Origin of the sequence: Halobaculum magnesiiphilum, from assembly GCF_019823105.1 — an archaeon.
Classification (GTDB): domain Archaea; phylum Halobacteriota; class Halobacteria; order Halobacteriales; family Haloferacaceae; genus Halobaculum; species Halobaculum magnesiiphilum.
Map to the genome: position 1 here is coordinate 1451502 of NZ_CP081958.1, position 55556 is coordinate 1507057.

56 protein-coding genes and 1 tRNA gene (2 of these 57 cut by a window edge) are annotated in these 55556 nt (G+C 70.5%); 20 read left to right on the forward strand and 37 right to left on the reverse strand.

All coding sequences use genetic code 11. From position 1 onward, the window contains the following. From arcS to K6T50_RS07385, 6 genes are all read right to left on the reverse strand, one after another. Positions 1-1087, reverse strand: the 5' portion of a protein-coding gene (gene arcS / locus K6T50_RS07360; RefSeq protein ID WP_222608743.1) for an archaeosine synthase subunit alpha. It extends 692 nt beyond the left edge of the window; the window shows 1087 of its 1779 coding nt (coding positions 1-1087); the start codon lies at positions 1085-1087; its stop codon lies off the left edge, out of view. Between the two features lie 24 nt (positions 1088-1111). Beyond that, complete coding sequence (gene tgtA / locus K6T50_RS07365; protein ID WP_222608744.1) at positions 1112-2647, reverse strand: tRNA guanosine(15) transglycosylase TgtA; 1536 nt, start codon at positions 2645-2647, stop codon at positions 1112-1114. A gap of 293 nt (positions 2648-2940) precedes the next feature. Next, a complete protein-coding gene (locus K6T50_RS07370) occupies positions 2941-3774 on the reverse strand; it encodes a CPBP family intramembrane glutamic endopeptidase (protein ID WP_222608745.1) in 834 nt (277 codons plus the stop codon). Between the two features lie 86 nt (positions 3775-3860). Further along, entirely contained in the window at positions 3861-4523 is a 663-nt protein-coding gene (locus tag K6T50_RS07375; protein WP_222608746.1) for an NUDIX hydrolase, read from the reverse strand. A 55-nt stretch (positions 4524-4578) separates the two neighbouring features. Beyond that, positions 4579-5964 carry an aryl-sulfate sulfotransferase gene (locus K6T50_RS07380; RefSeq protein WP_222608747.1) on the reverse strand — a complete coding sequence of 462 codons (1386 nt, stop codon included), beginning with the start codon at positions 5962-5964 and terminating at the stop codon, positions 4579-4581. Between the two features lie 69 nt (positions 5965-6033). Next, positions 6034-6531: a P-loop nucleotide/nucleoside kinase family protein gene (locus tag K6T50_RS07385; protein ID WP_222608748.1), complete on the reverse strand. Its 498-nt coding sequence runs from the start codon at positions 6529-6531 to the stop codon at positions 6034-6036. A 181-nt stretch (positions 6532-6712) separates the two neighbouring features. Here K6T50_RS07385 and K6T50_RS07390 point away from each other — a divergent pair, with 181 nt between their 5' ends. After that, on the forward strand, positions 6713-7318 hold the full coding sequence (locus K6T50_RS07390; RefSeq protein WP_222608749.1) for an archaellin/type IV pilin N-terminal domain-containing protein: 606 nt from the start codon (positions 6713-6715) through the stop codon (positions 7316-7318). A gap of 177 nt (positions 7319-7495) precedes the next feature. Next, entirely contained in the window at positions 7496-8647 is a 1152-nt protein-coding gene (locus K6T50_RS07395; RefSeq protein ID WP_222608750.1) for a hypothetical protein, read from the forward strand. A gap of 38 nt (positions 8648-8685) precedes the next feature. On the opposite strand, the gene K6T50_RS07400 is transcribed toward K6T50_RS07395, so the two are convergent. Then, positions 8686-8758, reverse strand: a tRNA-Pro gene (locus tag K6T50_RS07400). A 90-nt stretch (positions 8759-8848) separates the two neighbouring features. Beyond that, positions 8849-9439, reverse strand: coding sequence for a tRNA (pseudouridine(54)-N(1))-methyltransferase TrmY (trmY, locus tag K6T50_RS07405; protein WP_222608751.1), 591 nt, complete (start codon positions 9437-9439; stop codon positions 8849-8851). A 235-nt stretch (positions 9440-9674) separates the two neighbouring features. Between trmY and K6T50_RS07410 the strand changes: the two genes are divergently transcribed. The 5 genes from K6T50_RS07410 to K6T50_RS07430 all read left to right on the forward strand — a co-directional run bounded on the left by K6T50_RS07410 (position 9675) and on the right by K6T50_RS07430 (position 15936). After that, positions 9675-11372 (forward strand): ABC transporter substrate-binding protein, encoded by a 1698-nt coding sequence (locus K6T50_RS07410; RefSeq protein WP_222608752.1) that lies wholly within the window; start codon positions 9675-9677, stop codon positions 11370-11372. Between the two features lie 82 nt (positions 11373-11454). Continuing rightward, positions 11455-12453 carry an ABC transporter permease gene (locus K6T50_RS07415; protein ID WP_222608753.1) on the forward strand — a complete coding sequence of 333 codons (999 nt, stop codon included), beginning with the start codon at positions 11455-11457 and terminating at the stop codon, positions 12451-12453. 6 nt (positions 12454-12459) lie between these two features. Continuing rightward, positions 12460-13500, forward strand: a complete 1041-nt coding sequence (locus tag K6T50_RS07420) for an ABC transporter permease (RefSeq protein WP_222608754.1) — start codon at positions 12460-12462, stop codon at positions 13498-13500. Continuing rightward, on the forward strand, positions 13500-14654 hold the full coding sequence (locus K6T50_RS07425) for an ABC transporter ATP-binding protein (RefSeq protein WP_222608755.1): 1155 nt from the start codon (positions 13500-13502) through the stop codon (positions 14652-14654). The genes K6T50_RS07420 and K6T50_RS07425 overlap by 1 nt, the downstream gene beginning before the upstream one ends. Further along, positions 14641-15936 carry an ABC transporter ATP-binding protein gene (locus K6T50_RS07430; RefSeq protein ID WP_222608756.1) on the forward strand — a complete coding sequence of 432 codons (1296 nt, stop codon included), beginning with the start codon at positions 14641-14643 and terminating at the stop codon, positions 15934-15936. Before K6T50_RS07425 ends, K6T50_RS07430 begins: the two co-directional genes overlap by 14 nt. A 111-nt stretch (positions 15937-16047) precedes the next feature. Here K6T50_RS07430 and K6T50_RS07435 read toward each other — a convergent pair whose 3' ends face one another. Together K6T50_RS07435 and K6T50_RS07440 are read right to left on the reverse strand one after the other, a co-directional pair. Beyond that, complete coding sequence (locus tag K6T50_RS07435; protein ID WP_222608757.1) at positions 16048-16539, reverse strand: DUF7974 family protein; 492 nt, start codon at positions 16537-16539, stop codon at positions 16048-16050. A 74-nt stretch (positions 16540-16613) separates the two neighbouring features. Then, entirely contained in the window at positions 16614-18251 is a 1638-nt protein-coding gene (locus K6T50_RS07440; RefSeq protein ID WP_222608758.1) for a gamma-glutamyltransferase family protein, read from the reverse strand. 258 nt (positions 18252-18509) lie between these two features. Here K6T50_RS07440 and K6T50_RS07445 point away from each other — a divergent pair, with 258 nt between their 5' ends. Further along, entirely contained in the window at positions 18510-19274 is a 765-nt protein-coding gene (locus K6T50_RS07445) for a helix-turn-helix domain-containing protein (protein WP_225935387.1), read from the forward strand. A gap of 10 nt (positions 19275-19284) precedes the next feature. Here K6T50_RS07445 and K6T50_RS07450 read toward each other — a convergent pair whose 3' ends face one another. Further along, entirely contained in the window at positions 19285-20634 is a 1350-nt protein-coding gene (locus tag K6T50_RS07450) for a M28 family peptidase (RefSeq protein WP_222608759.1), read from the reverse strand. Between the two features lie 121 nt (positions 20635-20755). Here K6T50_RS07450 and K6T50_RS07455 point away from each other — a divergent pair, with 121 nt between their 5' ends. Next, the gene (locus K6T50_RS07455) at positions 20756-21064 is read left to right on the forward strand and encodes a hypothetical protein (protein WP_222608760.1); all 309 of its coding nucleotides are present in this window, start codon (positions 20756-20758) and stop codon (positions 21062-21064) included. 97 nt (positions 21065-21161) lie between these two features. Here the strand turns inward: K6T50_RS07455 and K6T50_RS07460 are convergent, their stop codons facing one another. From K6T50_RS07460 to K6T50_RS07480, 5 genes are all read right to left on the reverse strand, one after another. Continuing rightward, on the reverse strand, positions 21162-21812 hold the full coding sequence (locus K6T50_RS07460) for a pyroglutamyl-peptidase I (protein WP_222608761.1): 651 nt from the start codon (positions 21810-21812) through the stop codon (positions 21162-21164). Between the two features lie 145 nt (positions 21813-21957). Then, positions 21958-23145, reverse strand: coding sequence for an MFS transporter (locus K6T50_RS07465; protein ID WP_345778658.1), 1188 nt, complete (start codon positions 23143-23145; stop codon positions 21958-21960). 296 nt (positions 23146-23441) lie between these two features. Then, complete coding sequence (locus tag K6T50_RS07470; protein WP_222608762.1) at positions 23442-24653, reverse strand: amidohydrolase family protein; 1212 nt, start codon at positions 24651-24653, stop codon at positions 23442-23444. Positions 24654-24718: 65 nt separating this feature from the next. Beyond that, positions 24719-25510: a histidine kinase gene (locus K6T50_RS07475; protein WP_222608763.1), complete on the reverse strand. Its 792-nt coding sequence runs from the start codon at positions 25508-25510 to the stop codon at positions 24719-24721. Positions 25511-25582: 72 nt separating this feature from the next. Beyond that, positions 25583-26536 (reverse strand): transcription initiation factor IIB, encoded by a 954-nt coding sequence (locus K6T50_RS07480; RefSeq protein ID WP_225935389.1) that lies wholly within the window; start codon positions 26534-26536, stop codon positions 25583-25585. A gap of 275 nt (positions 26537-26811) precedes the next feature. On the opposite strand from K6T50_RS07480, the gene K6T50_RS07485 reads away from it, so the two are divergent. The 4 genes from K6T50_RS07485 to rnhB all read left to right on the forward strand — a co-directional run bounded on the left by K6T50_RS07485 (position 26812) and on the right by rnhB (position 29896). After that, the gene (locus K6T50_RS07485; RefSeq protein WP_222608764.1) at positions 26812-27015 is read left to right on the forward strand and encodes a hypothetical protein; all 204 of its coding nucleotides are present in this window, start codon (positions 26812-26814) and stop codon (positions 27013-27015) included. Positions 27016-27201: 186 nt separating this feature from the next. Continuing rightward, positions 27202-27504, forward strand: a complete 303-nt coding sequence (locus tag K6T50_RS07490) for a hypothetical protein (protein WP_225935202.1) — start codon at positions 27202-27204, stop codon at positions 27502-27504. Positions 27505-27562: 58 nt separating this feature from the next. Next, positions 27563-29095, forward strand: a complete 1533-nt coding sequence (locus K6T50_RS07495; protein WP_222608765.1) for a tRNA pseudouridine(54/55) synthase Pus10 — start codon at positions 27563-27565, stop codon at positions 29093-29095. Positions 29096-29155: 60 nt separating this feature from the next. Beyond that, positions 29156-29896 (forward strand): ribonuclease HII, encoded by a 741-nt coding sequence (gene rnhB / locus K6T50_RS07500; protein WP_222608766.1) that lies wholly within the window; start codon positions 29156-29158, stop codon positions 29894-29896. Positions 29897-29979: 83 nt separating this feature from the next. Here the strand turns inward: rnhB and K6T50_RS07505 are convergent, their stop codons facing one another. From K6T50_RS07505 to secF, 3 genes are all read right to left on the reverse strand, one after another. Further along, on the reverse strand, positions 29980-30318 hold the full coding sequence (locus K6T50_RS07505; protein WP_222608767.1) for a hypothetical protein: 339 nt from the start codon (positions 30316-30318) through the stop codon (positions 29980-29982). 77 nt (positions 30319-30395) lie between these two features. After that, positions 30396-31961 carry a preprotein translocase subunit SecD gene (locus K6T50_RS07510; protein ID WP_222608768.1) on the reverse strand — a complete coding sequence of 522 codons (1566 nt, stop codon included), beginning with the start codon at positions 31959-31961 and terminating at the stop codon, positions 30396-30398. After that, the gene (gene secF, locus K6T50_RS07515) at positions 31958-32854 is read right to left on the reverse strand and encodes a protein translocase subunit SecF (RefSeq protein WP_222606023.1); all 897 of its coding nucleotides are present in this window, start codon (positions 32852-32854) and stop codon (positions 31958-31960) included. The genes K6T50_RS07510 and secF overlap by 4 nt, the downstream gene beginning before the upstream one ends. A gap of 308 nt (positions 32855-33162) precedes the next feature. Between secF and K6T50_RS07520 the strand changes: the two genes are divergently transcribed. Beyond that, entirely contained in the window at positions 33163-33474 is a 312-nt protein-coding gene (locus tag K6T50_RS07520) for a DUF7968 family protein (RefSeq protein WP_222606024.1), read from the forward strand. Between the two features lie 360 nt (positions 33475-33834). Here K6T50_RS07520 and K6T50_RS07525 read toward each other — a convergent pair whose 3' ends face one another. Further along, entirely contained in the window at positions 33835-34401 is a 567-nt protein-coding gene (locus K6T50_RS07525) for a DUF5812 family protein (RefSeq protein WP_222606025.1), read from the reverse strand. A gap of 82 nt (positions 34402-34483) precedes the next feature. Next, a complete protein-coding gene (locus tag K6T50_RS07530; RefSeq protein WP_222606026.1) occupies positions 34484-34942 on the reverse strand; it encodes a DUF8056 family protein in 459 nt (152 codons plus the stop codon). A 206-nt stretch (positions 34943-35148) separates the two neighbouring features. Between K6T50_RS07530 and K6T50_RS07535 the strand changes: the two genes are divergently transcribed. After that, positions 35149-36432, forward strand: coding sequence for a glucose-6-phosphate isomerase (locus tag K6T50_RS07535; protein ID WP_222606027.1), 1284 nt, complete (start codon positions 35149-35151; stop codon positions 36430-36432). A gap of 1 nt (position 36433) precedes the next feature. Next, positions 36434-37174, forward strand: coding sequence for a CPBP family intramembrane glutamic endopeptidase (locus tag K6T50_RS07540; RefSeq protein ID WP_222606028.1), 741 nt, complete (start codon positions 36434-36436; stop codon positions 37172-37174). A gap of 30 nt (positions 37175-37204) precedes the next feature. On the opposite strand, the gene K6T50_RS07545 is transcribed toward K6T50_RS07540, so the two are convergent. Together K6T50_RS07545 and K6T50_RS07550 are read right to left on the reverse strand one after the other, a co-directional pair. Continuing rightward, positions 37205-37663, reverse strand: a complete 459-nt coding sequence (locus K6T50_RS07545) for an NOB1 family endonuclease (RefSeq protein WP_222606029.1) — start codon at positions 37661-37663, stop codon at positions 37205-37207. Beyond that, positions 37663-37908 carry a PRC-barrel domain-containing protein gene (locus tag K6T50_RS07550; RefSeq protein WP_073307159.1) on the reverse strand — a complete coding sequence of 82 codons (246 nt, stop codon included), beginning with the start codon at positions 37906-37908 and terminating at the stop codon, positions 37663-37665. Before K6T50_RS07550 ends, K6T50_RS07545 begins: the two co-directional genes overlap by 1 nt. A 232-nt stretch (positions 37909-38140) precedes the next feature. Between K6T50_RS07550 and infB the strand changes: the two genes are divergently transcribed. Then, positions 38141-39970, forward strand: a complete 1830-nt coding sequence (gene infB / locus K6T50_RS07555; RefSeq protein ID WP_222606030.1) for a translation initiation factor IF-2 — start codon at positions 38141-38143, stop codon at positions 39968-39970. 207 nt (positions 39971-40177) lie between these two features. Next, positions 40178-40423, forward strand: coding sequence for a DUF8015 family protein (locus K6T50_RS07560; RefSeq protein WP_222606031.1), 246 nt, complete (start codon positions 40178-40180; stop codon positions 40421-40423). Between the two features lie 216 nt (positions 40424-40639). Here the strand turns inward: K6T50_RS07560 and K6T50_RS07565 are convergent, their stop codons facing one another. The 5 genes from K6T50_RS07565 to K6T50_RS07585 all read right to left on the reverse strand — a co-directional run bounded on the left by K6T50_RS07565 (position 40640) and on the right by K6T50_RS07585 (position 46480). Then, on the reverse strand, positions 40640-41020 hold the full coding sequence (locus tag K6T50_RS07565; RefSeq protein WP_222606032.1) for a DUF5811 family protein: 381 nt from the start codon (positions 41018-41020) through the stop codon (positions 40640-40642). Between the two features lie 119 nt (positions 41021-41139). Further along, positions 41140-41622, reverse strand: a complete 483-nt coding sequence (locus K6T50_RS07570) for a pyruvoyl-dependent arginine decarboxylase (protein ID WP_222606033.1) — start codon at positions 41620-41622, stop codon at positions 41140-41142. A gap of 347 nt (positions 41623-41969) precedes the next feature. Beyond that, the gene (gene pan2 / locus K6T50_RS07575; RefSeq protein ID WP_222606034.1) at positions 41970-43205 is read right to left on the reverse strand and encodes a proteasome-activating nucleotidase Pan2; all 1236 of its coding nucleotides are present in this window, start codon (positions 43203-43205) and stop codon (positions 41970-41972) included. Between the two features lie 146 nt (positions 43206-43351). After that, complete coding sequence (gene pepF, locus K6T50_RS07580; RefSeq protein WP_222606035.1) at positions 43352-45154, reverse strand: oligoendopeptidase F; 1803 nt, start codon at positions 45152-45154, stop codon at positions 43352-43354. 207 nt (positions 45155-45361) lie between these two features. Beyond that, on the reverse strand, positions 45362-46480 hold the full coding sequence (locus K6T50_RS07585; RefSeq protein ID WP_222606036.1) for a methyltransferase: 1119 nt from the start codon (positions 46478-46480) through the stop codon (positions 45362-45364). A gap of 200 nt (positions 46481-46680) precedes the next feature. Here K6T50_RS07585 and K6T50_RS07590 point away from each other — a divergent pair, with 200 nt between their 5' ends. Then, on the forward strand, positions 46681-48009 hold the full coding sequence (locus K6T50_RS07590) for a M28 family metallopeptidase (protein ID WP_222606037.1): 1329 nt from the start codon (positions 46681-46683) through the stop codon (positions 48007-48009). Positions 48010-48016: 7 nt separating this feature from the next. On the opposite strand, the gene K6T50_RS07595 is transcribed toward K6T50_RS07590, so the two are convergent. The 8 genes from K6T50_RS07595 to K6T50_RS07630 all read right to left on the reverse strand — a co-directional run bounded on the left by K6T50_RS07595 (position 48017) and on the right by K6T50_RS07630 (position 54113). Continuing rightward, positions 48017-48901: a pseudouridine synthase family protein gene (locus K6T50_RS07595; protein ID WP_222606038.1), complete on the reverse strand. Its 885-nt coding sequence runs from the start codon at positions 48899-48901 to the stop codon at positions 48017-48019. After that, complete coding sequence (gene hisS, locus K6T50_RS07600; RefSeq protein WP_222606039.1) at positions 48901-50217, reverse strand: histidine--tRNA ligase; 1317 nt, start codon at positions 50215-50217, stop codon at positions 48901-48903. Before hisS ends, K6T50_RS07595 begins: the two co-directional genes overlap by 1 nt. Positions 50218-50314: 97 nt before the next feature. Further along, positions 50315-51208, reverse strand: coding sequence for an EamA family transporter (locus K6T50_RS07605; protein WP_222606040.1), 894 nt, complete (start codon positions 51206-51208; stop codon positions 50315-50317). A gap of 124 nt (positions 51209-51332) precedes the next feature. Further along, complete coding sequence (locus K6T50_RS07610; protein ID WP_222606041.1) at positions 51333-51923, reverse strand: DUF7411 family protein; 591 nt, start codon at positions 51921-51923, stop codon at positions 51333-51335. Between the two features lie 7 nt (positions 51924-51930). Then, a complete protein-coding gene (locus K6T50_RS07615; RefSeq protein ID WP_222606042.1) occupies positions 51931-52287 on the reverse strand; it encodes a DNA-binding protein in 357 nt (118 codons plus the stop codon). A 26-nt stretch (positions 52288-52313) separates the two neighbouring features. After that, the gene (locus K6T50_RS07620; RefSeq protein WP_222606043.1) at positions 52314-52463 is read right to left on the reverse strand and encodes a hypothetical protein; all 150 of its coding nucleotides are present in this window, start codon (positions 52461-52463) and stop codon (positions 52314-52316) included. A gap of 58 nt (positions 52464-52521) precedes the next feature. Next, on the reverse strand, positions 52522-52977 hold the full coding sequence (locus K6T50_RS07625; RefSeq protein WP_222606044.1) for a 30S ribosomal protein S19e: 456 nt from the start codon (positions 52975-52977) through the stop codon (positions 52522-52524). 107 nt (positions 52978-53084) lie between these two features. Beyond that, positions 53085-54113 (reverse strand): lysylphosphatidylglycerol synthase transmembrane domain-containing protein, encoded by a 1029-nt coding sequence (locus K6T50_RS07630; protein WP_222606045.1) that lies wholly within the window; start codon positions 54111-54113, stop codon positions 53085-53087. Between the two features lie 145 nt (positions 54114-54258). Between K6T50_RS07630 and thiL the strand changes: the two genes are divergently transcribed. Further along, a complete protein-coding gene (gene thiL / locus K6T50_RS07635; protein WP_222606046.1) occupies positions 54259-55146 on the forward strand; it encodes a thiamine-phosphate kinase in 888 nt (295 codons plus the stop codon). 52 nt (positions 55147-55198) lie between these two features. On the opposite strand, the gene K6T50_RS07640 is transcribed toward thiL, so the two are convergent. After that, a protein-coding gene (locus tag K6T50_RS07640; RefSeq protein WP_222606047.1) for a site-2 protease family protein crosses the window boundary here: on the reverse strand, positions 55199-55556 show its end. The gene runs 779 nt beyond the window's last position; only the last 358 of its 1137 coding nucleotides appear in the window; its start codon lies beyond the right edge, outside the window — the gene reads right to left on this strand; the stop codon is at positions 55199-55201.

Genomic DNA, 55556 nt, shown 5'->3' on the forward strand with positions numbered 1-55556 from the left:
GCTGTGCGGGGTAGGTGAGTTCGAGCTCCTGCGGGACGACGCCGATGGGCGAAGTCATCGACGCGAGGTGCCCGCGGAACTGGATCGCGTCGTGGAACTGCCCGTGGCTCTGGCTCTCGGAGTACGGCTTCTTCGCCGAGCAGGGCACCAGCACGAGGGGATTGCGGAAGCGGTTGACGTACCGCTCGGACACGCGCTGGGCGAACCGCTGGATCTCCGGGCGGCGGATGGTGTCGCTCGTCGCCGCCGCGAGCTCGTTGTTGCGGGCGACGGGGGCGCGCTCCTCGATGTAGCCGTACTGCTGGTCCAGTTCGCGGAACGCCGCGGTGAGCCACTGCTCGTGGCGGGCCTGCCCCTCGACGTAGTCGCGGAGGCGACCCTCGCGGATCCGCCGACGGACGCGGCGCAGTTCCGCTTCGAGGGCGTTGACGTTGTGCTCCTCGCAGACGGCTCGGTCGAACTCCTCCCGCGGCACCTGACACGCCGGGCACGAACACGGGAGTTCGTCCAGGTCCTCCAGGAAGCGCTCGCCCTCGTCGGTGAGGTACTTGCCCTGGCTTCCCTTCACCCGCGCGCGCTTCGCGTCGACGAGGTCGACGCCGGCGTACGCGAGCGTCGCGACGTTCAGCGGCGTGGCGACGCCCGAGAGATACAGCGCGGTGTCCGCGGGCACCGCCTCGCGCACGTCGATCACCGCCTCCGCGAACGCCGAGGCGTGGCCGACGACGCCCTGCGCGTTCGAGAGCACGTACGCGTCGACGGGCGGGTCGGCGGCCCCGCCGGAGTCGGGCGCGTCGCTCGTGATCACCGCGGCGGTCGGCCCGTCGACGGCGGCCGCCGAGTCGGGGTAGTCGGGGGCGAACGCGTCGACGACCTCCTCGCGCGTTCCCGCGGGATACGCGCGATGCGGGAGGATCGTGAGCGCGGACTCGTCGCCCTCGGGCACGTCGCGCTCGGCGTTCCACAGCGACCCCGCGTCACGGACAACGTCGTCCGCGAGCGCCGGGGTCGCGAGGGGTGAATCGAGGCGAAGCTCCCCGAGGCGGGCGGCCCCGTCCCGCTCGTGGACCTCGAAGTAGTCGGTCATGCCCCGAGGTGTGCGGCCCGGGCGTTATTCGCTTTCGCTTCGAGATTCGGCGGATCCGTCCGCGTCGTCGACCGCGTCGGCGTGTTGGTCGGCGTGGAGGTTTTCCAGTGTCACCGACTCGGGGACGACCCCGAGCGCGTCCGCGCTCCAGCCCTCGTGTGCGAGTGTCACGTCCGTGTCGGGGTTCGCCTCGACGAGCGCTCGGATCCCCTCGGCGGCGGCGCGCTCGGCCGCGGCGTCGGTGCGGTCGGGCACTTCCGCGGTGAGCGGGTACGTCTCCGAGAGCGCGCGGGGGAACGGGCCGAACGGCGGCACGACCCGCCACACCTCGTCGTAGTCGTGATCCGAGGGCTCGCCGTACTCCGAACACAGCAGGGAGTCGGGAACGGACAAGCGCGCGAGGCGGTCGTGGTGGCGCCGAACCTCGGGGCGGTCTGCCGACTCGTGGGAGAGCCCGAAGAACGTGCCCTTGGATGCGCTGTCGATGCGCTCCAGTTGGTCGGCGTGATCGAGGAGGGCGCGGTAGCCGTCGGCCATCGCGGGGTGGCCGCGGGCGCGCTTCTCGACGAGTTCGAGCAGGTCGCCGTCGCGGATGGCCTGCTTCACGCGACGCAGCTCCTCGAAGGTGACGTGGAGGTTGTGCTCCGCGAGGAGTGCCTCGCGCTCGTCGCCCTGTGCGGCCCGAAGCTCCTCGGGCGTGTGTTCGTGGCAGATGGGGCACGAGCAGGGAAGGTAGTCGAGATCGTCCAGCTGTTCGGTGCCGGAGACGGTGAGATAGCGGCCGTCGCGCGCCATCAGCGCGTAGGCGGCCGAGTCGAACAGGTCGCAGCCGAGCGCGACCGCCAGCGCGAACATCATGGGGTGGCCCGCGCCGAACAGGTGGACCGGGCAGCCCTCGCTCAGTCCGCGTTTCGCGGCGGCGACGGCGTCGACCATGTCGTCGTAGCGGTAGCTGTTCATCATCGGGACGACCGCGCCGACCGGGAACACGTCGAGGTCCGTCGCGGCGGCCTCGCGGCCGGCCTGCTCGCGCAGATCCGGGTAGGTGCTCCCCTGCACGGGGGCGTTCACCAGCATGTCGCCGACGTCGACCGCCTCGGCGTCGGCGAGCGCCTTGCGGGTGACCTCCAGGTCCGATTCGGCCCGCTCGCGGCTCGCGTCCGGCGGGGTGGGAATGTCGACCGGGGTTCCGATGTCGCTGCCGATGTCGCGCTGGAACTCCAGGATCTCCGTCGTCGTGGTGTCGATCTCGCCGTACTCGGCGAGCTGGAAGCTCCCCGAGTCGGTCATGATCGCGCCGTCGAAGCCGAGCATGTCGTGGAGGCCCTCCTCCAAGGCCCGCTCACGCACGTCCTCGGTCGTGCGGATGATGTAGGAGTTGGTGATCAGCATGTCGGCGCCGAACTCCGAGCGGAGCCGGCCCGGATCGATCGTCTCGATGTTGGGGTTGATCACCGGGAGGAGCGCGGGCGTCTCGACGGTGACGCCGGCGCGGGGGACGGTCAACTCCCCGATGCGGCCGGCGGCGTCGTGGTCCCGGATCTCGAAGTGCTCGCGCATTGTGGCGAGGTTCCCGGGGACGCGAGTAAGGGTGTCGCTCCGGCGCCGTCGCTGTGGGTGGGGGCGAACGGACGACACGCGGGACGGCGTCGGTCGGGACCGTCGCCGACGGCGGGATGAGTCCGGTCGGGGGGCGGACGCGGTCACCGACCGGCTCGCGCGGGGCGGGCGTGTCGTCGCGGCGCGGCACGCCCCGCGGCGGGTCAGTGCACGGGCGCGACGAGGTGGTCCCGTCATCGGTGAAGAACGCTCGGACGGTCGAGTGGCGAGCCTCCGGCGACCGGATCGGCGGCTCAGACGAGCGGGACGGCCCAGAGCAGGTCGGCGAACGCCATGGTCGCGGCCTGCTCCGGCGACCCCGCCTCGGGGCCGTACACGACGACGACGTACAGCCCCGCGAACAACACGGCGTCGTAGGCGCCGTGGATGAACGAGGGGACGACGAGGTTGTCGGTGTACTCGTAGGTCGCGCCGAACACGAGCGTCAGCGTCGAGAGGATGCCGATCGTGACGATCCGGCCGGGGGCGGCGCCGGTGAGCGCGACGTAGTGGACCGCCCCGAAGATGACGCTCGCGAGGGGGATCGCGACCCACGGCGAGAACGCCTCGCGCAGCCGGTCCTGGACGACGCCGCGGAACAGGATCTCCTCGCCCGGGCCGATGAAGACGAACGCCGCGGGGATCAACAGGAGCAGCACCTCCGGGTTCTCCGCGCCGATCTGTGCGACCTCGTTCTCGGCGGTCGGCGCGCCGGCCTGCTGGACCGCCGCGCTCGCCGCGATCAGGATCGCCAGCGACCCGAAGAATCCGCCGACCGCGACGGCGACATCTCGAAGGGTAGGAACCCGGAACAGCGACAGCGGCGACCGCCCCGTCCGGATCAGGTAGATCGAGGCGACGCCGCCGAAGGAGATCCCCTGCACGAGCACGAGCGACAGGCCGATGAGCACCAGCGGTGACGGCTGATAGCCGACGAGGCTGAGGGCGATCAACACGACGAGGACGATGACCCCCGCCGCCAGGATGCCCGAGAAGCCGATCGCGGGCGCGACGACGAGAGCCTGTATCCGCGGGTCCAGCGACCGGAACCACGCGATCAGCGACCGAAGCGGGGCGAACGAGACCATACCCGACCTCCGGGTGCCTCCGTGAAAGACCTGGCCCAGCGGCGACGTCCAGTCGAGCGCCGGGAGCCCATCGGGCGCCGGGGCGCTTACTCCGCGTCGCTTCCGTCGTGGGGCCCTTCGTACAGCGAGACGCCGAGGACGGCGCGACCGTCGCGGACCTCGCCCGCGAACACTGCCTCGCGGAAGCGGTCGTAGTCGGCGGTCGCCGGACGGATGCTCTCGTTGAAATCGAGATCGAGGTCCGCCTCAGCGGCCTGGGTGCACCCGCGTGCGAGGAAGTAGTGATGCACGGAGTTGGCGAAGCCGTTCGCGGGTTCGACCGCCCGGAGCCGCTCGATCGACTCGGCCTCGTATCCCGTCTCCTCGCGGAGTTCCCGCCGCGCGGCGGCGACCAGATCCGTGTCGTCGTCCTCGACGCCGCCGGCGGGGAGCCCGCGGTTCACCCGCCCGACGGCCTGGCGCCACTCCTCGACGAGCACCACGTCGCCGTCGGGGGTCAACGGCAGGATAACCACCGTCTGTGGCTCGTCGACGTAGTGGAAGTCAGTCTCGGTGCCGTCGGGCAGTCGAACGTCGTCGCGGCGCACGTCGAAGCCGGGACACGAGTAGTCGATGTCGCTGTCGAGCGTCTCCCACGCGAGGTCGTCGGCGTCGGTGCTGTCGCCGCGGTCGGCGGCGGCGACGTTGCCGTCGATGTCACCGCCGTCGCCCATGTCACCGCCGCCGTCGTCGATGTCGTCGTCGCTCATCGGGTTCGGGTCGGTGGGGCGCCGGGATAAGCGTGACAGAAGTCGGTCGCGGGCCTCAGCCCGTAACGCGCGTCCGAACCGCGGTGGCGCCGCCCGCGAGCACGAGCGCCAGCGACACGAGGGTGAGCCCGACCTGCGTCTCGCCGAACCACACCGGCGCCCACGGCGCGGCGGCGCGTACGCCGACGACGAGCGTCGAGAGCACCGGGATCTCGGATCCGCTCGCCGCACCGTCCTCGAGGTTCACGCCGTCGCTCGTCGCCACCGGGAGGTCGCGCTCGGTCCCCTGGAACTCCCGCGGGACGCGGTCGGCCTCGTAGGGGATGCGCTCGGTCGGGTACGCCCAGACGGCGGTTCCGTTCTCGTCGATCTCGACGACCCGCTTGTTCAGGGTGTCCGTGATCAGCGTGTGGCCGTTCTCCAGGCGGTCGGCGTCACGCGGCCAATGTAGCGATCGGCCGTCGACGCTCGTCACCGTCCAGGCGACCTCCCACTCGCCGTCGTCGTTCCGGTGGAGTTCGACGACGCGGTCGTTGTCCGAGTCGGCCACGAGCACCGCGGCGTCGTCGGAGGCGGTCCGGTCGCCCGGCTCGCCCTCGATGCTCCCCGCGATCCACTGCGGATTGTGCTGGTGATCGAGCACCTCGGGGTTCCCGCAGCGCACGTCGCCGTCGCCGTCGGTGTCCGCCAGTTGGCCGCTTCCGGTGCAGGAGTCGTCGGAGGAGCCCTCCTTGTCGGCGTTGATCACCTCCACGACCTCGCTCCCGCCGTCGTCGGTGCGCTCGACGATCACCAGCTGGTTCGCGTTGCGGACGGAGACGAGGAACACGTCCTCCTCGATCCGGTCGATGTCGTTGATGTGGAGCCAGTCGGTGCGGGTTGGGTCCTCGGGCTCGTCGTACAGCTCCGAGGCGTTCCACGTCCACGTCACCTCGCCGTCCTCCACGATCATGATGCGCTCGTTGTCCATGTCCGTCATGGCGAAGCCGCCGTCCGGGAGCGGCTCGGCGTCGTGGATCTCGCTGTTCGACTGCGAGCGGACCGGGAAGCTGTACTCCTCGACGACCGCCGCGCCGCCGTCGGCGTCGGGATCGATCAGTCGAATACCGGTGTGGGCGCACGGCGACTCGTACGGCCCACACTCCTCGTAGCCGCTGTCCATGAACCCCGCGAGCACGCGGCCGTCGGAGAGCCGCTGCACGTCGAAGTAGCTGTCCGCGGAGTCCTCTCGCCACTCGACATCGGTGCCGTTGAGCAGGTAGGCGCTTCCGTGTTCGTGCCAGCCGGGACCGCCACCCTGCGAGCCGACGAGCGTCGCTCGCTCGGCGCCGTCGTCGACGGCGGCCGTCGAGCGGTCCGGCGCGACCAGCGCGCTCCCGGCGACGGTCAATCCGAACAGGAGGACGCCCGCGAGGACCAACTCGACCGCACGTGTACTCATCGGTGAACGCGAGCCATGCGCCGAGCAAAAGCCTTCGGTCTCGCGGTTCCTCGGGATCGGTGCTCCCGGTTAAAACAGCGACCGCACCCGCGCGAGCGTCGCGTCGAGGTCGCCGGAGTTGTCGACGACGACCGGGTCCTCGACCGGCTCGAACTCCTCGCGGAGCAGGTCGTAGACATCGGTGTCGGCGTCCGAGGGGTCGTCCTCCCGCGACCGGATACGGGCCTTCGCGGTCCGCTCATCACAGCGGACGCGAACCAACCGGGCCGTGACGCCGCGGCGCTCGGCGAGCGAGCGCGCCTCCCGCCGTCGGTTCGCCCGACGGAACGTCCCGTCGAGGACGACCGGGTCGCCGGCGGCGAGGCGGTCGTCCGCGCGCTCGAACAGCGCCTCGTACGTCCGCCGCGACTCCTCGTCGGTGTACGACGGATCCGGAAACAGCTCCTTGCGAACCACGTCGGTACGGAAAACCGTGGCGTCGAGGCGGTCGGCGACCGCCGACGCGACGGTCGACTTCCCGGCCCCGGGGAGCCCACAGACGACGACGAGGCGCGTGGTGTCGGACATCCGATTCCGTTCGTCGCGTCGTCGCTCGGGAACGAGTATCCGTCGGTTCGCCCGCGCCGGACCCGACGGGTGCCCGTCGCCTCGTCCGTCGAAAATCAGACTCGATAAATTCAGCGATAAGCATTAAACGGAGATCCCGGAACGGAGAAACACTCCAGAACAGGGAGTGGACAACCACAGAATGTTCGAATTCATCACGGACGAGGAAGAGCGCGGGCAAGTTGGTATCGGGACGCTCATCGTGTTCATCGCGATGGTACTCGTGGCGGCGATCGCCGCGGGTGTCCTGATCAACACCGCAGGCTTCCTTCAGAGCAAGTCGCAGGAAACGGGTCAACAGAGCAGTAAGCAGGTCAGCGACCGCGTGCAGGAGGTCGCCACCGTCGGCAGCGTGACCAGTGCCGGCGACGCTATCGACTACGTCAACGTGACGGTGACGCAGGCGGCCGGCGCCGGCGAGATCGACCTCCAGAACACGACGGTGACCTGGATCGGTCCGAGCGGGACCTACCAGCTGATCGCTCACAGCGATTTCGACAACACCTCGGACGCTACGGGTGAAACGTTCACCTACGACGTCGTCAAGGACAGCGACGGCAGCGCGCCCGTCCTCAACGACAACGACGACCGACTGCAGTACATCTTCGACGTCGACCAGATCGCCGGGAGCGACCTCGGTGAGGGCGACGAAGTGACGATCAAGGTCAACACGATGGCCGGCGCGACGACGAGCATCCGGTTCACCGTACCCGAGTCGCTCGGGAACAAGGAAGCCGTCGAGCTGTAAGTCGGCTCTCCCCCGTTCTCTCGGTTCGCTTCGACGAGCAGTCACAGCGATCGTCGGTCGGCCGACCGGACGGGCGTTCGTCGACGACGACAGCGGCGTGACCGCCCCGAGAGCGTAGCTTCAGGGCGCTGCAAGCGCCGGATAACGAAGTGTCACACCGACCTCCGTGAACGGATGATGAGCGAGGACGGTGACGGGGACAGCGACGGATCGTGGAGGAGACGAGGCGTCCTGACGGCGCTGGGGACCGGCGCCGTCGCGGCGGCACTGGGCGAACCGACGGCGGCCGCGGCGTCCGATCCCGAGCCGTCGTACGTCGTCGAGCAGGGGTCGACGTGCGTCCAGGTTCGTCCCCTTCAGGGGTCGGAAACCGCCGAGCAGTTCTACGAGTACCAGCTGCCGTCGCGGTACGTCTCCGAGGAGAACGGCGCGGTCGTCGGCGACGAGGACCGATACAACTCGGCGGGAACGCGCGACCTCCAGCGCGCCGACACCAGCATCCTCTTGCTGTACGACGGGCCGGAGGCCGTGAGCCTGGTCGTCGTCCACGGCGGCCCCGACAGCCCCGACGGCGGGTCGGCGACGTTCACCGTCGACGGGCTCCCGACCGACGGCGAGTGGGTCGTCGCCGACGACCTGTACGACGCCGACTCGAACTACGACCGGTGGACCGTCGACGGCGACCCCCAGCGTATCGACTGGACCTGGGCCGACGGTCGCACCGACGGCGGCGTCTTTCGCCCCCTCGGGGACGACCTCGACGCCACGATCGACCCCGCGTTCAACGAGGCCGCCAGGCTGTTCGGCGTCTACTACGAGGGGCGCGTGACCGACTGGCAACTCCTCTCGGCGACCGACGACGGCGTCGAACGCGTGTCGCTGGCCCTCGACGAGCCGATCCGTGTGAGAGTCGGTACGTGCGGCTCCGACGGGACGGGCGGCGATGGGGACGACGAGACCGACGACGATGCGGACGCGCCGGACGACGACTCCGACGAGGACGAAGATCGCAAACGTGAGGAAGGAGGCGATGACGGGGATGACGACGAGGGCGACGCAGAGGAAGAAGACGACGACGAAGACCGCGAACGTGACGATGAGGACGGCGACGGCGATGACGATGAAGACGAGGACAGTGATGACGATGAAGACGAGGACAGTGATGACGATGAAGACGACGTGGGACCGCCGGACGATGCGGGACCGCCCGACGACGCCGGCCCGCCGGATGACGCGGGGCCGCCCGACGGTGCAGGGCCACCCGAGGATGCCGGACCGCCGGACGACGCCGGTCCCCCTGGTGACGACGATGACGAGGAGGACGACTGAACACTGAACGCTCTCTGAAACTGGAAATGCGGGAGAAGTGGGCCGGCGCGAATTTGAATCGCGGTTACGGCCACCCGAAGGCCGAAGGATACCAAGCTACCCCACCGGCCCGCACACGGAGGGAGGCGAGCCGCTCTGTTAAGGCTTCCGAACCCCGAGCAATCGCCGGCTCGTGGCCCGGTCTCGCACACGCCACGCGACTCAGTAGCCTGCGTAGCCGTCGGTGTCGAGGTAGTTGTTCGCCACCGCGATCGCGTGGTCCGCGTGGATCGCCTCGGGGCCGAGCCTGACCCGCCGGTCCGCCCGGTCGGCGAGGAGGGCCGCCTCCTCGTCGGTGAAGTCCGAGTGGTCCGAGAGGACGAACACCGGGTCCGCGGGCGGGTCGGTCTTCGCGACGGGGTCGCCGTCCTCGTGCAGTTGGACGAGGGTGCCGTCGAGGGCGGCGAGTGTCGCGTCGAGGCCCATCCGGTACAGTTCGACCCCGGGCGACACCTCAGCGGGCATGTGGCCGATGGCGTCCTCGCGGGCGTCGAGCGCGTCGCGGACGCGGGCGGCGGTCGTGCGCTCGTCGGGGTGGAGTCCGCGGGCGGTGGCGCCCGAGAACCGGACGGTGTACTCGTCGCCGAGGACGAGGTGGACGCGGCTGTCCTCGCGGATGCCGTGCGAGAGGAACAGGCCGGCGTTGACACAGCGACACAGCAGATCGAGGCGCCCGGCCCCGCCCGCGAGGTCGTCGAGGCTGAAGTCGGGCGTCGTGGGGGCGTCGTGGCCGCAGACGACGAACTGGCGCATACCGTTCGTCCCTGCGGCGACGACCTGTACGTTCTGGTCCGACGGCGCGAAGGGGCGGCAGACGCACGGTGTGAGCACACGCGCAGATCCCCACATGCGTATGCACAACCGTGCGATGATGGGTGAAATCGTGACGAACCGTGCGTTGATGAGTGAAATCGTGACGACAGCGAACGGCACGCTTTTATGTCTCAATTTTCCATGACAGAGTATCCCATCGTTGAGGGACACAACCATGACAAACGAAGGAAAGCAGTACGTCCTCGATCGTATCAACCGGCGGTCGTTCATCGCGGGTACCGGCGCGGCCGGCGTCACGGCGCTGGCCGGCTGTGCCGGCGGCGGCGACGACGGCGGCGATGAGACAACCGAAGGCGACGGCGGCAACGGCGGCGGCGACACCGACGACAGCACGCCGACGCCGGAGGAGTCGACCGGCGGGACGCTCAACCTCGCACAGGTGAAGAGCCCGATCGAGTTCGACCCGGTCGTCCTGAACGACGTTCCGTCCGACCAGGTCTCCCAGCTGATCTTCGACTCGCTGTACGCCTACGGCGAGGGCACCGGCATCGGCCCGAGCATGGCGACCGGCGAGCCGGAGATCTCCAACGAGGGCCAGCGGTACGTCGTCGAGATCAACGGGGACGCCACGTTCCAGAACGGCGACCCGGTGACCGCCGAGGACGTGAAGTACAGCTTCGAGGCACCCGTCGACGAGGAGACGGAGAACGCCTCCGAGGTCAACATGATCGACTCGATCACGGCCGTCGACGAGAAGACGGTCCAGTTCGACCTCCTGTACCCCTACGGCGCGTTCATGACGGTGCTCGCGGGCCGCGACATCGTACCGATGTCCGTGCGTGAGGAGGACAAGGACGCGTTCAACACGTCGAACCCGGTCGGCTCCGGGCCCTTCGAGTTCGACAGCTGGCAGGAGGGCGACTACGTCGACCTCGTCCGCAACGACGACTACTGGGGCGAGCCGGTGCCGAACCTCGCGAAGATCCACTTCACGCCCGTCGAGGAGGCGACGACCCGCGTCACCACCCTCCGCAACGGCGAGAACGACGTCATCGAGGAGATCCCGCCGAAGCTCTACTCCACCGTCCGCAGCATCGAGGACGCCAGCATCGACGAGGTGCCCGGCATCGGGTACTTCTACCTCGCGTTCAACTGCAACGAGGGGCCGACGGCCGACCCGCGGGTCCGCGAGGCGATCGACTACTGCTTCTCGATGGACGACGCGGTGGCGAACTACGTCGAGCCGACCGGCGTCCGCCAGTACAGCCCGTTCCCCGCGTCCATCGCGGAGGAGTGGGAGTTCCCGGTCGACCAGTGGTCGGAGATCCCCCACGACAAGAACATCGACGAGGCGACGGCGCTGTTCGATGAGGCCGGCGTCTCGATGGACTACTCGTGGCGGATCATCGTCCCGCCGGACGACAAGCGCGAACAGATCGGTATCTCCGTCTCGAACGGCCTGAAGGAGGCCGGCTTCAGCAACGTCTCGGTCCAGCGGCTCGACTGGGGCGCGTTCCTGGAGCAGTACGTCACGGGGAGCGAGGACGACTACAACATGTACACGCTCGGCTGGTCCGGCTCGCCCGACCCCGACGCGTTCACCTACTACATGTTCGGCCGGACCGAGGACACGCTCGGCGTCACGAACGGGTCGTACTACGGCGCCAACAGCGAGCGCGGCAAGGAGGCCGCCGAGAAGCTCGTCACGGCTCGCGAGTCCGCCGAGCGTGCGGAGCGCAAGCAGCTCTACACCGAGGCTGTCACGACGATCCTCGAGGATCGCGCGCACCTGCCCGCGTACAACCTCAAGAACAGCTTCGGCGTGAAGGAGTACGTCAACAACTTCGCGGCACACCCGGTCGACTCGTTCCACCTCGCCTCCGAGAGCCACAACGTGTCGGTCGACAAGTAACGTCTGACGGCCGCTTCCGGCCGTTCCCGTTTCGTTTATACCGGAAGCCGGCAAACGCACGCTAACGACACCAACTCAGACAATGGGACGCGCACAGTACACCATTCGACGCATACTCCAGGCGATTCCGGTCCTCGTGGGCGTCGCCGCCATCACCTATTTCCTGATGGAGGCGATGCCGGGCGACCCCGTGAGCATCATGCTCGGCCCGTCACCCAGCGCCCAGCAGGCCGCCGCCATCCGGGCGAAGTACGGGCTGGACCAGCCCGTATGGCTCCGGTTCCTGAACTACCTCTGGGACGCGATCCAACTCGATCTCGGCCAGAGCCTCTACTACAAGGTCCCGGTCACACAGAAGATCGCGGAACGACTGCCCGTGACGCTGCTGTTGCTGCTCTCGAGCTTCACGTTCGCCGTCGTCACGGCCGTCCCGCTCGGCATCATCTCGGCCAAGCGGCGCAACAAGCCGACCGACCACGTCTCGCGGATCGTCGCGCTGATCGGCGTGTCGACCCCGTCGTTCTGGATCGGCCTGATGCTCATCATCGTCTTCGCCTACCGGCTCGACGTGCTGCCGGCGACGGACCTCGTCCTGCCGTGGGCGCCCGTCGCGTCGATCGACGGCGCGAACAGCCGACTGGGCGTGCTCGTAGAGACCGGCGAGCACCTCCTGTTGCCGACGCTGTCGCTCGGGACGCTCCAGATGGCGGCGCTTACCCGCATCGAGCGCTCCTCGATGCTCGAGGTGCTCGGCGAGGACTACGTGAAGCTCGCACGCGCCTACGGCGTGAGCGAGTTCACCATCCTCCGGAAACACGCCTTCCGTAACGCACAGCTCCCGCTCATCACGCTGCTCGGACTTCAGCTTACCAGCGCCATCGGCGGCGCCGTGCTGACCGAGACCGTGTTCTCGATCAACGGGATGGGGCGACTCATCATTACCGCGATCAACAATCAGGACTTCGCGCTGGTCACCGGCACCACGCTCGTGTTCGGCTTCGTGTTCGTGGTCGGCGTGATCATCACCGACCTCTCGTACGCGTACATCGACCCGCGCGTCACCTTCGACGAGAATGACTGACTGACAATGGCTACGACCACCGATACAGACACGGACCCGACCCGCAGCCACGACACCGAGGAGGCGGGCGCTGCCGAGCAGCCCGAAGCCCGCGTCGGGTGGCGGTACACCCTCAAGCAGGTGCGCCGCGACCCGACCGCGCTCGCCGGCCTGACCATCATCAGCGTCGCCACGGTCGTCGCCGTCGTCGCCTTCGTCGACGACGTCGTCTTCGAGTACCTGAACCAGTATCAGGTGTTCGCGAGCATGGGCATCGAGCAGTACGCAATCGCCCAGGCGGTGTGGGTGAGCCCCATCGCCGAGACGGGCGCGTCCATCCTCCGCCCGCCGATGTACATCACCAACCAGCTGTACCCGAACGACCCGGGGACGCTGGCACACCCGCTGGGGACCGATCACCGCGGGCGGGACGTGCTCGTCCGGCTGTTCTACGGGACGCGAATCGCCATCACCGTCGGTGTCGTCTCGACCGGCGTGGCGATGATCCTGGGAATGATCGTCGGCTCGGTCGCCGGCTACTACGGCGGCCTGATCGACGACGTGCTCATGCGCGGCGCCGAAACGCTGTACGCCATCCCGTTCCTGGTGCTCGTCATCGTGTTCATGGTGGCGTTCGACCGGAGCCTCACCTACGCGATGATCGGCGTCGGGATCGCGACCATCCCGACGTTCGCCCGGCTCATCCGCTCGCGGGTGCTGTCGGTCCGGGAGGAGGACTACGTCGAGGCCGCACGCGCGGCCGGCGTCCGCGACCGGAACATCATCTTCCGCCACGTCATCCCGAACAGCTTCGCGCCCGTGCTCGTACAGGCCACGCTCCAGGTGGGCGTCGCGATCCTCATCGTCGCCGGCCTGTCGTTCCTCGGCTACGGCGCCCAGCCACCGACGCCGTCGTGGGGGCAGATGCTCAACAACTCCAGGAACTACATGCTCCCGAACCCGTGGTTCAGCGTCTGGCCCGGCCTCGCCATCCTGATCACCGTGGTCGGGTTCAACCTGGTCGGCGACGGCCTGCGTGACGCACTCGATCCCCGTATCAACAACTAATGAGTCACAAAGAGCCACTACTGAAAGTCGAGAACCTGAAGACCCAGTTCTTCACAGAGGAGGGAACCGTCCGTGCCGTGGACGGCGTGAGTTTCGAAGTACAGCCCGGCGAACTCGTCGGACTCGTCGGCGAATCCGGCGCCGGGAAGTCGGTCGCCGCACAGTCGATCATGCGGCTCGTCGAGGAGCCGGGCCGCATCGTCGACGGGACGGTGACCTACAAGGGCCGCAAGCTCGTCGACATCGAGGAGCGGTCCGACGGCACCCTCGAGGAGTCGGAGGAGATGCTCACCCAGCAGGAGATGCGCCGGGACATCCGCGGGAAGGAGATCGCCATCATCTTCCAGGACCCGATGGAGTCGCTCAACCCCGTGTTCAAGGTGGGCGGCCAGCTTCGGGAGTTCATCGAGCTGAACCGGGACGTGAGCTCCGCCGAGGCCGAGGAGATCGCCGTGGACATGCTCCGCGAGGTGGGCATCCCCGAGCCGGAGAAGCGGTACGACGAGTACCCCCACCAGTTCTCCGGCGGGATGCGCCAGCGCGTGCTCATCGCCATGGCGCTGGCGTGCGAGCCGAGCCTCATCATCGCGGACGAGCCGACGACCGCCCTCGACGTCACCGTCGAGGGGCAGATCCTCGACCTCGTCGAGGATCTCCGCGAGAAGTACAACACCGCGTTCGTCTGGGTCACCCACGACATGGGCGTCGTCGCGGAGATCTGCGACAGCGTGAACGTGATGTACCTCGGCGAGGTCATCGAGCAGGCAGACGTCGAGGACCTGTTCTACGACACCAAGCACCCGTACACCGAGGCGCTGCTCCGGTCGATCCCGCGACCCGACCGGACGGTGGAGTCGCTCGACCCCATCAGCGGGGTGATGCCGGAGGCGATCAACCCGCCGTCCGGCTGTCGATTCCACACGCGCTGTCCCGAGGCCCGGGAGGTGTGCCGGGAGGCGCATCCGAAACACGGGCCGCCCGAGGAGGGTGTCACCGACCGGGAGGCCGCGGAGGGCGAAAGCGAGCACCTCGTCTCGTGTGTGAAGTACGAGAACGTCGACTACGAACACAGCGAACCGCTGGACAACGAGTCCACCGAGGCGTTCGCGGGCGGGCTCAGCGAACTCCGCGCGGGAGGTGATGACGGTGAGTGACGCCGACACGCTATTGCGCGTGGAGAACCTCACCAAGCACTTCAGCCAGTCGAGCGGCATCCTCGACACCTTCCTCTCGAACCCGCCGGTTCGGGCGGTCGACGGCGTCTCCTTCGACATCCGCGAGGGGGAGACGCTCGGGCTCGTCGGCGAGTCCGGCTGCGGCAAGTCGACGCTCGCGCGCACCGTGTTGCGGCTGGTCGACCCGACCGACGGCGCGGTGTACTTCAACGGGGCCAACCTGGCGGAACTCTCCGGCAGCGACCTCCGGGAGCAGCGCCGCGACATGCAGATGATCTTCCAGGACCCCCAGTCGAGCCTCGACCCGCGGATGAAGGTCGGCCCGATCGTCGAGGAGCCGATGAAGGCCCACGGGCTCTACGAGGGCGAGCGGGAGGAGCGCGTCCGCGAGCTGCTCGAGAAGGTGGGGCTCGACCCTCAACACTACAACCGCTACCCGCACCAGTTCTCCGGCGGACAGCGCCAGCGCATCAACCTGGCGCGCGCGCTGGCGGTGAACCCCGACTTCATCGTCTGTGACGAGCCCGTCTCCGCGCTGGACGTCTCCATCCAGGCGCAGGTGCTCAACACGATGCAGGAGCTCCAGGACGAGTTCGGGCTCACCTACCTGTTCATCGCGCACGACCTCTCGGTCATCCGCCACATCTCCGACCGCGTCGCCGTGATGTACCTCGGCAACCTCGTCGAGCTCGCCGAGACCGAGGAGCTGTTCGAGAACCCGCAACACCCCTACACCGAGGCGCTGCTCGATTCGATCCCCGTGCCGGACCCGCGCTCGAGGGGCAAGCGCGGCGTGCTCGAGGGCGACGTTCCCTCGCCGATCGAACCGCCGTCCGGCTGTCGGTTCCGGACGCGCTGTCCCGAGCTCATCCAGCCGGACGAGTACGCGATGGACGCCGACACGTGGGACGAGGTGCTGGCGTTCACGAGGGCGGTGAAGCGCCGCACCTTCGAGGCGCCCGATAGGACGACGGTCCGCCGCGAGTTCTTCGAGGGCGACACCCCCGACGGCGAGGTCGGCGAGGTCGTCGACCGCGCCCTCGACGAGGTGCTCGCGGACGAGTGGGACGCCGCGGCCGAGCGGCTCTCGGAGACGTTCGAGGAGCCGAGCATCTGCGCCCGCGAGGACCCGAACTACGTCGTCGAGTCGGAGTACGGCACCGGCGAGCACCTCGCCGCCTGCCACCTCCACCGCGACGACGCGGCGGCGACCCGGGACGGAACCGAGGGCGCACCGGGCGCCGCGTCCGCCGACGACTGACCGGTCGAAGGCGGGTCGGTCCCGCCGAACGTCGCCGTTCCCGTTCTCTTCGAGGCTACCGACGCCGACGCCCGTGAGCGACGCGCCGGTCGGGCGACGCCACCCGGCCCGTCACTCGATCCGGAACGTCGTCGTGGCCGCGGGCCGCTCGTTCGCCGTGGCGAGGAACGCGCGGAGCTCGTGTTCGCCGGGGTCGAGCGGGACCGACCGCTCCCGGTCGTCGGTGACCCGTTTCACCCGGCCGTCCCACGTCCACGCGAAGGACTTCCGCTCGCGGGCCCTGAACGCGAGCGCGCCGCGACCCCCCGGGTCGCGGCGCGGCTCGTCGCTTCCCTCCAGCAGCCCGTCGATCTCCCAGCCCCAGCGTCGACGCGACGCGGTCGGCACCTCGACGGGGACGGGGTAGGCGTTCCGGAGTTCGACGCGGACGCCGATCGGGTCGCCGGGGGCGTACACGTCGCCGTCGGTTTCGACCGAGACGGACAGCCCGCGCCGGAGCAGCCGACCCGGCAGCAGCCGGGAGACGGCCGCGCCGAGGTGGTCGCGCGTGTCGTCGAAGCCGTACCGGTCCGTCTCCCCCGACCGGTTGCGCGGCTGTGGCATGGATGACGGAAGGAAACCGACGGGCTTCGGTCTGTCGGTGCCTCGGGCGGGCCGGGTGAGCCCGCTCCGGGGGCTCAGTAGCCCTGTGCGTTGCCGTCCTTGCGCGGCTCGGTCGCCGCCGAGAGCACGCCGTCCGCGTTGCGGACGATCTGCGCGCCGCCGAACAGCGCCGGCGGGAACGTCGTCACGTCGTGGCCCTTGCGGACGAGTTTGGCGGCGACGGTGCCGTCGAAGTGCGGCTCCAGCGCGAGGCTTCCCTCCTCCCGGTAGCGCCACCGGGCGCTGTCGAGGGCCGCCTGCAGCGGCTGATCGTAGTCGACGATGTTCGAGATCAGCTGCACGTGCCCCTGCGGTTGCATGTACCCGCCCATGACGCCGAAGGCGGCCCAGTCGTCCGTGCCGTCGTCCTCGGGCGCGAAGTCCGCCAGCGCCGGGATCAGGGTGTGGAACGGACGCTTGCCGGGGGCGAGCGAGTTGGGGTGGTCCGGGTCCAGCGAGAACGACGACCCGCGGTTCTGCAGCGCGATCCCCGTGTCGCCGGCGACGAGGCCCGAGCCGAAGCCGGCGAACCGGGAGTTGATGAACGAGACGACGTTCCCCTCGTCGTCGGCGACGCACAGCAGGACCGTGTCGGCGTCCTCGGCGTTCGCGTCGGGGACGCCGAACGTCACGTCGTCGTTGCACTCCTCGCCGACCTCCTGCGCGCGCGTCGCCGCCCACTCCTCGCTCGCCAGCGGCGGGTGCTCCTCGAATTCGGGGTCGGTGATGTAGCGGTGGCCGTCGTGGAACGCGAGCTTCAGCGCCTCCGCGAAGTAGTGGACGCGCTCGGGGGAGTCGTAGTCGTGCTCGCCGGCACCGAGCTCCTCGGCGATGTTCAGGGCTTCGAGCGCGATGAGCCCCTGGTTGTTCGGCGGCAACTCGTACACCTCGGTCCCGTTGTAGGTGGTCGAGACGGGGTCGGGGAACTCCGGCTCGAACTCGGCAAGGTCCTCGACCATGAGGAAGCCCCCGTGGTCCTGTACTTCGGCGGCGATCTGTTCGGCGATCTCCCCCTCGTACACCACGTCGGCACCCTCCTCGGCGATCCGCCGCAGCGACTCGCCGAGCTCCGGGAGCGTCACGTGTTGGCCCACGTCGGGCGCCTCGCCGTCGAAGAGGTACGCCTCGCGGGCGTGGTCGGTCTCGAACAGCTCCTCGGCGTGTTGCCACTGCGCGGAGACGACCTCCGAGACTGGGTAGCCGTCGATCGCGTAGCGGATCGCCGGTCGAAGCAGCTCGTCGAGGGACTTGCGGCCGAAGCGCTCGGCGGTGACCTCCCACCCGCGTGCGGTGCCGGGGACCGTCACCGCGTGGGCGCCGGTGTCGGGCATCTCGGCGTCCGCGGGGTCGACGCCCTCCTCGTCGGCGACGGCCCCGCGCACGTTCTCGATCGTCGCCTCGGCGGGCGCCGGACCGCACGAGCGCATCGCGCCGACCTCGCCGTCGGCGGTGCGGTACAGCGCGAACACGTCGCCGCCCAGCCCCGTCGAGGTCGGCTCGACGACGTTGAGCGCGGCGGCGGTCGCGACCGCGGCGTCGAAGGCGTTGCCGCCGTCCTCCAACACGGAGATGCCGGCCTGCGACGCCAACGGTTGGCTGGTCGCCACGACGCCGCGTTGGCCGTACACCGTCGACCGTCGCGACGCGAACCGATCGATATCTGGGTCGTCCATGGTGGATTCTGGCGGACGAAGCGGCGAAAGCACCGACCCGAATAGTTTCGGGTTGCTTGCGCGACAACCCCGACGGAGAACGGTTCACCCGCCAGCGGAGAACGGTCGACGCGACCGCCTCGCCCCTCGATCATCGGCCGCGCAACGGCCAACCGTCCGACCGCCCGATCACCCCACAGACGGCCGGCGCCGGCGGGAGAGTCAGGTCGGTGGTACCACCTGAGGAAGGTTGATAGTGCGGCACCCACCATGAACGGTATGGACGAGGAGTCCCGGGACGACACGGGCGTCAGGCCGATGCGCGAGGTGGCGCTCAAGATCAAACACGTCGGGCAGCCCGAGACGGCCGCCTCCGAGCGGTATCCCGACGTGACGATGCGGTCGGTGTCGTCGATGACGGGACGCGAGCGCGAGCGCAAACGGATCGTCGAGGTGAGCGGCGACCCCGAGGACGTGGCCGGATTCATCGAGGAGTACGCCGCCGGCGACCCCGTCATCACGGCCGAGCCGATCACTCCCCTCGGGGAGTCGACCGTCTTCGTCGCGGTCACGATCGAGGTGCCGGCGTGGGACAGCATCACCGAGCTGTTCGCGGAGCTGGGGCTTCACTACCGGATGGGAACGGTGATCACCGGCGGCTACGAGCGGTGGACGCTGTATCTCGACCACGACGACGACCTCGGCGCGGTGATCGACGCGATCGAGGCCCGCGGCAACGAGGTCGAGCTGGTTCGCCAACTGGAGATGGACGAGGTGGACCACGCGCCGCGCTTCGAGACCGCGGGCGTCCTCCACGACCTCACGCCGCGCCAACGCGAGGCGCTCGCGGCCGCGATCGGCGCCGGCTACTACGGCCACCAGAAGGACGCCGGCGTCGAGGACGTCGCCGCGGAGCTCGGCGTGAGCACGACGACCGCCTGGGAACACCTCGCCCGCGCCGAGGGGAAGGTGATGAGCGACCTCGGCGAGTTCCTCGGTCGCGACGGGGACGACCGCGACGCCGACGAGGAACGGTCGGTCTGAGCCGACGGCGTCACTCCAGGTCCGCGTACGGCCAGCGCCCGCCCATCCGTAGTTCCTGTTCGTACCCCTCGTCGATGGCGTCGCGCATCTCCGCGCGGGTCAGCCCCGGCGTCTCCACGTCCGTGGACGCGAAGCGGACGACCGCCTCGGCGACCTGCACGGCCATGTCGCGCAGGTCCCGCGAATCGAGCTTGTCCAGCGTGTCCGCGTGGGTGTGGCCCCAGCCGCGGCCGGACTGGTCGGAGGTGGTCGAGGTCATCACCGCCGGGACGCCTTCCTGGACGAACGCCCACTGGTCGCCATGTGGGGAGATGGTGTCGTCCGTCGAGAGGCTCGCATCGAGGTCGTCGGTCACCGCCTCGAACACGGCGCCCATCTCCTCGAAGCCGTTCGTCCCCACGCGGAGGTTCCGCGAGGAACAGGCGCCGTCGAGGTTGACGACGCACTTCGTGTCGTCCAGGTCCGTCGTCTCCGCGCAGTGGTACGCCCCCCACAGCCCGATCTCCTCGGAGCCGAAGGTGACGAGGCGCACGCGGGTGTCCAGCTCCACGTCGTCGCGGGCGAGGATCCGGCCGACCTCGGCGACGAGCGCCGAACCGGCGCCGTTGTCGTTGGCGCCGTCGGCGATATCGTGGGCGTCGACGTGGGCGGTGACGAGCACGTGCTCGTCGGTAGCGGGCCCGACCTCCGCCTCGACGTTGACCGAGGTGGTCGGCTCGTTGCGGCAGTCGACGGAGACGGTCGCCTCACAGCCCTCCTCGGCGTAGCGCGCGAGGCGCTTGCCGACCTCACAGGAGACGCCGACGGCTGGGATCGGCCCCGGGCGCTCGTGGTAGCCGACCTCGCCGGTCGGCGGCAGCGACCCGTCGAGGTGGTTGCGGAAGACGAACGCGACGGCGCCGTGGTCTGCGGCGTTGACGTACTTCTCCATCCGGTGGATCCACCGGTCCACGTCCTCGGGCGTCGCCGACGACGCCATGGCGATGGCCCCCTCCAGCTCGTCGGCCTTCTCCTCGAACTCGTCGTAGGTGCCGTCGCCCACGTCGACGACGCGGCCGGTCGCCTCCCCCGCCGGACAGCCGGGGAGCGCGAGCACGTCCTGCCGGCCGTCGTGGACGCGTTCGTGGGGCTCGTGGATCGACAGCGAGGACTCGCCGCGCCACCAGCCGGGGATCTCGAACTCCTCGATCCGCGCGTCGCGAACCCCCGCGCGTTCGAAGGCGTCGCACACGACCTCGGCGCCCCGTCGTTCGCCCTCCTGGCCGGCCATCCGGCTTCCTACGTCGACCAGGTCGGTCAGCACGTCCCATCCGAAGCCGCTCGTCTGTGCGTCGCCCACGGCCGCGTTCGGCAGTCGCATACGCGTCGGGTTCGACGCGACCGCCTTGAGTTCCCGGATCCCGGCCACCCTCGGCCCCGATCCCCGGACGGCTCGACCCCGGCGACAGGTTCATGTGTCGTGGTACCGAATGACGCAAAAGATGCCCGAACCCACCGATCTCTCCGACGCCGACGAGCGAGTGCTGCGCCACCTTGACGGGTCGAGCGCGGACTATCCCGCGCTCGTCGCCGCCAACACGGGGCTCCACATCCCGCTCGTGGAGCGCCGGTTGGCGACGCTCTCGGAGCGTGGGTTCGTGGAGGCGGTGACCGACGAGCAGATCTTCCGGATCACCGAGCGCGGTCGACGGGCGCTGGCGGGAAAACCGGGCGCGGCGGCGGCCGCGGACGCGACCCCGACCCGTGAGGCCGCCGCTCCCGACGGCGGGTCGCCGGTCGACACCGACTGAGCCGCTCGGGGGTCGCTCTCGTTCTCGCGGTCACCGTTCTCGCCGTCGCCGTTCTCGGGAGCCTCGCTACTCAGCTCCTCCCCGGCACTCGTTCCCGCTACTCGTCGCCGCCGAGCACCGCCTCGAACGCGATCTCGACCGCCCGCTCGTCCAGCGACCGCGGGAGGCTCGGGGTGACGCTTCCCCCGCGAGCCGCGTCGCCGTCGTTCGCGGCCCTTGCGGCCGTGGCGGCCTGTTCGGGCGTCGCCGGGAAGTGGAGGAAGCCGGCCGGCACGTCCGTCCCCGAGAGCAGCCCGAGCGTCCGGTAGAGGATGCCGTTGCAGAGGTGCGTGCCCGCGGTGTTCGAGACGCGGGCCGGCACGCCCGCCTCCAGACAGGCCTCGACCGCCTCGCGCACGGGGAGCGTCGAGAGGCGGGCGTCCGGTCCGTCCGGGTCGAGCCGGTCGTCGACCGGGTCGTTGCCCGCGTTGTCCGGGACGCCGACGGTGTCCGCGACGTTGATCGCGACGCGCTCGACCCCGACCGCCTCCCGTCCCGCCGCCAGCCCGGTGGCGACGACCGCGGCGGGGTCGTGCTCGTCGATCAGGTCGGCCATGCGCTCCTCGGCGGGACCGAACGCGACCGGGAGCACCCGGCCGACGACCTCGTGGCCCGCGACGGTTCGGCCGTCGAGCGCCTCGGCGACCTCGCCGGAGGGGTTCGCCTCGTGGTCGCCGAACGGCTCGTAGCCGGTACAGAGTACGGTCATATTCGTCCACAGCGTCGCCAGCGCCTAAGACTTCGCGTCGGCCGCGCGGGTCGCCGACGGTATCGCCGGGACGGCTCCGGACGGGGCTCATGCGACGCCGCCCGTCCGAGGTCTCGTTCGCGCTCCGCGCTCGCTCGACCTCGCCTCAGTCGTCCCCCGGCACCGCCGCCGCGTCGGTCGCCGAGTCGTCCCGCAGCGTCGTCGCGGCGATGACCCCCGCGACGACGACGAGCCCGGCACACGCGAGATACTCGCCCGAGAGGCCGATCTCGGCCGCCAGCGGGAGCGCCACCAAGGGACCGAGCGTCGAACCCAGGTCGCCGAAGACGTTGTAGACGCCGCCGAGCTTGCCCACGTCGCCGCCGGGGGCGATGTCGCCGAGGTACGCGAGCAGCGGCGGGCCGGTCAGTCCGGCGCCCGCGCCGACGAGGCCGACGCCCGCCAGCACGCCCGGCGCGGTCGGCACCAGCGCCGTGAGCGCGAACCCCGAGCCGAACAGGGCGAGCCCGGGGACGACCGTCGTGAGGCGGCCCATGCTGTCGGAGAACCGGCCGACCGCGAGGTTCGCCCCCGCCAGCGCGACGACCGACACCGCCATCACGAGGCCGCTCGTGCCGGCGCCGGCGAACCCGCCCAGCGAGATGTCGTTCGCCTCGGTGTAGAGCACGACCGTCGAGAGCAGGACCCCGGCGTAGAGGAACCGGATCGTGAAGTTAACCGCGCCGACGGCGCCGATCCGCGGATCCGCCCGCACGAGCGCCGGCATGTCCCGCAGTCGGCTCTTCTCGCCGACCTCCGGCGACACGTCCGGGAGCACGCGGTAGGCGACCGCCGCCGCGAACAGTCCCGCGACACCGGCGACGGCGAACGCCTCGCCGTAGCCGTACAGCTCCGTGACGACGCCGCCGAGGATCAGCCCCGTCGGGAAGCCGAGGCTCTGCCCGCCGCGCATGTAGCCGACCCAGCGACCTCGGTTCGCCGAGGTCGTCACGTGCGTCACCGTGGAGAACGCGCCGACGAACACGAACGCCGAGCCGATCCCCCACGCCGCCCGCGACGCGAGGAAGACGGCCGACGACGGCAGCCCGAACGGCGGGTTCAGCCCGACGAGGTAGCCGAACGGGACGAGCCCCTGCACGAGGAATCCCGCGATCATCGGCCGACGCGTCCCCATGCGGTCGAGGATGCTCCCCGCCGGCGTCGACATCACCAGCCGCGTGAAGCGGTTGATCGAGAGGATCAGCCCGACGAGCACCGGCGCGATGCCGAGCACCGACCCGAGCGCCGGGATGGTCGGGAACGCGACGCCGCCGCCCATCCCGCCGAAGAACACGCCGGCGACGAGGCTGAGGACGACAGTTCGGACCTCCGACTCCGTGTACGCGGGGGCGGAGTCGCCATCGGATGTGGCGTCGGTCGTCGTGTCGGGTGTGTCGGTCACGTCTGGGGAGTTCCAGTCGAAGTCGGGGGCGAGAGTGTCGGTACGCGGTCGGTACGTGGTCGGTATCGTGAACGAACGGAAGAGGCCCGGGTCGCGGCCCCGTTCACCGGGTTGCGATCCCGGGCGGCCGGCCGCGCCCCGGTCGCTCGCGTCGGTCGTCCGTCGCTACCGCGGTCGCTCGACCGCGCTCACCACTTGTATTCCTCGCGCGGGTCCACGTCGTCGCGCTCGCGGTCGAACACGACCTCGCCGTCGACGACGACGTACCGGCTGCGGGTGTCCATCTCGTGGAACGGGCCGTCCCACACGACCACGTCGGCGTCGGTTCCCTCGGCGAGGTCGCCGACGCGGTCGCCGATGCCGAGGATGTCGGCGGGGTTCGTCGTCACGGCGTCCAGCGCCGCCTCCTCCGGGAACCCCTCGCGGACCGCGAGGCCGACGCACACGTCGAGGTGCTGCTGGGGGAGCACGGGCGCGTCGGTCTGGATCGCGACGGTGACGCCCGCCTCGTGGAGGATCCCGGGCGTCTCGAAGGTGATGTTTCGCAGCTCATACTTCGCGCCCGAGTACAGCGACGGGCCGACGATGGCGGGCACGTCGCGCTCGGCGAACTCCTCGGCGACGACGTGGCCCTCGGTGGCGTGTTCGATCGAGAGCGCGTCGATGCCGAACTCCTCGGCGATGCGGAACACCGTCATGATGTCGTCCGAGCGGTGCGCGTGGACGCGCAGCGGCAGGTCGCCCTCCAGCACGCGAGCGAGGTTCTCGCGGCCGAGGTCGCGTTCGAACGGCTCGCCGTTCTCGCGGGCGTGCTCGCGGGCCTCGATGTAGTCCTCGGTCGCCATCAGTTCCTGCCGGAGAGTGGCGGCGACGCCCGGGCGCGTTGACGGCTGGCGGCCCTCGCGCTCGCCGTGGAAGCGCTTGGGGTTCTCGCCCATCGCGGCCTTCATGCCGTCCTCCCTGATGAACATCCGGTCGGCGACCGTGCCGTACGTCTTCATCGAGCAGATGATCCCGCCGATGACGTTGCCCGAGCCCATCCGCGCGGAGACGGTCGTGACGCCGTTCTGAAACGCCCCCTTCAGCTCCTCGTCGCGCGGGTGGAAGCCGTCGAGCGCGTTGACGTGCGGAGTCGTCGCGCTCGTCCCCTCGTTGAAGTCGCCGTCCTCCGGTTCGCCCCACTCGGCCATTCCCGCGTGGCTGTGGGCGTCGATCAGTCCGGGCGTGACCTCCAGCCCCGTCGCGTCGATCTCGGTCGCCCCGGCCGGCGCCACCACGTCGCCGACGGCCGCGATCTCGCCGTCGACGACGAAGACATCGCCCTCGATCGTTCCCCGGTCGGTCTGCGTGTGCACGGTCCCGCCCCGGACGACGAGCGCGTCCGCGTCTGCGTCGGTCATTGGCAGGCGGTTGGCGAACCGCTCGGAAAGCGTTTCGGTTCGAAACGGTGGGTTCGGCCGGGCGGCTACAGCTCCCGGCGGATCGTGGCCGCGAGCTCGGCGACGGCGTCGGGGCGGTACGTCCAGATCCCGCGCCAGATCCGGGGGTCGTCCTCCAGCGCGAGCAGGCCGGCCGGCGACGAGTGCGCCCCCGTCGCCTCGGCGGGCGGGTCGAACACCACGAACCACGAGTCGCTGTAGCCGTCGCCGTAGCCGCAGTGGGCGGTCACGTCGAGTTCGGTCTCGGGGTCCCAGTCGGGTTCGCCGTAGACGTGCACGTCCACGCCCGAGTCGGCGAGCCGCTCGTAGGTGCGCCGTGTTCCAACCTCGTCGTCGATGCGGGAGAGCCGCTGGAACGACGAGTGGAGTTCCCAGCCGTCGGCGCGACGAGCCCGTAGCTCGATCTGTCTGCTGATGGCGATGAGCAGGAGCGTCTCCTTGTGCGCCAGCGGGTAGCCGCGGAGGCGAAACGGCACGTCCGCCAGGCCGGTCAACACCGCGGGGAGGTCGGCGTCGGCGAGGCCGATGGTCCCCGTCGTGTAGAGATCGGAGTTCACCAGGAGGATCGCCCGCTCCAGCGCCGCGAGCGGGGAGGTCGCCACCACCTCGCCGTCCTCGACCAGCACCGCCACGTCGTCCTCGCCGGTCGCTCCCGCCGGTCCGCTCCCGTCGCTCGTGGCGATCGATACCGGCTGGTCCTCGAACAGTCGTCCGAGCATCGAATCGAGCGGCGTCCCGCCGTCGCGACGGATCACCGCGAGTCGCCTGTCCGTCGTTCCGACGGACGCGAGCGTTTCGTACTGCGCGTCGAGTATCATTCGTGTCCCCCGACTCGATACGCACGGTGTGAAAAGCGGATCCGCCCGGGAATCAGGGTTGAAACCCCGAGGTCAGAGCGCGCCGAGGTCGACGGCGTTCATCTGCTCCTTGTACCGGTTTCTGACCGTGACGACGGTCACGTCGGCCACGTCCGCGACCTCCGATTGGGTTCGCTTCTCGTCCGACAGCATCGACGCGAGGTAGATCGCCGCCGCGGCGAAGCCCGTCGGCGACTTCCCGGCGTGCAGTCCCTGGACGGTCGTCTCGTCGACGATGCGCGTAGCGCGGCGCTTCACCTCCTCCGGCAGCCCCAGCTCCGAGCAGAACCGCGGGACGTGCTCGGCGGGGTCCACCGGCTTCAGCGCCAGGCGGAGTTCACCGGAGATGTACCGGTAGGCCCTCGCGATCTCGCGCCGTTCGACGCGCGCGACGCCGACGAAGTTGTCGAGCGAGCGGGGGATTCCCTCCTGGCGACAGGCGGCATAGAGGCTCGCCGTCGCCATCGCCTCGATCGACCGCCCGCGGATGAGGTCCTCCTGCAGCGCGCGGCGGTAGATCATCGAGGCGACCTCCCGGACCGACCTCGGGACGCCCTGTGCCGAGGACATCCGCTCGACCTCCGAGAGCGCGAACCGGAGGTTGCGCTCGCCGGCGTCCTGCGTGCGGATGCGCTCCTGCCACGTGCGGAGTCGCTCCATCCGCGAGCGCTTCTCCGCTGACAGCTGGCGACCGCTCGCGTCGCGGTTGCGCCAGTCGATGCTGGTGGTGAGGCCCTTGTCGTGCATCGTCCGGGTCATCGGCGAGCCGACGCGGCTCTTGCGGTCGCGCTCGGCGGCGTTGAACGCCCGCCACTCGGGGCCCCGGTCGACGGTGTCCTCCTCGACGATCAACCCCGTCGGCTCGTGTATCAGCTCGCCGTCGTCCGTGCGAACGAGCTCCTCCTCGTCCACCTCGTCGGGATCGATCGTGTCGAGGTCGCGATCCTCCGAGCGGTCGCGTTCGCGTTCCCGCTTCGTGGTCGTCACTGAGTCGCTCGCGTCACACCCGTCTCCGGGATCAAAGCAGCCGTGTTCGACCGTGTTGTACCCACGGGGGTCGGGGCGGGCGACCGGGTTCGAAAACGCTCGAACCCTCGCTGCGTACGTGCCGGCATTGCGATTACTTTCAACGGAGTGTTAATCATAAACGTTCCGCCGGGATCGCGGTCCCCGACGGACCTTGCCAACACGTGTCACTGCGGAGGAAGAATTAAGAATTACGCCCGCAACGGCGAAGGTACGACGAACCACGGAGGCTCCCAATGACCGACCACACCACCCTCACACCCCGCTCGCCGCTCGGTAGCGACGGGGACGGGTGGTCGGTCGCCGGCGCCCCCGCTGCTCCCGCCGCCGTCCGTGCCGCGTTCGCCGCGCCGAAGGCGAACGCGACCGGGACCGGCGTGGGTGCGGCCGCGGGGAATATCGCCTCCGCGTACGGACCGTCCGTCTCCATCGCCGCGTGATCCGGCGACGTGTCTCGGGGTCGACCCGAGCGGAGGCGGACGCCGTTTTCCACCTACCGTTCACGATCCCGTGACTCCGTCAGCCGGCTCGCGCGGCCGACCCGCTCCCCGGGAAGGCCCGCAGTCGCGTTCGAGCCGCGCAGGGAGTCTATGTCGGTCCACCGACATCGACTGGCCGACGCCAGCATGACCATCGCAGTGTCCAGAGCCGCACCCGGCGACCTCGCCGAGGGTGCCGAAACAAAGCTCGCCCGCGCCGACGCGGTCGGCGCCGTCGAGTCGCTCGACATCCGCGGCCTCCAGCCCGGCCTCAACGACCTCACGGTCGAGGCCGACGCCACGGTCGCGCTCGCGAGCGACGCCGGCGAGGACCGCGAGGCCGTCGCCGACGCGCTCGCCGAGACGTTCGGCGTGAACGACGTGTCGGTGACGGCCGTCCGGTCGGTCCCGCCCGATAGCGCCGACGGCGCCGCCGTCGCCGGCGAGTAGCGGCGGGGTCGTCGCCGGCGACCGAAAGGGCCTACCGCCCGCCGCGACGAAGGCCGGTATGACCGACTCCGACGCTCCCGCGGACGCGTCCGTCGCCGACGCGGACGCGGACGAAGCCGTCGACGCCGACGCCGACACGGACGAACCCGCCGGCGGCGACACGGACGAACCCGCCGGCGGCGACACGGACGAACCCGCCGGCGGCGACACGGACGGGACGGACGCGACCCCCGCCCCCGACGTGCTCGACACCGCCCGCGCCCTCCTGGCGACGGGACCGCTCTGTGACCACTGCCTCGGCCGCCCCTTCGCCGAGCGCTCGTTCGGGCTCGGCAACCACGAGCGCGGCCACGGGCTCCGTGTCGCCGTGGCGCTCGCGGACGACGACGATTTCCGACCCGGCGCCGCGGGCGACTGCTGGGTGTGCGAGGGCGTCTTCGAGCGCGTCGACGAGCTCGCCGAGCGCGCCGCCGACGCGGTCGCCGACTACGAGTTCTCCACCTACCAGGTCGGCACGCGCGTCCCGCCGCTGGCCGAGGAGAACGACCGCTTGCTCCGGGAGGACGCCGGGATGGACCCCGACGCCGGCGAGCCGCTCCGCAAGGAGCTCAACCGCGAGGTCGGCAAGCGCATCGGGCAGGTCACCGGGGCCGAGGTCGACTTCGAGCGCCCGCACGTCCAGTTCCTCCTCGACGTGGACGCCGACCGCGTGGAGGCGACAGTCAACTCCGCGCACGTGTACGGCCGCTACCGGAAGCTGGAGCGCGACATCCCCCAGACGGAGTGGCCCTGCTCGGACTGCCGCGGCTCCGGCAGGCAGGGACGCGAGCCGTGCGACACCTGCGACGGCTCGGGCTACTTGTACCCCGAGAGCGTCGAGCAGCTCACCGCGCCCGTCGTCGAGGACGTGATGGAGGGCGTCGACTCCACCTTCCACGGCGCGGGCCGCGAGGACGTGGACGCGCTGATGCTCGGCACCGGCCGCCCGTTCGTGATCGAGGTCGACGAGCCCCGCCGCCGCGCCGTCGACGCCGAGCGGCTGGAGGCGGACATCAACGCCTTCGCCGAGGGGAAGGTCGAGGTCGAGGGCCTGCGCCTGTGTGAGCACACGATGGTCGAGCGCGTGAAGGAGCTGAACGCCACCAAGCGCTACCGCGCGCAGGTGGAGTTCGGCGCCGACGTGAGCGCCGACGACCTCGCGGACGCGGTCGCGGACCTCGACGGCGCGACCATCGAGCAGTACACGCCGAACCGGGTCGATCACCGGCGCGCCGCGAAGACGCGGACCCGCGTCGCCCACGAGGTGACGGGCGAACTGGAGGACGCCCGCCACGCGACGGTCGAGGTCCACGGCGCCGGCGGGCTCTACATCAAGGAGCTGATCTCCGGCGACGAGGGGCGCACCGATCCCAGCCTCGCGGGGCTGCTCGGGGTCGACAGCGAGGTGACGGCGCTGGACGTGCTCGCGGTCGAGGGGCGCGACGAGCCGTTCGAGCACTCCGGGTTCTTCCTGAAAGACGGTCGCGCCGACGGCGACGGCGGCGAAACCGGCGACGACGACAGCGACGACGGGAACGGAGACGAGGAGTAGCCGGTCGGCCGGCCCGACCGCGAACCGCACGCTTTTGCCGTCGCTCGCGGACCGTGAGCCATGCTCGGCGCAGACGAGGCGGGGAAGGGACCCGTCCTGGGGCCGATGGTCGCCGCGGCGGTTCGCGCCGACCCCGCGGCGATCCCCGACGACGTGGATGACTCCAAACGCCTCTCGCCGGCGCGACGCGAGGAACTGGACGCCGCCCTCCGCGACGACGACCGCGTCGCAGTCGGCGTCGCCCGCGTCACGGTCGATCGCATCGACGACCCCGCGACCGACATGAACACCCTCACCGTCGCGGGGCAGGCCGAGGCGCTCGCCGCGGTCGCACGCGACGGCGACCGCGCGGTCGTCGACGCCGGCGACGTGAGCGAGTCCAGGTTCGCCGACCGCGTCGCCGACGCGGTCGCGGCCGGCGATACGTCGGCCGGAGGCACCGAAGCGGACGACGGAGCGGCGGACGCCACCGGGACGGACGGCGACGCCGACCCGATCGCGGGCGTCGCCGTCGACGTGACGGCCGAACACGGCGCCGACGAGTCGTACCCCGTCGTCGCCGCCGCGAGCGTCGTCGCGAAGGTGGAACGCGACCGGATCGTCGCCGAGTTGGACGCCGCCTACCGCGACCGCGGCTACGACGGGATCGGCAGCGGCTACCCCTCGGACCCGACCACCCGCGAGTTCCTGCGGGAGTACGTCGCCCGCGAGGGCGATCTACCGGAGTGTGCCCGCACGTCGTGGAGCACCTGCGACGACGTGCTCGCGGCGAACGAGCAGTCGGCGCTCGGTGAGTTCTGATCCGCGCGTACTGACATCGGTTTCTCGCGGTCGATCCCCGCGTTTCGAATCGCCCGATACCGTCGCGGATCGGAACAGGTGGATCAGCGAAACGGCGGCAGCCGCCAGCCGTAGGCGACGAGCGCGGCCGCGGCGAGCAGCGCCGCGACCGCGAGCAACGGGATCGGAACCCCCACGTCGGCCAGCGTCCCGAGGACGACCCCCGACAGCGGGATCAGCACGAACAGGCCGGCGATCACTCCCGCGAGGACCGTCCACACGGACCCGGAGCGGTCGTCGCGATGGTCGAGTTCCTCGCGGACGACGCGGCGGACGATGCGCTCGACGTCGGCCTCGGTGAGCGGTTCCCCGTCGTCCTCGAACCGCTCGCCGTCCTCGGGAGGGTCCGCGGATTCAGGCCGGTCGGCTGACTCGGAGGGCACATGCGTCGAGTCACACGAACGGGAGAAAAACGTTCGCCGCGTCGGGGCGGGCCAGGTCGGGGCAGCCCGGGACGGGTTCAGCGGTCGGTCAACAGCGCGCGGAGGATGTCCCCGTACGCCGGCCGGGTGATGAGTACCCCGACGAGCACGCCGAGGATCGTGAAGATGGCGAAGCCCTGGAGGTCGCCAAGCGAGAGCCACGGCGAGGCCAGCGGCGCCATCGCGACGATCGTCGTCGCCGCGGCGGCGCCGACCACCCAGAACGCCTTCCGGAAGCGCGACCGGAACACGCGCCGGGAGTTTACGTCGCCCTCGGCCATCACCTCGTCGGCGATGATCACGAGGTCGTCCACCCCCGTCCCGATGACGGCGATGAACCCGGCGATGACCGACAGGTCCAGCGGGTACTGGATGAACGCCGCGAACCCGAGGAGGACGACCACCTCGGAGAAGGCGGTGACGACCATCGGCGCGGCCACCTTCGGGTCGCCGTAGCGGAAGAACACCACGCCCGCGACCGTGAACACCGCGAGCAGCCCGATGATCAGCGAGTCCCGCTTGAAGTCCTCACCCTGTGCGGCGCTGATGGCGGTCGCGGTCCCCTCGTCGAGCGCGAGTCCGGCCGGGAGCGCACCGGCGCGGAGGTCGACCGAGACCTGCTGGGCGCGCTCGAACGAACCGGTGACGAGGATGAACTGCGGGTCCTGAGCCCACTCGCCGTTGCGCATCGACTGCGCGAGCGAGGGGTCCATCCCGAACGAGGAGACGACGCTCCCGTCGCGGATGATCAGGATACACGGCTCGGTCGACTGTGGGTCGTCGCTGTAGGTGCACTCGGTGCCGCCCTGTCCGGCGACGCCCGTCTCGACGAACTGATCCTGAACGCGCTCGGCCTCGCTTTGCCGGACCGACACGGGGACGTGCGGCCCGGGACCCTGCCCGCCCTGCTGGGCGGTGCCGACCGTCTGGAAGTCCTCCTGCCGGATGACGGTCGTGTTCACGTACTCGGTCGTGTTGTTCCGCTGGACCTGATGGTACGCCGCGATCTGGACCGTCCCGCGGGAGTTCACCAGGTCGCGAACCTCGCTCAGGTCGTCGTTGGGGACCTCGATGAGCACGAAGTCGCCGTCGCCGATCGTCCGGACCGTCCCCCCGGAGAGGCCGGCGGCGTTGATCTTCGATTCGAGGACCTCGATCGTCTGCTGGCGGGTCTCGTCGGTGACGCCGTCGCGGACGGTCTCGTACTCGTAGCCGGCCGCATCGAGCGCGTCCCGGAGGTCCGACTGCGTCGCGTTCTCGCTGACGAGCTCGACGGTGCCGCTGGTGTTCGTCGAGAACCGCGCGATCACGTCGGAGCTGTCGCCGGTTTCCAGCTCCGCGGCGACCTCGCGCTCGACCTCGGCGGTGTCGTCGCCTCCGAACTGCACCTCCTCGGCGGTGACGCCGACGAGGGGCGCGCGGATCCGCGACCCGCCGGAGAGTTCGAGGCCGTACTGGAGGTTCGTCGCGGTCTCCTGGGCGGCCGGTCCTTCGCTCCCGGACGGCTCGAACGCCGGCGCGAACAGGAACAGCGACGAGAGCACGAGCATGAACACCAGCAGGACGACCCGCCAGTTGTCCTTGGCCGTCTCCCAGGTGCTCATCGTGCCACCCCTTCGAACTTGTACCAGCGAAGCAGCGACACGTTGAGCAGGTACGTGTTCATCAGGTCGGCGACGAGCCCGAACACGAGGATGGTCCCGATGCTCGCGAGCAGCCCGATGCCGAAGAACGACGCGACGATCGCCATCACGGCCATCGCCGCGATCGAGGTGAGCGTCATCGTGACGCCGGTGCGCATCGCGCGGTAGGTCGACTCGTAGAAGTCACCCGAGCGCCGGAGCACGCTGTTGTTCAACAGGATGTCGGAGTCGACGGAGTACCCGATGAGCATCAGCAGCGCCGCGACCGTCCCGAGCGTGAGTTCGATCCCGAGGGCGTTCATCAGCGCGACCGGGATGACGATGTCCGAGAACGCCGAGATCACGACGGCGATGCTGGGGACGAACGTCCGGAACAGCGCGAACACGAGCGCGGCCATCCCGGCGAACGCGGCGACGACGCCGATCAGCGCGCGCTGTTGGGTCTCCGACCCGAAGGCCGCGCCGACGCCCTCGATCGACCGCACGTCGAAGCCGGCCTCGCCGGCCTCGGATTCGAGCTGTCGGGTGAACTCGTTCTGTGCGGTCTCGGACCCCTCGGTCTGGAAGGTGACGATGTACACGTCGCTGGTTCCGACCCGCTGGATGCTATCTGGCGTCGCTGTGAACGCCTCGCGGATGTCCTCGCGTGCCTGTGTGTCGCTCGGAGCGTCGACGGCGACCCGGAGTTCCGTCCCGCCGGTGAAGTCGAGCCCGGGGTCGACCGGCGCGCCCGTCGTCGCGTACGCGCCGCCGATGACGAGGAGGGCGACGGTCAACACCACGAGCGGGATCGCGGCGAGTTGCCGGTTGGAGTACCGGGTGTAATCGACCTCCGGTACCTCGAATCGAGCCATGGGTTCCGGTCCCCCCGCGCCCCGAATAAGCCTTCTTCTTCACGGCTACCGCCGTTTCAGCCGGATCCACCGTCCACGGTGCCGATCCCGTGCGATCCGGGCGTGTGCTTCCCCCGCCCTCCTCGGCGATCGGATTCCCCTCGGCGGTGAACACGCCGGACGGCGAACGCACGCCATACAGTGAATCGCGCGATATCGAATCCGGCGGTTACCGGACGACCCCCGAGTTCGGCTCCGTGGACTCACGTCCGATGCCGCGCGGGCACGCCGGCGACAGGTCGATGTACCGACGGCCCGTACTCCGACCCATGAGCGACGACGCGGCGCGCGTGGTGCTCTCGTTCCCGGACGGCCTGAGCGAGTGGGGCCGCGACCAGATCCGGACGGACCGCTACCGCAACTACCTCCGGCGGATGCTGGACGAGCCGCGCGTCGGCGACGAGCGCGAGGAGTTCGTCGACATCGGCTGTTGTGGCGACTCGCTGGATCTCACCTTCCGCGTGGAGGCCGTCGAGGGCGGGACCCGCGTCGGCGACGGGACGGTCGTCGAGTTGATCGAGCGCGCCGGCGACGTGGAGGGCGGCTGGCGCGTGCAGTCGGCCGCCGGGCCGACCGAGTGAGCGGCGCGCGCAGAGCCTGAGAGCGAGCCGGAAGCAACCGGGGAAGAGCCGAGAGCGGGCCGGAAGGATCCGGAAACGTCACCCGCGAGTCGGATCCCGGTCGCCCACGGCGACGACGCTGCAACCGTGGCGGTCGCGTCCGGACGGTGGCGGTCGTCGGAGCGGATTCGGAGCGGATTCGGAGCCGAACTACCGCGTTACCCCGTCAGCGACGCCTCAGCCGAGAAATACAGCCGGACGGCTGATCCGCCCGAGCCGGCATTGAATATCGCGATATGGAGTTTACCACTCGATGCGACGAGGGGGCAGTTCGGAGAGAATATCGGTCCGAACGGGCTGAGAAGTGTCGATCTCGGGGGGTTAGGGCATGTAGCGAACGACGACGACGCCGGGGGCCGCCCGGATCTCCACGCGGTTCACGCCGAGGCGGGCCGCGCGGGTTCGGCTGGCGTCGGCGTCGTCGAGTACGTCGTCGACGGCCCGGTCGGTGTCGTCCTCGGGGACGGAGATGACGTGGATCTCGCCGGTGCCGGCGCGCTCGGTTCGCGTGAGGTCGCCGACGGGCTGGTCGGCCGCGAGATCGAGCGAGTGCTGGGTCGGCGGCTCCTCGCTCTCCTCGACGGGGATGTGGCGGCGCTCCTCGACCTCGACGAGCTGCCAGGAGACGTTCATCGGCGGGTCGGGGGCGACGACGCCCTCGACGGCCTCGCCCTCGGCGACGCCGGGGTTCGACGAGAGGGTGTGTACCTGGCCGGAGGCGACGTCGCGGAGCACGGCCGAGCCGTCGTCGGCGTGGGTGACGAGGAACGTGCCGTCCTTCTCGCCGTCGCCGGTGTCGGCGGGGCCGGCGTCGCCGGCGGCGGCCGCCAGCGCGTCGCGGACGGCGTCCAACTCGGATCCGTCGGATTCGGGGTCGCGGTCGGTCATGAAGCGGGGTAGGCGGTCGAGACTTTTGCCCGTGTCGCTCCGTGGATACGGCGGCGACGGGGAGTAGAGCCGGTCGAACCGCCTATCGTCGGAGGTAGTGCGCGGCGGCGATCAACAGACAGCCGACGGCGGGGAACGCCAGCCCAAGCGACGGCGGGAGGGGCGTGATTTCGGCTCCGACGGCCGCACCCGCGTACAGCGAGGCGAGGAAGGCGTAGCCCGCGAGCGCGAGGCCGGCGTCGTAGCCGGCCGCACGTCCCTCCCCGCGGCGCCGCGAGCGGGCGACGAGGAGCACTGGCGCGATGGTCGGGCCGACGGCGCCGAGCCCGACCAGCACGTAGAACGCGCGGACGACGGAGAAGCGCGCCTCGGCGGTCACGCCGAACAGCACCACCAGCGCCAGCCCGAACAGGACCGTGAGCAACAGGGCGGCGAGTCCGCCGAGGGCGACGTACGACTTGCAGATCAGCGAGTCGGTCGCGCGGAACGCGTACGGGAACGCCCCGAACACCCCCCGATAGCCGGCGTCGGCGTCGGTCATCGCCCGTCGTTGGACCGCGCCGGGGTTAAGCCCCCCGTCCGCCGTCCGTCGTTCGCGGAGCTCTGTTCCCTGTTCGCCGATCGCCGTTCCTCGATGTCGATCGCTGTTCGACGTTCGCTGGTAGACGACCGCCGCCGACTGCAGGGCCCGGCGAGCGCCCGCACGCGGACGGCAGGGTTTTGCCGGCGGCGCACGGCGGTTCCCGCATGAACGTCGACATCGGCAACGCCCTCGACGGCGATCTCGGACTCGCGCGCGACGACCTCGACGCGCTCGACGACCGCGTCGCCGACGCCCACGACCGGATCGAGCGCGGACGCGCCGAGGCGGAGCACGGCTACGCCGCGTTGAACCTCCCCGAGACGTGCGACCCCCACGCGGTCCGGCGGGCCGCCGACGGCTTCGACCCGGACCACCTCCTCACCGTCGGCATCGGCGGGAGCGCGCTCGGCGCGGCGACGCTCACCGACGCGCTCGGCACGGGCGTCGACTGTCGCTACCTCGACAACGTCGACCCCGCGTGGGTCCGGGCGATCCTCGACGACGTGGACCTCTCCGAGACCGTCGTCAACGTCGTTTCCCGGTCGGGGACGACCGCCGAGACGCTCTCGAACTTCCTCGTCGTCCGCGAGGCGATGGACGCGGCGGGCGTCGACTGGACCGAGCGCACGGTCGTCACCACGGGCGAGGCGGGCAACCTTCGGTCGATGGCCGACCGGCACGACCTCCCCGCGGTGGACGTGCCCGACGGCGTCCCCGGCCGCTTCTCCGCGCTGTCGACGGTGGGGCTGTTCGCCGCCGAGGTCGCCGGCGTCGACGTAGACGCCCTGCTCGCGGGCGCCGCCGACGAGGCCGAGCGCCTCGCCGGGTCGCTGTTCGAGTCGCCGGCGTACGCCTACGGCGCGACGACGTACGCGCTGGCCGAGCGCGGCGCCGCGACGAACGCGATGATGCCGTACGCCGAGTCGCTGGAGCGGTTCGCCGAATGGTTCGCCCAGCTGTGGGCCGAGTCGCTCGGGAAGGACGGCCGCGGACAGACGCCCGCGCGGGCGCTCGGCGCGACCGACCAGCACAGCCAACTCCAGTTGTACCGTGCGGGTCCGGCGGACAAGCTCGTCACCCTCGTTCGGCCTCGCGAGGCGGACGACGTGGGCATCCCCGAGACCGATCTGGAGGGGCTGTCGTACCTGGGCGGGTCGTCCCTCGGGGAGCTGCTGGACGCCGAGTTCCGCGCGACCGAGGCGAGCCTCGCGGCCGCCGGCCGCGAGAACGTCCGGATCGAGATCGACCGCGTCGACGAACGCGGGCTCGGCGAACTCCTGTACGCGATGGAGGCCGCGTGCGTGCTGTACGGCGAACTCGCGGGCGTCTCGACGTTCACCCAGCCCGCCGTGGAGTGGGGGAAGAACGCCGCGCGGGGGCTGCTCGGCGGCGGCGAGTTCCCCGAGGCCGACGCCGTCACCGAGAAGCGCCGCCTGGAGGTGGAGTGACGTGAACGTCGACCTCGGCCCGCCCGGGGGGACGATCGAGGCCCGTGCGGTCGCGATCCGCGGCGGTCAGGCGTTGCTCGCGGTGTTCGCGGGCGTCATCGCCGCCGGCGCCGTGGTGCCGGCGTTCGAGTGGGCGGCGCTGGCACTGGGGTTCGGCGCCGACTCGGTGGCGACGGCCGTGTTCACCACCGTCGGCAACGCCGCCGGTTTCGCGGCCGCGGCGCTGTTGTTCCTGCTGTACGCGGGGGATCTCGACGTGCTGCGCGTCCGGCGGCCGACGCCCCGCGACGCCGCCGTCGCCGTCGCCGGCGCGGTCGGGCTCGTCGTCGCCGGCTACGGGATCCTCCTGGCGTTCGCCGCCGTGGGGTTGTCCCCGAGCACGAACGAGGCGCTCACCAACCCGCCGGCGTACTTCCTCGCGATGGTCCCGTTGTCGTTTCTCACGGTCGCCGTCGGCGAGGAACTGCTCTTCCGGGGCGTCGTGCAGGGGGAGCTGCGGCGCGCGCTCGGCCCGGCGGGCGCCATCGCGGGCGCGTCGCTGCTGTTCGGGCTGCTCCACTACGTCGCCGGGGTGGGAACGCCCGCCGAGAAGCTCGTCTACGTCGCCGTCGCGGCGACCCTCGCGATCGGGTTGGGCGCGCTGTACGAGTACACCGACACGATCGTCGTCCCGATCTTCGTCCACGGCGCGTACAACGCCGTGCAGTTCGCGATCCAGTACGTGGAGGCGATCGGGATCTGAGGTCGATCCGGAAGCGACCGGGAGCCGAGGCTACGCCGGGTTCTTCCGGGAGAGGTCGCTCCCGCAGATCGGACAGCGATCGCGGTTCTCGTCGAACGTGCGCCCGCAGCCGGTACACTGGAACTGCCAGTCGCGCTCCTCCGAGATGCCCTCGCGGGCGATGACGCGGACGCGAACGTCCATGCGCTCGGCGACGTTCTGCATGGCGTAGTCGTCGGTGACGAGCGTCGCGTCGAGCTCGAACGCCGCCGCCAGCAGGCGCAGGTCCGTGTCTGACAGCTCCGCGAGGTCGCCGGTCTCCTCGGCGGCGCTGCGGACGCGCCCGATGGCCCCCTCGCCGGGGACGTGGATGTGCATCCCGGCGCCCTCCTCGGCGTCGAACCGGAGGGCGGTCTCGCCGGTGAGCTCGGCCTGCACCGCCGGGATCGAGGCGGTTTCGTCGTCGCCGTCGTAGCCGTGGATGAACGCGGACGAATCGAGGACTTCCATTACGTGCGGACGACGATGTAGTCCTTTACGGCCTGCACGTCCGCGACCGGGACGTGAAAGCGCCCGGACTCGTCGCGGTCGAACGGCACCTGCGCCGGGGAGAGCTCCTCGTTCGGCGTGACGAGCAGATCCGACAGCGACCCCGTCTTCAGGTCCATCGTGATGTTGTACAGCATGCCCAGCTCGGTGCCGTCCGAGCCCATGACGGCCTTCCCCGAGAGGTTCTCGGCGAGGATATCTGCCATACCTGCGCTCACTGACGCGACGGGCATAAACGCCACGCTGGCGTCGGACGCGGGGCGGACACGCCGCGCCGAACGGACGGCGTCCGCCGAGAGAAACCCACAGACTGCGGCGGGAATCGGAGCGAGCGATGTCGCCGTCGCGGGCGCACCGTGGCGGGAGTCGAAGCCCTTACCTCACGCGACCCGCCAGTATTCACAAGACCCGTTCTTCGCCGCAGGGAGGATCTCAGCCATGTCAGACACGAATTCCGACCCCGACACCGAGGAGACGATCGACGCCGGCTCGCTGCGCACCCCCATCGTCGCGGTGCTGGGCCACGTCGACCACGGAAAGACGACGCTGCTCGACCGCATCCGCGGCTCCGCCGTCCAGGAGGGCGAGGCGGGCGCGATCACCCAGCACATCGGCGCGACCGCCGTGCCGCTGTCGACCATCTCCGAGATGGCCGGCGCGCTCGTCGACCCGACCGACTTCGACCTGCCCGGCCTGCTGTTCATCGACACACCCGGCCACCACTCCTTCTCGACGCTGCGCTCGCGCGGCGGCGCCCTCGCCGACATCGCGGTGCTGGTCGTCGACGTGAACGACGGCTTCCAGCCGCAGACCGAGGAGGCGATCGACATCCTCAAACGAACCGGCACGCCGTTCGTCGTCGCCGCCAACAAGGTCGACACGACGCCCGGCTGGAACCCGCAGGAGGGCCAGCCGATCCAGCAGTCGCTTGAGGCGCAGTCCGATCGCGCGAGCTCCCGCCTGAACGAGAACCTCTACGAGCTCATCGGCGACCTCTCGGGCAAGGGCTTCTCGGCGGACTTCTACTGGCGCGTGCAGGACTTCCAGTCCAACATCGGGGTCGTCCCCCTCTCGGCGATGACCGGCGAGGGGATCCCCGACCTGCTCACCGTCCTGATGGGCCTGTCCCAGCGGTACATGAAGGAGGAGATGTCCGTCGACGTTGCCGGTCCGGGCGTCGGGACGGTGCTGGAGGTGAAAGACGAGCAGGGGTTCGGCGCGACGCTGGACGTGGTGCTGTACGACGGCGTCGTCCGCGAGGGCGACACCGTCGTCGTCGGCGGCCGCGACGAGCCGATCGTGACGGAGGTGCGCGCGCTGTTGCAGCCGCGCCCCAACGCCGAGATCCGCGCCGAGAAGCAGTTCGAGCGCGTCGAGGAGGTCCGCGCGGCCGCGGGCGTCAAGATCGCCGCGCCCGACCTGGACGAGGCGATGTCGGGCGCGCCCGTCCGCGTCGTCCGCGGCGACGACGAGGCGGCGCTGGAGGCGGTCAAGCGGGAGGTGCGCGAGGAGCTCGCCAAGATCGAGGTCGACACCGCCGAGGACGGCGTCGTCGTCAAGGCCGACACGCTCGGCAGTCTGGAGGCGATGGCGAACGCCCTCGAGGAGGCGGAGATCCCGATCCTCCGGGCGGAGGTCGGCGACATCGCCCCGCGGGACGTGACCGTCGCCCAGACCGCCAAAGAGGACACCCACAAGGTGATCCTCGGGTTCAACGTCGACGTGCTGCCGGACGCCGAGGAGGCGCTCGAACACGCCGACGTGCGCCTGTTCGACGACGACGTGATCTACCAGCTCGTCGAGGAGTACGAGGCGTACGTCGAGGAGCTGGAGCGCGCCCAACAGGAGACGGTGCTCGACAAGATCACCAAGCCCGCACGCTTCCGCATCCTCCAGGACCACACCTTCCGCCAGAACGACCCCGCGGTCGTCGGCGTCGAGATCCTCTCGGGAACGGTCCAGAACAACCGCCCGGTCGCGACGTTCGAGGGCAGCGAGCCGAACCGCGTCGGCACCCTCTCGGGGATCCAACACCAGGGCGACGACGTGGACTCCGCGCAGGCGGGCGAGCGCGTCTCCGTCGCCATCGACGGCCCCACGGTCGGCCGCCAGATCGAGGAGGGCGACGAACTGTGGATCGAGCTGCCCGAGAAGCACGCGAAGATCCTCGAACAGGAGCTCGCCTCGGAGATCCGCGCCGACGAGATCGAGGCGCTGAAGGCGTACCTGGAGAAGCGCCGGAAGACGGACCCGTTCTGGGGCAAGTAGCGCGCGCTCGCCGTCCCCGTCGGGCGTTCGCCGTCCCCGTCGAGCGTTCGCCGTCCGCGACGCCGCCGATTCCCTCGATCGACGTGACTTCGTGGTCACTTGACACCCCGAACGACCGCACGCGTCACCTACGAAAATTATGCTCGTATTATTTCAGCCGTAACAGATTTTACGGACGATAGAGAACTGCTAAGACGGTGAGAGTCGATGAGTGTCCGAGACCCTTCCAGCGACGATCTCCGCTCCGGGGCCGGCCCCGCCGGCCTCGTATCGCCGTCGAAGTACGACCTGTTGCTCGCGGCCGTGCCGGCCCTGCTCCTGGGCGGCACGGTCGCGGCCGCGCGGTTGGCGCTGCCCGTGTCGGTCGGGACGGGACTCGGCTCGGTGTTCGCGGCGCTGCTCGTCGGCTACGGCCTGTTCGTCGAGCCGCCCGTCGGCGGCCACGACGCCTGACCGCGCGGGCGACGCGCCGAGGGGGCCACCGTCGGTCGTGATTCTCCGATTCGTCGTTTCGTCCGTCGAATTTTGAAATGTTGTTCTATACAGAGAAATCGCTAGACGGGAGGCTGGATCGGAATATATAGATGGTCGACGTTCGGCCGGTCGATGAACGCACGGACCGGCGGGTGTTCCCTCTGGCGGTCCGGAGAACGAAGGCGGCGCGTGCGACTATCGCGCGGTCGGTTCGAGGTCGTCGCCGACGGCGGACATGACCTGGACGGCCGCGCTGGCGGCGAGCCCGCGGGCGACCTCCTCGCGGTCCTCGTCGTCGAGGCCGGCCTCGATGTCCTCCAGGTCCGGCGAGAAGCCCGCGCTGACCGCGTGGCCGATCGGCGGCTGGACCGCGACGGTGGCCTGCGGCCCGTTCGCGCCGTAGGAGAGTTCCGAGCCGACGGCGTAGCCGTCGGGGAGATACGATTCGGTTCGCGTGACGATTGTGGCGACCGCCTGTCGGAGCGCGTCCTTCTGGTCGGCCGTCAGGTCGACCTCCTCGGGACGGCCCGCCTCGACGACGCCAGGGGCCCCCGCATAGGGGTTGTTGCCGTTCATTAGGGTCGGCGATGGTATGCGCGGTCCGCGTAAAAAGGCGTCGGCGACCTGTCGGACGAATACACATCCACGGCGGTACGACGGCCCCACGGGCGGTGACGGAACGACGCCGGGGGGGATCAGGCGATCGGCTCGCTCTCGCCGTAGGCGGCGACGACGACCGCGGCGACGTACGCCGAGTCGTCGGTCTCGACGGTCGCACAGCGCGTCTCCTCGCGCTCGAACGTCCAGTCCCGCAGGTCGCGGCCGGCGTCGAGGCCGGTCGCCACCGTCTCGCGGACCGCGTCGGCGTCGCTGCCGTCGGCCTCGTAGAACAGTCCCGGTCCGGGGCCGGTCGCCCACCCCAGGCAGGCGGTGACGGTCTCGGTCTCGTGGGCGTCCTCGGGGGAAGCGGCCGCGTGCGCCTGCACGACGGTGAGGCGGTCGCCGGCGGGGCCCAGATCCGGCGCGGTGTCGACGGCGTGCACCTCGGCGTCGGCGGGAACGACCGACGAGACGGTGACGAGGTTGAAGTCGCCGACGCCGGCGTCGGCGAGGGCGGCGTCGTAAGCGGCCAGCTCGGTCGGCCCCCGCCCGACGCCGTCGGCGACGTGGATGTCCATATCCGAACTCGTGGCGTCGCGGAGAAGTGCGTGTCGAAAGCGAGGCGTGAGGGAGTGAGCGAAGCGAACGACCGAACGCCTCGACGACCGGCGGCGAGCTTGTGGGCGAGCCGCCCAGAAGAATCGCGAGGCGTGAGGGAGTGAGCGAAGCGAACGACCGAGCGCCTCGGCAATCGGCGGCGAGCTTGTGGGCGAGCCGCCCAGAAGAATAGCGAGGCGTGAGGGAGGGAAGCGAGACTGACCGACGGGCGGCCTCGGAAATGCGAAGGGCGAGCAGAGCGGCGGGTATTGGGTGAGGGTGCCGTGCTCGCAAAACCGCCAGACGTGACCGCGAATCGGAGCCCGACTCAGTACTGGTAGCGACCGAACTCGCCGTCGTTGAACACCGGGCCCTCGTTGCTCGTCTCGATCTTCTCGCGGGCGTCCTCGAAGTCGGCGCGGCGGACGGTCGTCCGCTCGTCGCGGATGGCGAACATCCCCGCCTCGGTGGTGAGCGCGGCGATGTCGGCGCCGGAGTAGTCGTCGAGGTCCTCGGCGATGTCGGCGAAGTCCACGTCGTCGGCGACGGCCATGTCAGCCGTGTGGATATCGAGGATGCGCTCGCGGCCCTCTGGACCGGGCTTGGGGACCTCGATGAGGCGGTCGAACCGACCCGGACGGAGGATCGCGTCGTCGAGCATGTCGAAGCGGTTCGTCGCCGCGATGATCCGCACCTCGCCGCGGTCGTCGAAGCCGTCCATCTCGCTCAGGAGCTGCATCATCGTGCGCTGGACCTCGGCGTCGCCGGAGGTCTTCGAGTCGGTGCGCTTGGCGGCGACGGCGTCGATCTCGTCGATGAAGATGACCGCAGGCTCGCGCTCGCCCGCCAGATCGAACAGGTCGCGCACGAGGCGGGCGCCCTCGCCGATGAACTTCCGGACCAGTTCCGAGCCGGCCATCTTGATGAACGTCGCGTCGGTCTCGTTGGCGACGGCCTTCGCGAGCATCGTCTTCCCGGTGCCGGGCGGGCCGTGCAGGAGGACGCCGCTGGGCGGCTGGATGCCGACCTCGCGAAACGCGTCGGCATTGATGAGGGGGTCCTCGACGGCCTCGCGTACCTCGCGGACCTGCTCGTCGATGCCGCCGATGTCGTCGTAGGTGACCTCGGGGTCGGCGTCGACCTCCATCGCCTGCGCGCGGGCGTCGGTCTCGTCGTCGAGCACCGTCTGCACGCTGAAGGAGTCGTTGATGGCGACGCGGTCGCCCGCCTCCAACTCGTCCTCGAGCTGGGGCGAGAGGTCGGTGAGCACCTCCTGGTTGTTGCCGTGCTGTTTGATCACCGCGCCGTCCTCGGTGAGCTCCTCGACGGTCGCGATGTACAGCGACGCCGTCTTCAGCGCCTCGTTGCGGCGCTTGAGCTCGTCGACCTCCTCGCGGAGGTCCGCGCGGCGGCTCTGGGCCTCGTCGAGGCGGTCGTCCAACTCGTCGTTGACCTGGACGATCCGCTCGAAGTGTTTGCGAAGCGCCTCCAGCCGCTCGGCCTCGTTCATGTCGGGATCCAGATCGAGCCGGGGCCGGTCGGGGAGGGACGGACTCCGAGACATTTCTCGCCCGTGCTTAGGTACCGCCCGTAAAGGGGCTTTGGGTGGCGGGAGCGTTCGCCTCCGCCGGGGATCGGCGCCACCTCGACGCGTCGCGGCACGGCGCGATCGCGGTACAGCACCGCCGGCGGCTCGACTTCGGCGCCGCCTTACAGGTCCAGCAGCGTCTCGGCCTCGTCGAGGTAGTCGTCGTACACGCCGATGGCCGACTCGATGGGGTCGGACTCGGTCATGTCGATGCCGGCGATGTCGAGCACGTCGATCGGGTACTCGGCGCCGCCGGCGCGCAGCGCCGCGCGGTACTCCTCGGCGGCGACCTCGCCCTCGTCCTCGATGCGGTCGACGATGGCCGCGGCCGCCGAGATGCCCGTCGAGTACTGGTAGACGTAGAAGTTGTAGTAGAAGTGCGGGATCCGCATCCACTCGCGGCGGATGTGCTCGTCGACGGTCGCGTCGGCGTGGCCGTAGAACTCCGCCTTCAGATCGCCGTACAGCTCGTCGAAGACGTCGGGCGTGAGCGGCTTGCCCGCCTCGTCGTGCTCGTGGATGGCCTGCTCGAACGCCGCGAACATCGTCTGGCGGAACAGCGTCGAGCGGAATCGTTCGAGGTACTGATCGAGTGCGTGCGCACGGAGTTCGTCTGACTCGGCGTTCTCCAGCAGGTGCTTCGTCAGGAGCGTCTCGTTGACCGTGGAGGCGACCTCGGCGACGAAGATCTCGTAGTCGGCGTACTGCCACGGCTGCGCCTCCTTCGACAGCTCCGAGTGCATCGAGTGGCCCAGCTCGTGGGCGAGCGTGTACATCGAGGACACGTCGTCCTGGTAGTTCATCATGATGAACGGCTGGGTGTCGTACGTGCCCGCCGAGTAGGCGCCCGAGCGCTTCCCGCGGTTCTCGTACACGTCGACCCAACGCGACTCCAGCCCCTCGGCCATGCGCTGCTGGTACTCCTCGCCGAGCGGCGCGACCGCCTCGACGACGTGTTCCTTGGCTTCCTCGTAGCTGATGTCGGGGCCCTCGTCGCCCGTCAGCGACATGTAGAGGTCCCACATCTCCAGGGTGTCCACGTCGAGCGCGCGCCGCTTCAGGTCCGCGTGGCGGCCCAGCGAGTCGAGGTTGTCGCGGACGGTGTCGACGAGCGTGTCGTACACCTCGACCGGGACGTTCGGCCCGTCGAGCGCCGCCTCTCTGGCGGTGTCGTAGTTTCGGGCTTCGGCCATCTTCACGTCCTTCTTGACGCTCTTCGCGAGCGTCGTGCCGACGGTGTTGCGGACGGTCTCCCACTCCGAGTAGAACTCCTCGTGGACGCGCCGTCGGAACTCGCGGTCCGGCTTCTGGAGGAGGGTGGTGAAGTTGCCCTGGGAGATCTCGACCTCGTCGCCCTCGGGGTCCTCGACGGTCGGGAACGTCATGTCCGCGTCCGACAGCATCGAGTACGCCTCGCTCGCGGCGCCGGTGACCTCGCTCAGGTCCGCGAGCAGCTCCTCCACCTCCGCCGAGCGCGTGTGCGGCTTCATCCGGAGCACGTCGTCGAAGAAGTGCTCGTACTCCGCGAGCGCGGGCTCCTCGTCGATCATGTCCTCGATGTCGCTCCGGTCGAGCTCCTGGAGCTCGGGTTCGAGGTAGCTGGACGCGCTCGACGCCTCCGCCGACAGCGCCTGCGCCTTCGAGGACATGGCCTGGTACTCCTGATCCCGGGTGTCCTCGTTCGAGCGAAGCCGCGCGTAGGAGGTGACCTTCGACACCTCGCGGAACACCGCCTCGTAGGTGTCGAGCAGTTCGCGAAGCGTCGCCGCGCTCTCGGTCGCGCGGCCCTCGTACGCGCGGAGGTCGTCGAGGCGCTCCTCGACGTCCTCGTACGCCTCCTCCCACGCCTCGTCGTCGGCGTAGATGGAGTCGATGCTCCACTTGTACTCCTCGTCGATCTCCGAGCGCTCGGGAACCGAACTCATGCACGGTTCTCGCCCGTGGTCGGTGGTAAGTCTTGCCAAGCAGATCCGGCAGAATCGCCCGCCTACGGCCACGTCCCCGGCACTAGCCGTGGCATCGGGCGCGACGAACGTACCGCGGAGAGTCGGGAGTCGGAATTGGAGCCGGAACCGGAACCGCTACCGAGAGACGCCGACGGCAGCGGCCGACGAGTGGTCGGTTCGCGCGGCTCAGTTCCGGTCGGGATACGGCGCCTCGACGCGCAGTAACTTGACGCCGGGCGCCCGTCGGAAGGTCTTCGTCTCGACGGCGGACAGCCCCGCGTCGCCGAGCCAGCGGTTCACCGAGTCGGCGTCGAGCGTACCGCCGCCGAAGGTGATCAGGTACGTGAGGTCGATCAGCGCGACGCCGACGTCCGCGAGCGACGAGCTCCCGCCGCGCCCGAACTGGTCGAGGATCGCGAGCTTCCCGCCGGGCGCGAGGGCGGCCGCGGCCCGATCGAGCAGCGTCGCCGCCTCCGCCGGGGAGTGCCCGTGGAGGACGTTGAACAGGAGGACGAGATCGTAGCCCGCGTCCGCGTCGCCGGCGCCGTCGGGACCGGTGTCGGGATCGAAGTCCGAGTCGAGATCCGGTTCGACGAGTTGACGCCACAGGTCGTCGGTGAGGTAGTCGCCGCCGACGAACCGCACGTCGACACCCGCCTCGGCGGCGGCCTCGCGCGCCGGCTCCAGCGCGGGCGGGCGGTCGACCAGCGTCACCGACGCCCCGCGGCGCGCGAGTTCGACCGCGTAGGCGCCGTGGCCGCCCCCGAGGTCGAGGACGCGAGCGCCGGAGTAGTCGCCGAGGGCGTCGACGACCGGGTCGACCAGCAGCGACGCGGCCGCGCGGAACCCGGCCTGCGTCGTCGCCCACCCCGCCTCGTCGTCGCCGAGCCACTCGTAGAGCGACGCGCCGGGATCGCCCTCGCGGACGGCGCGTGCGGCGTGCTCGCGCCAGTACGGGAGGACCACGTCGACCCAGAAGCGCGCGAACGGCGCGAGGTTCGCGTCGCCGCCCTCGGTGAGCCACCGCTCGGTCGTCCGCGTCCGCCAGTACTCGTCGCCCGAACGGTCGGCGTACCCCACCGCGACGAGCGCGTCGAGCAACCGGCGCAGCGCGTCCTCCTCACACGCGAGCCCGGCCGCGAGGCTCGACACCGACTGCGGCCCGTCGAGGGCGGCGAGCACCCCGAGCTCGTCGGCGAGGGCGACGGCGTGGAGCGAGGCCGCGCCGTGTACGTCGAGGATCGCCGACGGCGCGAGGTTCGCGCGAAAGGCGAGCCGTTCGAGGAATCCCGGAACGACCGGCATCAGCCGTTCACCGGTGACAGCACGTTCATACCGGCGTATCGACGCCGACGGGGATAACCACCCGGGAACGATTCATGAATCAAATAACGCGATATGAAATGGCTGATCTCGCACGCGGTCGGGACTTCGTTCGATTCGACAGACGGGCACGGAGGACGCGCACCCGCGGGTTTTTGCCGCCGCTGGCCGATCTCGTCGGCATGGATCTCGACGACACCCTCGCCGCGGCGGTCGGTCGCGCCTGGACCGACACCGCGCCGTGGGAGTTCATCACCGAGCTGACGGCGCTGGGCGGTCGAATGGGCGCGAGCGAGGGCGAGGCGCGCGCGGCGGAGGTCGTCGCCGACGCGTTCGAGGAGATCGGACTCGACCGCGTCCGGAGACAGCCGTTCGACGCCCCCGAGTGGCGCCGCGGCGAGACGACGCTCCGGCTCACCGCGCCGGCCGAGCGCGCGTTCGACGCCATCGCGTTGCCGTACAGCCCCGCGGGCGAGGCGTCGGGCGAACTCGTCGACGTGGGGTACGGCACGCCCGAGGAGATCGCGGCGGTCGACGTGGAGGGGAAGATCACCGTCGCGTCGACGACGACGCCCGGCGACTCGCGGTTCATCCACCGGATGGAGAAGTTCGGGACCGCCGCCGAGGCTGGCGCGGAGGCGTTCGTCTTCGTCAACCACGTGCCCGGGCAGCTGCCGCCGACGGGGTCGCTCACCTTCGGCGAGGAGGCCGCGATCCCGGCGGTCGGCGTGAGCAAGGAGACGGGCGCGTGGCTCACCGAGTACGCCAGCGAGGGCGGGGAGGCCGACCTGTCGGTCGAGGCCGAGACGGTTCCGAGCGAGTCACAGAACGTCCTCGCGCGCACCGGCCCGGCGACCGACGAGGCGGTGCTCGTGCTCGCCCACTACGACGGTCACGACATCGCGGAGGGCGCGCTGGACAACGGCTGCGGCGTCGCGACGCTGCTCGCGGCCGCGCGGGTGCTCGCGGCCGCCGACCTCGACATCGGGGTCCGGTTCGCCGCCGTCGGCTGCGAGGAGACGGGGCTGCTCGGTTCCGAGCACCTCGCGGCGACGACGGACCTGGACGGGGTGAAGGCCGTCGTGAACCTCGACGGGGCCGGTCGGTTCCGTGACCTCGTCGCGATGACCCACACCTCCGAGTCGACCGCCCGGGTCGCGCGGCGCGTGGGCGAGCGGACGCGCCAGCCGATCGAGGTGCGCGAGGAGCCGCATCCCTTCTCCGACCAGTGGCCGTTCGTCCGGCGCGGGACGGCGGCGCTCCAACTCCACTCGGACTCGGGCGAGCGCGGGCGGGGGTGGGGCCACACCCACGCCGACACGCGCGACAAGGTCGACGACCGCTGCGTCCGCGAGCACGGCGTCCTCGCGGCGCTCATGGTCCGCGAGCTGGCGGACGAGGGGACCGAGGTTCCGGTGCTCGACCCCTACGAGCTGGAGGCGGCGTTCCGCGAGGCCGACTTCGAGCCGGGAATGAAGGCCGCGGGACTGTGGCCCGAGGAGTGGGAGTAAGGAGAGGTCACTCCGGTATCGAGTCGAGCACGTCGCCGAACACCCGGCCCCGGGCGAGCGCGTCGACGCGGCGACCGGAGAACACGTCCCGGAGCGACTCGACCGCCGCCGGATCGGGCTCGAACGCGACGCCCGGGTAGGAGACGTCCGCGAGCACGAGGGGTTCGGGCGAGGCGGGCGCGACGCCGCGGGCGCCCGACAGCGGCTCCTCGCCGAGAACCTCCTTGACCCGTTCGAGGCCGGTGTCGCCGACTGCGACGCCGCGGACGACCGTCGCGACCCGCCGGACGAACTCGCGGGGGAAGCCGCCGGCGGCGACGGTGAGCGTCAGGAACTCGTCGCCTGCCGCGTCGCGGTGAGCGCCGGGTGCGGGGTCGTCGCCGGCGACCGCGCCCGCGTCGCGGTCGGCGGCGACCGAGACCGAGAGGTCGCGTCGGGTCTTCGGCCCGCGCGGCTCGCTGGTGAGGTTGTGCACGTCGTGCTCGCCCGAGAGCCGGTCGGCCGCCGCCCGGGCGCGATCGAGGTCGGCGCCGGACGCGTGGAGGTGGTAGCGGTACGTCCGCCGGGCGGCGTCGTGGGTCGCGTGGAAATCGGCTGGCACGTCGACGGCGGCCCACACGCGGACGCCGGCCGGGAGTTCGCTGGAGAACGCCCGCGGCGTGAGCCACCCGGGCGCATCGAGGGCGACCGTCTGGCGGACCGCCGAGACGCCGCGGTCGGTGCGGCCGGCGGCGGCGTAGCCGGGTGGGGTGTCCGCGTCGTGCGCGAGCACGTCGAGCGCCCGGAGCGCGTCGAGCAGCGCGTCCTCGACGGTCGGTACGTCCGGCTGGCGCTGGAAGCCGAAGAACGGGCGGCCGTCGTAGGCGACGCGGTACGCCCGGCGGATCGCCATTACGCGAAGTCGTCGTACGTCGGACGGTCGCGCTCGCCCGGGAACTCGTCGACGGGCGCGGTCGTCTGGTCGCCGGAGGCCATGTCCTTCAGCGTCACCTCGTCGTTCGCGAGGTCCTGCTCGCCGACGATGACGACCGTCTCGGCGTTGATCGAGTCCGCGTACTCGAGCTGCGCGCCGAAGCTGCGGTCGGAGACGTCCGACTCGACGACGTGGCCCCGCGCCCGGAGGTCGCGGGCGATCCGGGCGGCCGTCGGCCGGGTGTCGCCCACCTGCAGGACGTAGTAGTCCGTCTCGATCGCCGCGTCGGGGGCGACGCCCGCACGTTCGAGCAGGAGGCCGAGGGGCGCGTGCCCCGGAGCGACGCCGACGGCGGGGGTGGGCTGACCGCCGAACTCCTCGATGAGGTCGTCGTAGCGGCCGCCGCCGAAGACGGAGCGGCCGATCTCGCCGGTCGCGTCGAAGCACTCGAAGACGGCGCCGGTGTAGTAGTCCAGCCCGCGGGCTGTGCGAAGCGAGAGGTCGCAGTGCTCGCCGACGCCGAAGTCGTCGGCGGCCGCGAGGACCGCCCGGAGGTTGTCGACCGCGTCCGCGAGTCCCTCGCTGTCGGGCGCGAAGTCGGTGAGTTCGTCCAGGTCCGCGGGGTCGTCGACGCCGAGCAGGTCGTCGAACTCGCGGGCCTGGTCGAACCCGAGCCCGGCGTCGTGGAGCAGATCGAGGTACTCGGCCTCGTCGACCTTCTCCGATTTGTCGACCGCGCGGATCGCCGTGCGCACGTCCACGTCGGCGTCGAACGAGCGCAGCAGCGACCCGAGGATGTCGCGGTGGCTGACGCGGAACTCGAAGTCGTCGGCCGACAGCCCCAGGTCGGTCAGGGCGTCGGCGGCGGTCGCGAGCACTTCGGCGTCGGCGGTCGGTTCAGCCGAGCCGAAGATGTCGATGTTCGTCTGATAGAACTCGCGGAAGCGACCCTGCTGGACGGCCTCGTAGCGCCAGAAGGGGCGCGTCGAGAACCACTTCACCGGCTTGGACAGCTCCTGGGCCTTCGCGGCGTACATCCGCGCGACCGTCGGCGTCAGCTCCGGCGAGAGCGTGACGTGGCGACCGCCGTGGTCCTCGAAGGCGTACAGCTCGTCGACGATGTCGTCGCCGGACTTGTCGGTCCACATCTCCGCCGGCTCCAGCCGGGGCGTGTCGATCTCGCGGAAGCCGTAGCGCCGGGCGACCGACTCCAGCGTGTCGGTCACCTCCCGGCGGACGGCCATCTCGGGGGGGTAGAAGTCGCGGAACCCCTTCAGGCGGTCGTAGGTGGGCATTACCGGCTAGGTCTCGCGTCCGGGAGTTTAACCCCGTGGTTCGTCGCCGCCGGCGGAGGCGTCCGTGCTCTCTCCAGACGCGGTTTCGTCCGGTACCTCACACCGCGAGGAACCCGACGCCGACGACCGCGAGCGCGGCGGCGACGAGGCGGGCGCCGAGCCGACGCTCCTTGAGGATCAGGCCGCCGAGGACGACCGCCACGACCGCCTGCGTGTTGACGACCGGCGAGGCGATGCTCGCGGGGAGCGCGGCGAACGCGACGCTGGTGAGGTGCTCGGCCGTCGCGACGACCAGCCCGAGCGCGAGGAACGTCGGAACCGGCGTCTCCCACGATCGCTCGCCCTCCCAATCACGAACGGCGAGCGGGAGGAGGACGAGCAGCACGCCGCCGAGGACGACGATCACGAGCGCCTCCGGCGGGAGGCCGACGCGGTCGAGCACCGCGCGCTTCGCCACGTCGCCGACGGCGTACGCGACCGCCGACAGCAGCGCGAGCTGTGCGGGGCGGGCCGTGACGGCCCGGCGGAGGGGTTCGACCGGGTCGCCGCCGCGGTAGTTCGCGACGTACACCGCGGCGGTGACGACGGCGATGCCGACGAACGCCAGCGCCGGGAGGTCGGCGCCAAGCAGGAGCAGCTCCAGCGGGAGGACGAAGACGGGGACGACCTTGTTGATCGGCGTGACGTACGACACCTCGCCGAGCGCGAGCGCGTTCACGAACAGGACGAAGCCGACGCCGACGCCGAGGACGGCCCCGACGAGCGCGAGCACGGCGGACGCCCCGAGCGTCGCGGGATCGGGGAGGGCGTCGGCCGACAGCCGGGTGACGGCGACGGGGGCGTACCACGCCAGCGCGCAGACGTTGACGAGGACCGTGAGCACCGTGGCGGGGACGCCGGAGACGTAGCGCTTCAGCGCGAAGAGGTAGACGCCCCACAGCACCGCCGCGGCGACGGCGACGGCGATGCCGGGGGAGACGAGTGCGGACACGCTTCGGGGTCGACGGTCGGGGGTGAAAACGGCGTGGATGACGGCGAACGCGGCGGGCGCCACCGACGGGGAGTCACCGCGCCCGGTTCGGGTCGCCCGCGACTCGATGCGATCCGCCCGCGACTCAGCGCGTCCCGCGCACGTACGTCTGTTCGTGTTCGGGGAACACCTCGCGGACGGCGTCGTCGCCGGCCTCCTCGCGGAGGAGGGCGCGGAGTTCGCCCTCGTAGTCGGCCTTCGGCACCTCCTCGGAGGGGCCCGACTCCACGTCGAGCGTCTCGTCGACGAGGCGGTCGACGGCGCCGCGGCCGAACCCCGAGAGGGGGGAGATGTAGTCGACGCCGTGGCGGTCCTCCAGCGACTGGGCGAACGCCCGGGAGATGGATGGGACGCGGTCGTCGCGGCGGGTGCCGTCGGCGACGGCGTCCACGTCGCGTTCGGCGACCGACTCCAGGGCGTGCTCGTGAACGCGCTGGATCCCGTTGCGGGGGAAGCCGTCGGCGCGCATCGCCTCGACGGCCTCGCGGGCGACCTCGGGGTCGAGGTCGTGGGTCTCGAACGGGAAGCCGAGCGCCTCGGCGGCCCGGCGCGCGTGCTCGTGGTCGTCGGTCACGCCGAAGTGGGCGGTGACGAGCGTCACGTCGTAGAAGCGGTCGAGGACGAGCGCGGCGAGCGATGAGTCCTTCCCGCCGCTGTAGCAGAGCGCGAGGTCCACGCGTGCGTCAGCGGCGGCGGATGTCGAAGCTCTTCTGGTCCGGCTGCAGCTCGCGCAGCAGCTCCTTCATCTGGTCCTCGTCGATGCGGCCGTTCACCCGGCCGCTCTTCGCCAGCGCCGTGACCTGCTGTTTCACCTGCGCGGCGAAGTCGGGCTTGCTCATCTCGACGGCGTTGAGCCGCTGGCGCGCGCCGTCGGTGAGGTACTGCTTGAGCAGCGCCTCCTGCTGACGCTCGGCCTGCTCCTGGGCCGCCTGCTGTGCCTCCGCGTCGCCCTGTCCCTGGCCCTGCGCCTGCTCCTGGAGCTCCTGCATCTTCTGCTCGCGCAGCTCCTCCAATCGCTCGTCGTCGGGGGTCTCGCTCATGTCGGATCGAAGTTGCCGGCGAGCGGTCAAAACGATTGTGGGTGCGCGAGCGACGCCGGCGCCCGGCCGGCGGGAGCGACGGCGACGATGGCGACGACGGCGACGACGGCGATAGCGACGGCGACGACGGCGATAGCGACGGCGCCGCCGCCGGTACTACCCGAACGAACCGACACCGACGGCACCGCCGCTGGCGACGCGAAAATCGAAGAACTCGTCGGCGCGAACGGCTGCTTACGCGTATCGCTCGAGCTCGGGACGGTCGAGCCCCTCGAGCACGTCGCCGGCGACCTCGTCCAGGAACGAGCGACCCTCGTCGGTGACGCGGCGGCCCTCGCCCTGGGCCGTCTCGACGAAGCCCTCCTCCTCGAGCTGCTGGAGCGCGACGCGAATGATCTTGCGCGAGCCGCCCTCGTGCTCGGGCGGGCTGACGACGTAGCGGTTCGAGCCGTTCTTGGAGCCGCCGTACTCGGTGGCGAGGCGCTCGACGCCGACGGGGCCGCGGTCGGCGACCTTGCGCAGCAGCGAGGCCGCACGGCGGAACCAGAAGTCCTCCTGCTGGGGCGGGAGCTCCCGGTCCTGCCCGGACTTGGCGAACTGCACCCACTCCGGCTGTTCGATGCGATCCTCCAGTCGAGCGGCGACCTCGTCGTTGAGGTCCGCCGCCGGGACGTCGTAGAGGGTAACCATACGGACGATTTCACCGTCGTTCCGTTTAAAGCCGTCGTATCACCCCTCGCGTGTGAGGCGTCCCCGCGGTCGGTTCGTCGGCTCCGTCCCCGGAGCCGCGTCCGTGGTCAGCCGACGCTGTCGGCGCCGATCACGCTCACGACGACCCCGCCGATGATCACCGGCACCCAGTAGACGGCGCCGCGATAGATGACGACGGCGCCCAGCGCCGCCGTCGCGGAAACCGACACGGAGGGGAGCGCCGCGAGCACGGCCACGAGCACCGCCTCGATGCCGCCCGCGCCGCCAGGTAACGGCGTGATCCCCGCGATCGCACCCATCGGGACGACGAACAGCATCGCCGAGAACGGGACCGGCTGGTCGATCGCCAGGAACGCGAGATAGAGGGCGACCATCTGGAGGATCCAGCCGAGCGTCGAGGCCGCAAGCGAGACCGCGATCCCGGTTCGGTCGGTGGCGACGCGCTCGATGGCGCCGAAGAAGTGACCGATCCGCGACTCGACCGACTCCTCGGTCGGCGCGGAGAACACCGGGAGGATCCCGGCGATCCGGCGGATCAACGGGACGAACGCCCCGACGATCCGCGTTTCGAGCGCGTACCGGTTCTGCCACCCGAGGTAAACGAGCCCCGGAACGAGGAGCGCGAGCGCGACGACGACGCCGGTCGCGAGCTGGAGCCGGGTGCCGAACGTCGTCTCGGTGGCGAAGTACGCCGCGCCGACGAGCGCGAGCGTGATCGAGGGGACGAAGTTGAGCGTGTCCACGCTGGCGATGGCTGCGAGGCCGCGCTCGTACTCCGTGTCGGCGACCGTCGCGATGAGCAGGGCGGTGACGGGTTCGCCCCCGGCCTGGCCGAACGGCGTGACGTTGTTCGAGAACATCGCCCCGTTGAACACGAGAAACGACCGAAGGACCGACAGCCGGATGCCGAGCACACCGAGCACGGTTCTGAGCGCGACCGCCCAGGCGACGAGCCACCCGACCGTGACGAGCACGACGAGCGCGACGACGTCGATCGACGCGCCCTGAAGCACGTCCACGAGGTCGCCGACGCCGACGAGATACAGCAACACGCCGAGGACCGCGAACGCGCCGAGAAACCCGACGACGGTGGCGCGTAGCTGGTCCGAATCCATGCCCGGACGGTCGCCGGGCGCCCGCTTCAAGCCTCCGAAACCGCGGGCACGGACGGACGCCGGTCGTCGAGTCAGCGGCCGACCCGGCCCGACGCGTCGCCGCGAAGGGAAACACCGTAGGTGTCGGGGGCGAAACCGGACGGCGATGGACGAACGCGAGGCGCTCGCGCGACTGACCGCGACGCTCCCGGGCGCGGGCGACGACTGCGCGGTCGTCGGCGACCGGGTGCTCACGACCGACATGCTCCACGAGACGACGGACTTCCCCGCCGGCGTCGACCGCTACACCGCGGGCTGGCGGGCGGTCGGCGCCTCGCTGTCGGACGTGGCCGCGATGGGCGCCGACGCGGAGGCGGCCGTCGCGGCCTACGGGGCGCCGCGGTTCGACCCCGACGAGGTCGGCGACTTCGTGCGCGGCGCACGCGAGGTCTGTGCGGCGGTCGACGCCGAGTACGTCGGCGGCGATCTCGACCGCCACGACGAGTTCACCGTCGCGACGACCGCGCTCGGCGAGAGCGACGACCCGATCCGTCGCGGCGGCGCCACCCGCGGCGACGCGGTGTGCGTGACCGGCGCGCTCGGCCGCAGTGCCGCCGCCGTCCGCGCGTTCGAGGACGGTGACGCCGAGCGCGGGAACGAGCTGTTCCGCTTCACCCCGCGCGTCGCCGCCGGCGTCGCGCTCCGGCCGTACGCGACGGCGATGATGGACTCCAGCGACGGGCTCGCGCGCTCGCTGCACCAGCTCGTCGAGGCGAGCGACGTGAGCGACCTCGGGATGGACATCACCGAGTCGTACGTCCCCGTCGCCGACGCGGTGCGCGAGCGGTTCGACGACGACGAGGCGCGCCGGGAGGCGGCGCTGTTCTTCGGCGAGGACTTCGAGCTGGTGTTCACGCTCCCGAGCGACGCCGTCGACGACGCCCGCGAGGCCTCGCCGACGCCGATCTCGGTGATCGGAAACGTGACGTGGGACGGCGTCAGGATGGACGGCGAGCCGCTCCCGGACCGCGGCTACGAGCACGCCGGGGACTGACCGCGACGGCGGTCGCTGACGACGCAGCGGTCGCGCGTCCCAGGCCGGTCGATCAGATCGTCGTCACCTGGATCGGCACGAGCATGAAACACAGGAGGCCGAGGGCGAACGTGAACACGCCGACGGCGATGCGTTTCGGGCCGAGCGCGGTGTCGTCGATCGGCTCCGCGGGGCCGCGGTAGGCGATGAACGCCGAGAACAGCCCCCAGAAGGCCCACAGCCCGACGGACTCGTTGAGCCCGAGGTCGCGAACGAAATAGAGGTACGCGGCGATGCCGAACAGCGCGGTGGGCACGAACGCCGCAACCGTCTCCTGGCGCCGGCCAACCATCGCGCGGACGATGTGGCCGCCGTCGAGTTGGCCGACCGGGAGGAGGTTGAGCACCGTGAAGAACATCCCGACCCACGCG

Bases quoted from the DNA above. Each gene is read 5' to 3' on its own strand.
- K6T50_RS07585 (WP_222606036.1), bottom strand. From the start codon at position 46,480: ATGCCGGTCGTTCCGGGATTCCTCGAACGGCTCGCCTTTCGCGCGAAC.
- thiL (WP_222606046.1), top strand. From the start codon at position 54,259: ATGGACGAACGCGAGGCGCTCGCGCGACTGACCGCGACGCTCCCGGGC.
- K6T50_RS07375 (WP_222608746.1), bottom strand. From the start codon at position 4,523: ATGAGCGACGACGACATCGACGACGGCGGCGGTGACATGGGCGACGGC.
- K6T50_RS07435 (WP_222608757.1), bottom strand. From the start codon at position 16,539: ATGCCACAGCCGCGCAACCGGTCGGGGGAGACGGACCGGTACGGCTTC.
- K6T50_RS07485 (WP_222608764.1), top strand. From the start codon at position 26,812: ATGACCGACCACACCACCCTCACACCCCGCTCGCCGCTCGGTAGCGAC.
- K6T50_RS07510 (WP_222608768.1), bottom strand. From the start codon at position 31,961: ATGAGCACCTGGGAGACGGCCAAGGACAACTGGCGGGTCGTCCTGCTG.
- K6T50_RS07420 (WP_222608754.1), top strand. From the start codon at position 12,460: ATGGCTACGACCACCGATACAGACACGGACCCGACCCGCAGCCACGAC.
- secF (WP_222606023.1), bottom strand. From the start codon at position 32,854: ATGGCTCGATTCGAGGTACCGGAGGTCGATTACACCCGGTACTCCAAC.
- K6T50_RS07525 (WP_222606025.1), bottom strand. From the start codon at position 34,401: ATGACCGACCGCGACCCCGAATCCGACGGATCCGAGTTGGACGCCGTC.
- K6T50_RS07370 (WP_222608745.1), bottom strand. From the start codon at position 3,774: ATGGTCTCGTTCGCCCCGCTTCGGTCGCTGATCGCGTGGTTCCGGTCG.
- K6T50_RS07625 (WP_222606044.1), bottom strand. From the start codon at position 52,977: ATGGTTACCCTCTACGACGTCCCGGCGGCGGACCTCAACGACGAGGTC.
- trmY (WP_222608751.1), bottom strand. From the start codon at position 9,439: ATGCGCCAGTTCGTCGTCTGCGGCCACGACGCCCCCACGACGCCCGAC.
- K6T50_RS07455 (WP_222608760.1), top strand. From the start codon at position 20,756: ATGCCCGAACCCACCGATCTCTCCGACGCCGACGAGCGAGTGCTGCGC.
- infB (WP_222606030.1), top strand. From the start codon at position 38,141: ATGTCAGACACGAATTCCGACCCCGACACCGAGGAGACGATCGACGCC.
- K6T50_RS07460 (WP_222608761.1), bottom strand. From the start codon at position 21,812: ATGACCGTACTCTGTACCGGCTACGAGCCGTTCGGCGACCACGAGGCG.
- K6T50_RS07545 (WP_222606029.1), bottom strand. From the start codon at position 37,663: ATGGAAGTCCTCGATTCGTCCGCGTTCATCCACGGCTACGACGGCGAC.
- K6T50_RS07425 (WP_222608755.1), top strand. From the start codon at position 13,500: ATGAGTCACAAAGAGCCACTACTGAAAGTCGAGAACCTGAAGACCCAG.
- K6T50_RS07445 (WP_225935387.1), top strand. From the start codon at position 18,510: ATGGACGAGGAGTCCCGGGACGACACGGGCGTCAGGCCGATGCGCGAG.
- K6T50_RS07535 (WP_222606027.1), top strand. From the start codon at position 35,149: ATGAACGTCGACATCGGCAACGCCCTCGACGGCGATCTCGGACTCGCG.
- K6T50_RS07590 (WP_222606037.1), top strand. From the start codon at position 46,681: ATGGATCTCGACGACACCCTCGCCGCGGCGGTCGGTCGCGCCTGGACC.
- K6T50_RS07440 (WP_222608758.1), bottom strand. From the start codon at position 18,251: ATGGACGACCCAGATATCGATCGGTTCGCGTCGCGACGGTCGACGGTG.
- K6T50_RS07450 (WP_222608759.1), bottom strand. From the start codon at position 20,634: ATGCGACTGCCGAACGCGGCCGTGGGCGACGCACAGACGAGCGGCTTC.
- tgtA (WP_222608744.1), bottom strand. From the start codon at position 2,647: ATGCGCGAGCACTTCGAGATCCGGGACCACGACGCCGCCGGCCGCATC.
- K6T50_RS07410 (WP_222608752.1), top strand. From the start codon at position 9,675: ATGACAAACGAAGGAAAGCAGTACGTCCTCGATCGTATCAACCGGCGG.
- K6T50_RS07595 (WP_222606038.1), bottom strand. From the start codon at position 48,901: ATGGCGATCCGCCGGGCGTACCGCGTCGCCTACGACGGCCGCCCGTTC.
- K6T50_RS07490 (WP_225935202.1), top strand. From the start codon at position 27,202: ATGACCATCGCAGTGTCCAGAGCCGCACCCGGCGACCTCGCCGAGGGT.
- K6T50_RS07475 (WP_222608763.1), bottom strand. From the start codon at position 25,510: ATGATACTCGACGCGCAGTACGAAACGCTCGCGTCCGTCGGAACGACG.
- pepF (WP_222606035.1), bottom strand. From the start codon at position 45,154: ATGAGTTCGGTTCCCGAGCGCTCGGAGATCGACGAGGAGTACAAGTGG.
- K6T50_RS07630 (WP_222606045.1), bottom strand. From the start codon at position 54,113: ATGGATTCGGACCAGCTACGCGCCACCGTCGTCGGGTTTCTCGGCGCG.
- K6T50_RS07395 (WP_222608750.1), top strand. From the start codon at position 7,496: ATGAGCGAGGACGGTGACGGGGACAGCGACGGATCGTGGAGGAGACGA.
- K6T50_RS07615 (WP_222606042.1), bottom strand. From the start codon at position 52,287: ATGAGCGAGACCCCCGACGACGAGCGATTGGAGGAGCTGCGCGAGCAG.
- K6T50_RS07415 (WP_222608753.1), top strand. From the start codon at position 11,455: ATGGGACGCGCACAGTACACCATTCGACGCATACTCCAGGCGATTCCG.
- K6T50_RS07550 (WP_073307159.1), bottom strand. From the start codon at position 37,908: ATGGCAGATATCCTCGCCGAGAACCTCTCGGGGAAGGCCGTCATGGGC.
- K6T50_RS07565 (WP_222606032.1), bottom strand. From the start codon at position 41,020: ATGAACGGCAACAACCCCTATGCGGGGGCCCCTGGCGTCGTCGAGGCG.
- K6T50_RS07430 (WP_222608756.1), top strand. From the start codon at position 14,641: ATGACGGTGAGTGACGCCGACACGCTATTGCGCGTGGAGAACCTCACC.
- K6T50_RS07385 (WP_222608748.1), bottom strand. From the start codon at position 6,531: ATGTCCGACACCACGCGCCTCGTCGTCGTCTGTGGGCTCCCCGGGGCC.
- hisS (WP_222606039.1), bottom strand. From the start codon at position 50,217: ATGCCCACCTACGACCGCCTGAAGGGGTTCCGCGACTTCTACCCCCCC.
- K6T50_RS07520 (WP_222606024.1), top strand. From the start codon at position 33,163: ATGAGCGACGACGCGGCGCGCGTGGTGCTCTCGTTCCCGGACGGCCTG.
- K6T50_RS07390 (WP_222608749.1), top strand. From the start codon at position 6,713: ATGTTCGAATTCATCACGGACGAGGAAGAGCGCGGGCAAGTTGGTATC.
- pan2 (WP_222606034.1), bottom strand. From the start codon at position 43,205: ATGTCTCGGAGTCCGTCCCTCCCCGACCGGCCCCGGCTCGATCTGGAT.
- K6T50_RS07495 (WP_222608765.1), top strand. From the start codon at position 27,563: ATGACCGACTCCGACGCTCCCGCGGACGCGTCCGTCGCCGACGCGGAC.
- K6T50_RS07560 (WP_222606031.1), top strand. From the start codon at position 40,178: ATGAGTGTCCGAGACCCTTCCAGCGACGATCTCCGCTCCGGGGCCGGC.
- rnhB (WP_222608766.1), top strand. From the start codon at position 29,156: ATGCTCGGCGCAGACGAGGCGGGGAAGGGACCCGTCCTGGGGCCGATG.
- K6T50_RS07380 (WP_222608747.1), bottom strand. From the start codon at position 5,964: ATGAGTACACGTGCGGTCGAGTTGGTCCTCGCGGGCGTCCTCCTGTTC.
- K6T50_RS07530 (WP_222606026.1), bottom strand. From the start codon at position 34,942: ATGACCGACGCCGACGCCGGCTATCGGGGGGTGTTCGGGGCGTTCCCG.
- K6T50_RS07570 (WP_222606033.1), bottom strand. From the start codon at position 41,622: ATGGACATCCACGTCGCCGACGGCGTCGGGCGGGGGCCGACCGAGCTG.
- K6T50_RS07470 (WP_222608762.1), bottom strand. From the start codon at position 24,653: ATGACCGACGCAGACGCGGACGCGCTCGTCGTCCGGGGCGGGACCGTG.